This window comes from Streptomyces flavalbus (assembly GCF_042674625.1).
In the GTDB taxonomy this organism is placed as follows: Bacteria; Actinomycetota; Actinomycetes; order Streptomycetales; family Streptomycetaceae; genus Streptomyces; species Streptomyces flavalbus.
In genome coordinates this window covers 6637132-6694802 of the sequence record NZ_JBHTEB010000001.1, presented here as the reverse complement: position 1 = coordinate 6694802, position 57671 = coordinate 6637132, and the positions used below count along the sequence as shown (strand labels likewise).

Sequence of the window (57671 nt, the reverse complement as noted above, 5' to 3'; positions counted from 1 at the left end):
TCCCCCCGGACGCCGCGATCTGCGACGCGTGCCTCGCCGAGCTGTTCGACCCGGGCGACCGGCGGTACCGCTACCCGTTCGTCAACTGCACCGACTGCGGCCCGCGCGCCACCGTCATCGAGGACCTGCCGTACGACCGCGAGCGCACCACGATGCGTCGCTTCCCGCTCTGCCCCGACTGCGCGGCCGAGTACGCCGACCCGGCCGACCGGCGCTTCCACGCCGAGCCCCTCGCCTGCCCGGTCTGCGGCCCCCGGCTCGCCTGGGACGAACTGACCGGCGAGGACGCCCTCCGGGCGGCGGTGCGGGTCGTCGACGGCGGTGGCATCGTCGCCGTCAAGGGGCTCGGCGGTTACCAGCTCGTCTGCGACGCCACCGACGCCGAGGCGGTCGCGCGGCTCAGGCGGCGCAAGCGCAGGCCCGCGAAGCCGTTCGCCGTGATGGTGGGTGACCTGGTGGCGGTGCGTCGACTGGCGCGCACGGGCCGTACCGAGGAGGCCGTGCTCGGCTCGCCGCAGCGGCCGGTGGTCCTGCTCCCCGCCCGGCGCCGGGGCGAGCGGCTCGCGCCCGCGGTGCACCCCGGCACCGGGCGGCTGGGCCTCTTCCTGCCCACGACCGGGCTGCACCACCTGCTCCTGCGCGAACTGGCCCGGCCGCTCGTCGTCACCAGCGGCAACCTCGCCGACGAACCCCTCGCCACCGACGACGCCGCCGCCCGCCGGTCGCTGGGCGCGGTCGCGGACGGGTTCCTCACCCATGACCGGCCCATCCGGGCCCGCTACGACGACTCGGTCGTCCAGGTCGCCTGCGGCACCGTGCGCGTACTGCGCCGGGCGCGCGGGTACGCCCCGGCGCCGCTGGCGCTGCCGGTCGCCGCGCCCGTGCCGCTGGTGGGCGCGGGTGCCCAGCTCAAGCACACGTTCACGCTGGCCGAGGCGGGCCGGGCGCACCTGGGCCCGCACACCGGGGACCTCGCGGACGCGGCGACGTACGACGCCTTCGCGGCCTCCTACGCCGAGCTGACCCGGCTGACCGGCGTCGCTCCGCGCGTCGTCGCGCACGATCGGCACCCCGGCTACCTGTCCACCCAGTGGGCGCGCGGGGAGCGGCGGTTCGAGCGGTGCATCGCCGTCCAGCACCACCACGCGCACGTGGCCGCGGTCGCCGCCGAGCACGCGGTGACCGTGCCGTTCACCGGCGTCGCCTGCGACGGGCTCGGCCTCGGGGACGACGGCACGCTGTGGGGCGGCGAGGTACTGGTCGCGGATCTCGCGGGGTACCGCAGGGTGGGCCGCTTCGCGCGGGCGCCGCTGCCCGGCGGGGAGGCCGCGGTGCGGCACCCGTGGCGGATGGCGCTCGGCTATCTGCACGGCCTCGAACCACTGGGCGGACCCCGGCCGGGCCCCGCCCTCGTGCGGCTGTTCACGGACCGGCTCGACGCCCGGGAGGCGCGTTTCGTGCGGGCCATGGTGGAGCGCGGCGTCAACTGCCCGCCCGCGTCCAGCGCGGGACGGCTGTTCGACGCGGCGGCGAGCCTGCTCGGCCTCGGTGACACGGTGTCGTACGAGGGTCAGGCGGCCGTCGCCCTGGAGGGCGCGGCGGGCCCGCTGCGGCCGGGCGCGCTGCCGTGGCGGCTGGCGCGGGCGGCGGACGGGCTGTGGGTGTACGACCCGGCGCCGACGCTCACCGCGCTCCTCGAAGGGGTCGCCGCCGGGGTGCCGGTGCCCCGGCTGGCCGCCGCCTTCCACACCGCCGTCGCGGAGGCCACCGCGGCGCTCGTCGCCCGCGCCGTGGCGGACGGCGCCCCGACCACGGTGTGCCTGGGCGGTGGCTGCTTCCAGAACCTCCGTCTGCTCGGTGAGCTGACCGGGCTGCTGCGGGCGCGCGGGATGCGGGTGCTCACCGGCCGGGCGGTGCCGGTCAACGACGGCGGGATCAGCTACGGGCAGACGGCGGTCGCCGCCGCCGTACTGGAAGGAGAGGGGTGAGGGCGATGTGCCTGGGCATCCCCGGCCGGATCGTCGACGTCCGCGAGGAGGCGGGCCTGCGCACCGGCACGGTCGACTTCGGCGGGGTGCGCCGCGAGGTGTGTCTCGCCTACACCCCGGAGGCGGGGGTGGGCGCGTACGTCGTCGTCCACGTCGGGTTCGCCATCGCGCGGGTCGACGAGGCCGAGGCGGAGCGGACTCTTGAGGTGCTGCGGGCCATGGCGGACGCGGTGACCGGTGAGCTGGGCGAGCCGCTGCCGCGCCCGGGCGGGGCCGCGGGCTGACCGGGCCGCCGACGGGGCCGGTGGCGCGGATGGGGCCGATCGGCCCTGGTGGCGCGGGGGCGCGCGCGATGTACTTGAGGTGACGGGAAGGACCCGGCACAGACGCGGAGGAGCGGTCTTCCCCCGGCCGCGCACCGCGCAATTCGGATCCGCGAGAAGCGGGTGAGTCCTTCCCGTCGCCCATGCCCCCGTCCCCCTCCACCCGCGAGCCCCCGGCAGGGCCGAACGACCCGGGTTTCGGGCCGGGCGGCCCGTGGTGGGCGGCCGGTGCCCGGTCCGACGCTGGTACCAGCGGTCCCATGGCAGCCGCACGGTACGCGCACCCAGGGGAGGTCCGATGTCAGACCGTCGCACCGCCGCCGTACTGGACCGGGCCGGACTCGACGCCCTGGTCCGGGTGCTGCGCGCGCGGGGACACACGGTCGTCGGACCGACCGTGCGGGACGCCGCCGTCGTCCTCGCGGAGATCACCTCGGCGGACGAGCTGCCGTTCGGCTGGGGCACGGAGGTCGAGGCGGGCCGCTACCGGCTGGTGCCGCGGGCGGACGGCGCGGTCTTCGCGCACACGACGGGCCCGCAGTCGTGGAAGGCGTTCCTGCACCCCGAGCGGGAGAAGCTGTGGAGCGCCGACCGCACGGCGGCCGGGGAGCTGACGATCACCGAGGAGCGCCCGGCGCGGACGTCGTACGCCTTCCTCGGCGTGCGCCCCTGCGACCTGCGGGCGATCGCGGTCCAGGACCGGGTGCTGGCCGGGGGCCGCTACCCGGACCGCGGCTACGCGGCCCGGCGCGCCGGCGCGTTCCTGGTGGCCGCCGAGTGCACGGAGCCCGGCGCGACCTGCTTCTGCGTCTCCATGGGCACGGGCCCCGGCGCCGACGCGGGCTTCGACCTCGCGCTGACCGAACTGCTCGACGCGGCCGGTCACCGCTTCCTCGTCCGCGCCGGGAGCGACGCCGGGGAGGCGGTCCTCGCCGACGTCCCGCACCGCCCGGCCGACGAGGACACCCGCGCCGCCGCCCGGGACGCCGTGGCCGCGGCGCGGGAGCGGATGGGCCGGGCCATGCCGCCGGTCGACCTGCGCGCGCTGCTCGGCGACAGCCTGACCGCCGACCGCTGGGACGACCTCGCCGCCCGCTGTCTGACCTGCGGCAACTGCACCATGGTCTGCCCGACCTGCTTCTGCGTCACCACTGAGGAGGTCACCGACCTCAGCGGGACGCACGCCGAGCGGTGGCAGCGCTGGGACTCCTGCTTCGACCTCGACTTCAGCCGACTGCACGACGGTCCCGTGCGGTCCTCGGGCCGCAGCCGCTACCGGCAGTGGCTCACCCACAAGCTCGCCACCTGGTACGAGCAGTTCGGCAGCTCCGGCTGTGTGGGCTGCGGGCGCTGCGTCGCCTGGTGCCCGGTCGGCATCGACCTCACCGAGGAGGCCGCGGCGCTGTGCGAGGAGCGCACCGCCCGGTCCCGGACCGAGACCCTTGAGGAGTCGCCACGATGACCGCCACCACCCTCGCCGCCGCCCTCCAGGCCGAGCATCGCGCCCGGCTGACGGAGACCGCGCGCGAGGTCTCCTTCGAGTCGGGCGCCCGGCTGTTCGAGGAGGGGCAGCGCGCCGACCGGTTCTGGATCGTCCGCACCGGCACCGTCGACCTGGACCTGTCCGTGCCGGGTCGCCGCCCCGTCGTCATCGAGTCGCTGGGCCACGGTGAACTCGTCGGCTGGTCCTGGCACTTCCCGCCGTACTGGTGGCAGCTCGGCGCGGAGGCGCAGAGCCCGGTGCGGGCCTGGGAGTTCGACGCGGAGACGGTACGGGGGATGTGCGCGCGAGACGCCGAGTTCGGCCGCGCGGTCGCGACCTGGGTCGGCCGGGTGGTCACCGACCGGCTGCACGCCTCCCGGCTCCGGCTGCTCGACCTGTACGCCCCGCACGCGAGCCGGAGCCGGTCATGACCGGCGCCCCGCTGCCCTACCGGGTGACCGCGGTACGACGGGAGACGCCCGACACGGTCAGCGTCACGCTGGTCCCGGCGGGCGCGGCGGTGCTGGCGCCGTTCGCGCCGGGCCAGTTCGCGATGGTGTACGCCTTCGGGGTGGGCGAGATCCCGGTGTCGGTGTCCCGCGTCGACCGCAACGAGCTGACGTACACCGTCCGCCTGGTCGGCGCGGTGTCGGCGGCGCTGTGCGGGGTGCGGACCGGTGACCTGATCGGACTGCGCGGCCCCTTCGGCACCGGCTGGGACCTGCGCCGGGCCCGCGGCCGGGACGTCCTGGTCGTCGCGGGCGGCATCGGCCTCGCCCCGCTGCGGCCCCTGCTGACCGCCGCGCTCGCCACCCCGCGCGACTTCGGGCGGCTGAACCTGCTGGTCGGCGCCCGCACCGCCCACGACCTGCCGTACGCCCGCCAGTTGCGGGCCTGGACCGCCGCGCGCAGCCCGCTGCGGTGCGCGGTCACCGTGGACCGCCCCGCCCCCGGCTGGCCCGGCCGGACCGGGTTCGTCACCGAGCTGGTCGGCGAGGCGCAGTTCACACCAGCGAACACCACGGCGTACGTGTGCGGCCCCGAGGCGATGATCCGGGCGACCGCGCGGGCGCTGGACGGTCTCGGGGTGCCCGCCGACCAGATCCGGGTCTCGCTGGAACGGAACATGCGCTGTGCCACGGGGCACTGCGGCCACTGCCAGCTCGGCGGTGCGCTGCTCTGCCAGGACGGCCCGGTGATCGGCTGGGACCGGGCCGCCGACCTGCTGTCCGTGCGGGAGTTGTGACCCCGCGCCGCTGAGGGAGGTGCGCGACCGTGACCGTCCCCACACTCGCCGTGTTCAAGCTGGCGTCCTGCGACGGCTGCCAGCTCACCCTCCTGGACTGCGAGGACGAGCTGCTCGCCCTCGCGGGCCGGGTACGGATCGCGCACTTCCTGGAGGCGTCCAGCGCGGTGGCGGAGGGCCCTTACGACCTCGGGCTCGTGGAGGGCTCCGTCACCACCGCGGCGGACGCCGAGCGGGTGCGGGAGATCCGCGCCCAGTGCCGGGTGCTGGTGACGATCGGCGCCTGCGCGACCGCGGGCGGCATCCAGGCGCTGCGCAACTTCGCCGACGTCGCGGAGTTCGCGCGCGCCGTGTACGCGCGGCCCGACTACCTCGACACCCTCGCCGACTCCACCCCCGTCTCCGCCCACGTCGACGTGGACTTCGAACTGCGCGGCTGCCCCATCGACCGCGGCCAGTTGCTGGAGGTCGTCACCGCGTTCCTCGCCGGACGCAAGCCCGACGTGCCGAACCACAGCGTGTGCTTCGCCTGCAAGCGACGCGGGGTCGTCTGCGTCACCGTCGCCCGGGGCGTCCCCTGCCTGGGCCCGGTCACGCACGCCGGGTGCGGGGCGATCTGCCCGGCGTACGGCCGCGGCTGCTACGGCTGCTTCGGCCCGTCCGGGTCCGCGAACCTGCGCGCCCTGCTGCCGCTGCTGCGCCGCGACGGCCTCGGTGACCGCGATGTCGAACGGCTGCTGCGCACCTTCAACACCGCCGCGTTCGACCGGCTCCGCGAGGAAGGGGAGGACAACGGACGCGAGGAGGCACGGACATGACCCACCGAGGCTCCCGGGTGCTGCGCGTCGGCTCGCTGGCCCGCGTGGAGGGCGAGGGCACCCTCGTGCTGCGGGTGGCGGACGGCCGCGTCGAGGAGGCGTCGCTGAGCATCTACGAACCGCCCCGGTTCTTCGAGGCGTTCCTGCGCGGCCGGGCGCACACCGAGCCGCCCGACATCACCGCCCGGGTGTGCGGGATCTGCCCGGTGGCGTACCAGATGAGCGCCTGTCAGGCGATCGAGGACGCCTGCGGGGTCACCGTGGAGCGGCCGGTGCGGGAGCTGCGGCGGCTGCTGTACTGCGGTGAGTGGATCGAGAGCCACGCCCTGCACATCCATCTGCTGCACGCCCCGGACTTCCTCGGCTGTGCCAGCGCGATCGAGCTGGCACGCGCCGAGCGGGCCGCCGTGGAGCGGGGGCTGCGGCTGAAGCAGGCGGGCAACGCGCTCATGGAGCTGCTCGGCGGCCGGGCCGTGCACCCGGTCAACGTGCGCCTCGGCGGCTTCCACCGGGTGCCGACCCGGGCCGAACTGCGTCCACTGGCGGAGCGGTTGCGGCGGGCCGCCGACGACGCCTGGGACACCGTGCGCTGGGTGGCGGGCTTCGACTTCCCCGACGCGGCCACCGACGCCGACTTCCTGGCGCTGGCGGCGCCGGACTCGTACGCCGTCGAGCGGGGCACGCCGACGGTGCTGCGCGCGGACGGGGTACGGGGCGGCTTCCCGCTCTCCGCGTTCCTGGACCACGTCCGTGAGGAGCAGGTGCCGCGCTCCACCGCGCTGCACTCGCGGCTCGACGGGCGCCGCCACCTCACCGGGCCGCTCGCCCGGTACGCGGTCAGCGGTCCCGCGCTGTCGGCCACCGCCCTGGAGGCGGCCCGGGCGGCGGGGCTGGGCGATCCGCGGGAGGGCGCGGTGTGCCGCAACCCGTACCGGTCGGTCCTGGTGCGGGCCGTGGAGGTGGTGTACGCGGTGGACGAGGCGCTGCGCCTGATCGCCGGGTACGAGCCCCCGGCCCGGCCCTGGGTCGAGGTGCCGCCGGTCGCCGGGACCGGGCACGGCGCGACCGAGGCGCCGCGTGGTGTCCTGTACCACCGCTACCGGCTGGACGGCGACGGCACCGTCACGGACGCCCGGATCGTGCCGCCGACGGCGCAGAACCAGGGCGCCATCGAGGCCGACCTGGTGCGGGTGGCGCGGGCGGCGGTGGCGCGGGGCGGCGTGAGCGACGCGGAGCTGGCGCGGCTGTGTGAGCGGGCGGTGCGCAACCACGATCCGTGCATCTCCTGCGCCACCCACTTCCTGGACCTGACCGTCGTCGACGGGGAGACGGGGAGATGACGTGGGGTGAAGTACCTCGACGAGTACCGTGACCCGGCCGTCGCCCGGCGGCTGCTGGCGGAGCTGCGCGCCACCGCGACCCGGCCGTGGCGGATCATGGAGGTGTGCGGCGGGCAGACCCACACCCTGGTCCGGCAGGGCATCGACGAGCTGCTGCCCGCCGGGATGCGGATGATCCACGGCCCCGGCTGCCCGGTGTGCGTGACCCCGCTGGAGACCCTGGACCGGGCGATGGCCATCGCGGCGCGGCCCGAGGTGGTCCTGACCAGCTTCGGGGACATGCTGCGGGTGCCGGGCACCGGGACCGACCTGCTGTCGCTGCGGGCGCGCGGCGCCGACGTGCGGGTGGTGTACACGCCGATGGACGCGGTCCGCCTCGCCGCCGCCCGGCCGGACCGCGAGGTGGTGTTCCTGGCGGTCGGCTTCGAGACGACCGCGCCCGCCAACGCGATGGCGGTCCTGCACGCCGCCCGCCTCGGCCTCACCAACTTCTCCCTGCTGGTCAGCCACGTGCTGGTGCCGCCCGCGATGACGGCGCTGCTCGACGACCCCGACTGCGAGGTGCGGGCGTTCCTCGCGGCGGGGCACGTGTGCGCGGTGATGGGCTGGCGGGAGTACGAGCCGATCGCCGCCCGGTACCGGGTGCCGATCGTGGTCACCGGGTTCGAGCCGCTGGACCTGCTGGAGGGCATCCTGATGGCCGTCCGGCAACTGGAGTCGGGCCGCCACGAGGTGGAGAACCAGTACGTGCGGGCCGTGCGCCGGTCCGGCAACACCGCGGCGCGGGACGCCGTCTCCACCGTCTTCCAGGTCACCGACCGGGCCTGGCGCGGGCTGGGCGAGCTGCCCGGCAGCGGGCTCGCGCTGCGCCCGGCCTACGCCCGCTTCGACGCCGCCCGCCGCTTCGCCGTGGACGGGCTGCGCCCGGCGGAGGACCCGCAGTGCATCGCCGGTGCGGTGCTCACCGGGGCCCGGCTGCCGACCGACTGCCCGGCGTACGGCACCCGGTGCACGCCCCGTCATCCCCTCGGCGCGCCGATGGTGTCGGCCGAGGGCACCTGTGCCGCCTTCCACGCGGCCGGACGTCTGAGGGAGGTGCCGTCGCCATGACCGCCGTATGCCCGACCCCGCACCACGAGGACGACGTCGTGCTGCTCGGCCACGGCGCCGGGGGGCGACTGACCGCGGAGCTGCTGGAGAGCCTGGTCCTGCCCGCGCTGGACGGGCAGGGCGGGCCGCTGGAGGACGCGGCGCTGCTGCCCGGCCATCCCGACCTGGTGGTCAGCACGGACAGCTTCGTGGTCAGCCCCCTGTTCTTCCCCGGCGGCGACATCGGCGGCCTCGCGGTGCACGGCACGGTGAACGACGTCGCCATGCGCGGGGCCCGGCCGCTCGCGCTGACGGTGGCGCTGATCGTGGAGGAGGGGCTGCCGCTGCCCGAACTGCGCCGGGTGGTGCGGTCGCTGGGCGCGGCGGCACGGGCGGCGGAGGTGCCGGTGATCACCGGGGACACCAAGGTGGTGGGGCGCGGCGCGGTGGACCGGGTCTTCGTCAACACCACCGGCGTCGGCCAGCGGCACCCGGGTCTGCGGCCGTCGGCGGCGCTGGCCCGGCCGGGGGACGCGGTGCTGCTGTCCGGCCCGATCGGGCTGCACGGCACCACGGTGCTGTCGACGCGCGAGGGCCTCGGCTTCGAGAGCGACATCGCCTCGGACAGCCGCCCCCTGCACCGCCTGGTGGCCGCCCTCGCCCCCCTCGGGGAACAGGTGCACACCCTGCGCGACCCCACCCGGGGCGGCCTGGCCGCCGCGCTCAACGAGATCGCCCGGGACTCCCGCGTCGCGATCGACCTCGACGAGGACGCCATCCCGGTCCCGGACGCGGTCCGCTCGGCCTGCGACCTGCTCGGCCTCGACCCGCTCGTCGTCGCCAACGAGGGCTGCATGGTGGCGTTCGTGGCCCCCGCCGCGGCGGACACCGCCCTGACCGCACTGCGCGCACGGCCCGAGGGCCGCGACGCGGTCCGCATCGGCGAGGTGGTGCCGGGCGGCCCGGAGGGCCGGGTCACCCTGCGCACCCTGGTGGGCGCGCGGCGCGTGGTGGACATGCCGCTCGGGGAACTGCTGCCACGGATCTGCTGAAGGGCGGTTGACGGGACGTCACCCGGGTCGCCCGCTCGATCGACGGCTGTCCGAAGCCTTGCTGCGGCTACTTCCATACTGTAGACAATATTTCGTCGACATCACTCTTCCGGTCTCGGCCACGACCACCTCCGCGGTATCCCTCAAACCGAACGGAGCGTTTCCGTGAAAGTCGCAGTCCTCGGCGCCGGTGCGATCGGCGCCTACGTCGGTGCCGCGCTGGAACGCGCCGGTGCCGATGTGCACCTCATCGCCCGTGGACCGCATCTGGCGGCCATGAGGCGGCACGGAGTCCGGGTGCTCAGCCCCCGCGGAGACTTCACCGCGCACCCCAGCGCCACCGACGACCCGGCCGAGGTCGGCCCGGTCGACTACGTCCTGCTCGGCCTGAAGGCCCACTCGTACGCGGCGTGCGGGCCGCTGATCGAGCCCCTGCTGCATGACTCCACCGCGGTGATCGCCGCGCAGAACGGCATCCCCTGGTGGTACTTCCACCGGCACGGCGGCCCCCACGACGGCCACCGCGTCGAGAGCGTGGACCCCGGCGGCGCGGTGAGCGCCGTCCTCGCGCCCGAACGCGCCATCGGCTGCGTCGTCTACGCCGCCACCGAACTCCAGGCGCCCGGTGTCGTACGGCACCTGGAAGGCACCCGGTTCTCGCTCGGTGAGCCCGACCGCAGCGTCTCCCCGCGCTGTCTGGCGTTCAGCGAGGCGATGCGGGCGGGCGGGCTGAAGTGCCCGGTGGAGCCGGACCTGCGCAACGACATCTGGGTCAAGCTGCTCGGCAACATCTCCTTCAACCCGATCAGCGCGCTGGCCCGCGCCACCATGCGGCAGATGTGCCTGCACGGCGGCACCCGCAAGGTCATCGAGACCATGATGGCCGAGACCCTCGCCGTCGCCGAGGCGCTCGGCTGCGAGGTCGGCGTCTCCATCGAACGCCGTCTCGCGGGCGCCGAACGGGTCGGGGACCACCGCACCTCCACGCTCCAGGACCTGGAGCGCGGCAAGCCGCTCGAACTCGACGTGCTGCTCGCCGCGGTCGTCGAGCTGGCGGAGATCACCGGCGTGGAGGTGCCCACCCTGCGCACCGTGCACGCCCTCTCGGACCTGCTCGCCCTGAGGAGCGCCGCATGAGGAAGCGTCGACCGACGAACTACACCCGGCTCACCCACCCCCTCGTCCGGGACTCCCGCGAGGAGCCCTTCCGGCGGGCGAGCTGGGACGAGGCCCTCGACCGCGCGGCCCGCGGGCTCGCACGCAACCGCGGCGCCTTCGGGATGTTCTCCTGCGCCCGCGCCACCAACGAGACGAACTACGTCGCCCAGAAGTTCGCCCGCGTCGTGATGGGCACCCACAACGTCGACTCCTGCAACCGCACCTGCCACGCCCCGAGCGTCGCCGGTCTCAGCGCCGCCTTCGGATCGGGCGGCGGGACGTCGTCGTACGAGGAGATCGAGCACACCGACGTCATCGTGATGTGGGGCTCCAACGCCCGCTTCGCGCACCCGATCTTCTTCCAGCACGTGCTGAAGGGCATCCGGGGCGGCGCCCGGATGTACGCCGTCGACCCGCGGCGGACGTCCACCGCCGAGTGGGCGGAGAGCTGGCTCGGGCTGAACGTCGGCACCGACATCCCGATGGCGCACGCGATCGGGCGGGAGATCATCCACGCGGCCTGGCCAACGAGGCGTTCGTCAAGCGGGCGACCAGCGGCTTCGAGGAGTACCGGGAACTGGTCGAACCGTGGACGCCGTCCCTCGCCGAGAAGGTGACCGGCGTGCCCGCCGCCGCCATCCGCGAGCTGGCGCACGCCTACGCCCGCGCGGAACGCGCCCAGTTGTGCTGGACCCTCGGCATCACCGAACACCACAACGGCACCGACAACGTCCGCGCGCTGATCAACCTCTCCCTGCTCACCGGCCACGTCGGCCGCTACGGCAGCGGGCTCCAGCCGCTGCGCGGCCAGAACAACGTGCAGGGCGGCGGCGACATGGGCGCCATCCCCAACCGGCTGCCCGGCTTCCAGGACATCCTGGACGCGGACGTCCGGCGGAAGTTCGAGTCCGCCTGGGACACCGTCATCCAGCCGCACTACGGGCTGAACCTGACGGACATGTTCGAGGCGATGGAGGACGGCTCGCTGCGGGCGGTGTACTGCATCGGTGAGAACCCGGCGCAGTCCGAGGCCGACAGCGAGCAGGCGGTACGGCGGCTCGGCGCCCTGGACTTCCTCGTCGTCCAGGACATCTTCCTCACGAGGACCGCACAGCTCGCCGACGTGGTGCTGCCCGCCACCGCGGGCTGGGCGGAGACCGACGGTACGACCACCAACAGCGAGCGGCGCGTGCAGCGGGTGCGGCGCGCGGTGACCCCGCCCGGCGAGGCGCGGGAGGACATCGACATCCTCTGCGACCTCGCCGCCCGCCTGGGCCACGACTGGAAGTACGCCGACGCCGAGACGGTCTGGAACGAGCTGCGCTCGGTGTCCCCGGACCACTACGGGATGACGTACGAGCGGCTGGCGGAGCACCAGGGCATCCAGTGGCCGTGCCCGAGCACCGAACGGCTCGAACCGCCCTACCTGCACGGCCGGTTGTGGGAGGCGGAGCCGGAGCGGCGGGGCAGGCCCGCGCCGTTCGGACTGGTCCGGCACGACCCGCCGGTGGACCTCACCGACGAGGAGTACCCGATCCGGCTGACCACGGGGCGCCGTCTCGACTCGTACAACACCGGTGTGCAGAGCGGCAGTTACGCCTCGCCGCTGCGGCGCGGGGAGTACGTCGAGCTGTGCCCGGAGGACGCCGAGCGGTACGGCGTCGCGTCGGGGAGGAGGTGCGGGTGGCCTCGCGGCGCGGGGCGGTGGTGGCGCCGGTGTGGGTCGACACCGCGCTGCGGCCCGGGCTCGCCTTCATGACCATGCACTTCCCGGACGAGGTGGACACCAACGCGCTGACGATCGAGGCGAACTGCCCGATCGCGGGCACGGCGGAGTTCAAGGCGTCCGCGATCCGGATCGAGAAGCTGCCCTTCGCGACCATCATGAGGTGACGTCAAGTGGACCTGCACTTCGGTGACAGCGAGCCGACCGACGAGGAGCGGGCGGCCGTCGACGCCCTGCTCGGCCCGCCCGGCTCCTCCTGGGAGGGCGCCGCCCGCGACGCCATGCGGACGGACGACCTGAGGTGGGCACGCGGCGGGCGGGCCGCCCGGGACCGCCGCGACCTGCTGTTGCCGGGGCTGCACGCGATCAACGACCGGATCGGCTGGATCAGCGAGGGCGCCCTGGACTACCTGTGCCGGAGGCTGACCGTGCCCCCGGCGGAGGCGTACGGCGTCGCCACCTTCTACGCCATGTTCTCCGTCCGGCCCCGGCCCGCGACCGTCCTCCAGGTCTGCACCGACCTGGCGTGCGCGGCGGCGGGCGCCGAGGAGCTGTGCGCCGGGGTCACCTCCCGCCTCGGCCCCGGCAGCGGGGTGCACGTCGAGCGCGCCCCCTGCCTGGGCCTGTGCGAACGCGCCCCGGCCACCCTCGCGGTCCGCGCGGGCGACCCGGTGCGTACGGCGGTGACGGCACCGGCGACGGTGGAGGGCGCCGAACTCGCCGCGACCGCCCCGGACTCAGCGCCCCCGGAACCGGCGGCGGCGCTGGCCGTACCGCAGGCCGGGGACCCGGCGCTGACGCTCCTGGCCCGCGTCGGCGCGGTCGACCCGGCGTCGCTGGACGACTACCGCGCCCACGGCGGGTACGCCGCGCTGCGCCGGGCGTTCGAGCTGGGCCCGGCCGGGGTGATCCGGGAGGTCTCCGACGCCGGGCTGGTCGGCCGGGGCGGCGCCGCCTTCCCCACCGGCCGCAAGTGGCAGGCCACCGCGTCCCAGCCGGACCACCCGCACTACCTGGTCTGCAACGCCGACGAGTCGGAGCCCGGCACCTTCAAGGACCGCGTGCTCATGGAGGGCGACCCGTACGCGCTGGTGGAGGCGATGACGATCGCCGGGTACGCGGTCGGCGCGCACCAGGGCTACCTGTACCTGCGCGGCGAGTACCCGCGAGCGGTCCACCGGATGCGGCACGCCGTCGACCAGGCACGCGCGCGGGGGCTGCTCGGTGCCGACGTCCTCGGCCAGGGCTACGCCTTCGACATCGAGATCCGGCGCGGCGCGGGCGCCTACGTCTGCGGCGAGGAGACCGCGCTGTTCAACTCCATCGAGGGCTACCGCGGCGAGCCGCGCTCCAAGCCGCCGTTCCCGGTGGAGAAGGGCCTGTTCGGCAAGCCGACGGCGGCGAACAACGTCGAGACCCTCGTCAACGTGCTGCCGGTCCTGACCCGGGGCGCCGCGGCGTACGCGGCGGTCGGCACCTCCCTGTCCACCGGGCCCAAGCTGTTCTGCGTCTCCGGCAGCGTGGCCAGGCCCGGCGTCTACGAGCTGCCGTTCGGCGCCACGCTGGGCGAGCTGCTGACGCTGGCCGGGGTGCGCGACGGGCTGCGCGCGGTGCTGCTCGGCGGCGCGGCGGGCGGCTTCGTCCGCGCCGACGAACTGGACATCCCGCTCACCTTCGAAGGCACCCGGGACGCGGGCACCACCCTCGGCTCCGGTGTCGTCATGGCGTTCGACGACACCGTGCCGCTGCCCCGGCTGCTGCTGCGCGTCGCGGAGTTCTTCCGCGACGAGTCGTGCGGCCAGTGCGTGCCCTGCCGGGTGGGCACCGTCCGCCAGGAGGAGGCGCTGCGCCGGATCGCCGACCGTACGGGAGCGGCGGCCTCCGATGACATCGCGCTGCTCAGGGAGGTCGGCCGCGCCCTGCGGGACGCCTCGATCTGCGGTCTGGGGCAGACCGCGTGGAACGCCGTGGAATCCGCCATCGACCGTCTGGGGGCGTACGAATGACCGTGACACCGCTGGGGATTCCCCGCCGTCTGCTGGAGTTCACGATCGACGGCGAGGAGGTCAGGGCGCCGGAGGGCGCGACGGTCCTCGACGCCTGCCGGGCGGCGGGCAAGGAGGTGCCGACGCTCTGCCAGGGCGACACGCTCACCCCGAAGAACGCCTGCCGGGTCTGCGTCGTCGGGGTCGAGGGCGCCCGCACCCTGGTCCCGGCCTGTTCCCGGAGGGCGGAGCCGGGCATGGTGGTGCGCACGGACACCGAGCGCGCCCGGCACAGCCGCAAGATCGTCCTGGAGCTGCTCGCGTCCTCGGTGGACCTGTCGACGACGCCGGAGGTCGCCGGATGGCTCAAGGAGTACGAGGCGAAGCCGGACCGGTTCGGCCCGGACGCGGCCCGCCTCAACGACGGCCCGCAGATCGACAACGACCTGTACGTGCGGGACTACGACAAGTGCGTCCTCTGCTACAAGTGCGTGGACGCCTGCGGCGACCAGTGGCAGAACACCTTCGCCATCTCGGTCGCGGGCCGCGGCTTCGACGCCCGGATCGCGGTGGAGCACGACGCCCCGCTGACCGACTCGGCGTGCGTGTACTGCGGCAACTGCATCGAGGTGTGCCCGACGGGCGCGCTGTCGTTCAGGTCGGAGTTCGACATGCGGGCGGCGGGTACGTGGGACGAGTCGAAGCAGACGGAGACGACGACGGTGTGCGCGTACTGCGGCGTGGGCTGCAACCTCACGCTGCACGTGCAGGACAACGAGATCGTCAAGGTCACCTCGCCGCACGACAACCCCGTGACCCATGGCAATCTCTGCATCAAGGGCCGCTTCGGCTACCAGCACGTGCAGAACCGGGACCGATAACGCCGATGACACCGATGGGGCTGATGGGGACATGGGACGAGTCACGGAACGACGCAAGGTGATCCGGATCCGGGACGGCGCGGTCTCCGCCCGCCCGGACACCCTCGTCGCCGAGGAGCCCCTGGAGATCCGGCTGAACGGCAGGCCCCTCGCCATCACCATGCGCACCCCGGGCGACGACTTCGCGCTCGCGGCCGGGTTCCTGGTGAGCGAGGGCGTGCTGGCGTACGCGTCCGACCTGCGGAACATCGTGTACTGCGCGGGGGCGACGGCCGACGGTGCGAACACGTACAACGTGGTGGACGTGACGACCGCGCCCGGCGTCGAGATCCCCGACCTGACCCTGGAGCGGAACGTCTACACGACGTCGTCGTGCGGGCTGTGCGGCAAGGCCAGTCTGGACGCGGTGCGGACCACCGCGCGCTGGCCCATCGCCGACACTCCCCCGGTGCGGCTGGAGCCCGAGCTGCTCGCCAGCCTCCCCGACCGGCTGCGCGCCGCCCAGCGGGTCTTCGACCGCACCGGGGGCCTGCACGCGGCGGCGCTGTTCACCGAGGACGGCGAGCTGGTCGACGTACGCGAGGACGTGGGGCGGCACAACGCGGTGGACAAGCTGGTCGGGCGGGCCCTGAAGGACGGCGGGCTGCCGCTGTCGCGGACGGTGCTGCTGGTCTCGGGGCGGGCCTCGTTCGAGCTGGCGCAGAAGGCGGTGATGGCCGGTATCCCGATGCTGGCGGCGGTGTCGGCGCCGTCGTCGCTGGCGGTGGACCTGGCGGCGGAGACCGGGCTGACCCTGGTGGGGTTCCTGCGGGGCAGCTCCATGAACGTGTACGCGGGTGCGGACCGGCTCGCCCTGCGGGCCGCGGCCACCCAGGGCTGACGGCTGCCCGCGGCACGGCGGCGGGGCCCCGACCGGCGGGGAGCGCCCCCTGCGCCGCAGGGGTCCCGCCTCAGCCCGCGCTCAGGAGGCGTCCGCGATCCGGGCCAGCATCCCGGTGAACCGTTCCCGCTCGGCCGGGGTCAGGGGGCCGAGCAGCGCGTCGTTCGCCGCCCCGGCGGCGCGTTCGCAGCGCACCAGGAGACGGGCGCCCTCCGCGGTGAGGGAGACGGCGTTCTTGCGCCGGTCGCGGGGGTCGGGGGCGCGGACGGCGAGGCCCGCGGACTGCAGGTCGTCCAGGACGCCGACGAGGTCCTTGGCGTCGAGGCGGACCCGGCGGCCGAGGTCCGCCTGCGCGACGGGGGCGAGATCGCGCACGGCGAGCAGCACCACGTGGTGCCAGACCTTCAGCCCCTCGGCGGCCAGCGCGTCGGCCATCAGGGTGCGGCCCCGGGCGGCGGCCCGGGAGAGCAGCCAGCTCGGCAGCGCCCGTATCGCGGGCGGCGGGCCGTCGGACAGAGCTTCTGACATGGCAACACTCTAGGCCGAGATTCGTTGGACTTCCCTACGATTACCTGCTAATCGTTGGGACTCCCAACGAACCCCTGGAGGTGCGGTCGATGCGTCGCCCAGCCCTGAAGGGCAGGTCACACCGGCCGTCAAGCCGTCACGTCCGTCTCCGAGCCACTCTCACCGCGGCCGTCGTCACCGCCGCCGCGGGTCTCCTGCCGACCGCCGCCGAGGCCCGGCCGACCGCCGCCGAGGCGGCGCCCTTCGCCCATCAGGTCCTCTTCCGCGCCGACCGGGACCCCGGCGGCTACGCCTGCTTCCGCATCCCCGCGATCGTCCGCACCAACGACGGCACCCTGCTGGCCTTCGCCGAGGGACGGGTCCTCAACTGCGGTGACGCCACCGACATCGACATCGTCCTGAAGCGCTCCACCGACGGTGGGCGCACCTGGGGCCCCCTCCAGGTGATCAACGACGGCGGCGGCGACACCCACGGCAACCCGGCGCCGGTCGTGGACCGGAAGACCGGCCGCGTCCTGCTCGCCCAGACCTACAACACCGGCCGCCCGGACAGCGCGCACTGCGCCATCCCCTGTGACCGGGCGCCCTGGCTCCAGTACAGCGACGACGACGGCCGCACCTGGTCCAGGCCGCGCGACCTGAGCGCCGAGCTGCTGCCCGCGCACTGGAACTCCTGGTTCGCCACCGGCCCCGTGCACGGCGTCCAGCTCACCCGGGGCGCGCACGCGGGCCGACTGGTGCTCGGCGTCAACGCGGAGACGTACAGCGGCGGCCGGGTCACCGCCAACCACGCGGCGCTGGTGATCAGCGACGACGGCGGGGAGCACTGGCGGATCGGCGCCACCGACACCCACCCGGTCGCCGCCGACGGCACCTTCCGGCAGAAGCCCTCCGAGGTCACCCCGGCCGAGCTGCCCGACGGCACGCTGCTGGTCAGCAGCCGCGACGAGGAGGGCACCGACCTCGGCCACCGCTCCCAGACCCTCAGCCGGGACGGCGGCGAGAGCTTCAGCACCCCGTTCACCGGCCTGCCCGACCTCTACACCCCGGAGGTGCAGGGCGCCCTGCTCAGCCTCGACGACCGCGTCCTGCTGTCGGCCCCCGGCGACCCCGACCGGCGCCGGACGATGATGCTGCGCTCCTCCCACGACGGCGGGCGCACCTGGGACAGCACGGACCGGGGCACGGTCATCGCCGGGGACTGGGCGGGCTACTCCGACCTGGTGGACGTCGACGCCGACACGGTGGGCCTGATGTACGAGGGCGGCGCGGTCGACGCCCGTGACGAGATCCGCTTCGTCCGGGTCCCCGAGGACCAGCTCACACCGCCGGGCGGCCCGCGGGCCACCACCGCCGACCACGGTCTGCTCGCCCCCCGGGCCACGGTGCTCGGCGACCCCGCGACGACCGACGGCGTGGTGGGCGACGCGCTCGCCTTCGACGGCGTCGACGACGCCGTACGCCTCCCCTACCGCCCCGAACTCGCTCTCGGCACGCGCGACTTCACGGCCTCCCTGTGGTTCCGCTACACCGCGGAGAGCGGGGAGCAGCCGATGCTGTGGATGGGCGGCATCGGCCTCACCCAGCCGCAGGTGTGGCTGCGCGGCGAGCCCGCGAACGGTGTCGTGCGCGGGCTGATCACCACCCGGGAGGGCGCGACGACGGTGCGGACGGCGCACGTCAGCGGCGCCGCGCACAACGACGGCGCGTGGCACCACGTGGCGCTGCGCCGCGGCGGCGGGCGCCTCACGCTGTTCCTGGACGGCAAGGCGGTCAGCACCGAGGACGTGTCCGGGTCGGTCAGCCGGAACTCGCCGTTCGGGGTGCACATCGGCCAGCGGATGGACGGCCGGGCCTTCTTCACCGGCGCGATCGACGAGGTGCAGGTGTGGAACCGGGCGCTGAGCGACGGTGAGATCGGCACCCTGCGCGGCACGAGCGGCTTCCCGGTGTTCGGCTCGCTGGCGTGGCTGCCCATGGACCAGGTGGCCAGCGGCGGCTAACGTCCGGGGGCGTGCCCGAAGGCGCGGGAGCACGCCAGCGGACGGGCGCCGGGGTCGCCCCGCTGCTGACCCCGGCGCTCGGGGCCGTCCTGCTCACGGCCTTCCCGGAGGACGGCGGCCGTCAGCGGGACGGCGGCGGCTGCGGACCGCGGACGGTCGCCTCCTGGTCGGCCGCCGCCCGCGTCACCGCCGAGTTCGCCCGCTACGGGGACGACGCCGCCCGCGCCGACGACTGGACCGGCGGCGACGACGGCAAGGCGGCCTCGCGGGCGACGTCGTCGGCGTACGTCGCGCGGGTGCCGCGGGGGCGGCTGGCGGACCCGGGCGCCTGGCGGTACTGGGACGGGACCGCCTGGGGCCGCGGCGCCGGGCGGGCGGCCCCGGTCCTCGGCGACGAGCGGCGCACGGGGGTGGGCAGCGCCTTCTCCGTGGTCCGCGCGGACGGCACGTACGTGCTGTGCACGATGGCGGCGGGCGGCGCGGGGCTGACCACGGTGACGTCGTACGCAGCGTGCTCCCCGACCGCGCCCTGGCACGGCCCGGCACGGGACTTCCGGCCGCCGCTGCCGGGCGGCGAGGTCGCCGCGTACCTGAGCGCGGGGTGCGCCCGCGGGTGCGCGCTGCCCACCGTCGGCGCCGCGGCGCACGTCAACGCGGACGTGTCCCGGTACCGACCGCGGTTCGTGACGCTGCGGCTGTCCCCGGCGCGCTGACGCCGTCCTCGACCGGGTCGCGGGAGCGGCGCTTGGCGATCACCGCGCAGACCATGAGCTGCATCTGGTGGAACAGCATCAGCGGCAGCACGGCGAGCGACGCCTGCGCCCCGAACAGGACGGTCGCCATGGGCAGCCCGGCGGCCAGGGACTTCTTCGACCCGGCGAACTGGATGGCGATCCGGTCCTCCCGGTCGAACCGCAGCGCCTTGGCGCCGTACCAGGTCAGGGCGAGCATCACGGCCAGCAGCACGGCCTCCACCACCAGCAGTCCGGCGAGCCGGGCGGGGCTCACCTGGTGCCAGACGCCCGCCACCACGCCCTCGCTGAACGCGGTGTAGACGACCAGCAGGATGGAGCCGCGGTCGACGAGCCCGAGGACCTTCCTGTGCCGGGCGACGAAGGCGCCGAGCCAGCGGCGGGAGAGCTGTCCGGCGACGAACGGCACCAGCAGTTGCAGCACGATCTGGAGCACCGAGTCGGCGGCGAACCCGCCCGCCGCGCCGCCCAGCAGGGAGGCCGCGAGCAGCGGGGTGAGGACGATCCCGGCCAGCGAGGAGAAGGAGCCCGCGCAGATCGCGGCGGGCACGTTCCCGCGCGCGATGGAGGTGAACGCGATCGACGACTGGATGGTCGACGGGACCAGGGTGAGGAAGAGCAGCCCCTTGTAGAGCGGGTCGGTCAGCAGCACCGGCACCAGCCCGCGGGCGGCCAGCCCCAGCACCGGGAAGACGACGAAGGTGCAGGCCAGGACGGTGACGTGGAGCCGCCAGTGCTTCAGCCCGTCCAGCGCCTCCCGGGTGGACAGCCGGACGCCGTACAGGAAGAACAGCACGGCGATCGCGGCCGTCGACGCCCCGGACGCCACCTCGGCGCCCGTGCCGCGGGCGGGGAGCAGCGCCGCGAGGCCCACCGTCCCGAGCAGCAGCAGGATGTACGGGTCGACCGGCATCCAGGTTGGCCAGCGCAGGCGTTTCACGGTGCTCCACGGGACTCGAACGTACGGACAAAGGCGTCCCCGCTCCATCTTGCTCCTCCCCCGCCCGATCGGGAATCCGGCATACCACTCTGACTGTCATCACGTTCCGCGATAACGTGGCGGGGTGTACGACCCCTCCCAACTGCGCACCTTCCTCGCGGTGGCGCAGACGCTGAGCTTCACCCGGGCCGCCCGGCGCCTCGGCCTGCGCCAGTCGACGGTCAGCCAGCACGTGCGCCGCCTGGAGGACGCCACCGGACGGCAGTTGTTCAGCCGGGACACCCACTCGGTGGAGCTGACCGAGGACGGCGAGGCGATGCTGGGCTTCGCGCGCCGGATCCTCGCGGTGCACGAGCAGGCGGCGGCGTTCTTCACCGGCACCCGGCTACGCGGCAGGCTGCGCTTCGGCGCCTCGGAGGACTTCGTGCTCACCCGGCTGCCGGAGATCCTGGAGGGCTTCCGGCACGCCCACCCCGAGGTGGACCTGGAGCTGACGGTCGAGCTGTCCGGCACCCTGCACGAGCTGCTCGCGGCCGGGAAGCTGGACCTGGTGCTGGCCAAGCGGCGGCCCCAGGACCCGCGCGGCGAGCTGGTCTGGCACGACCGGCTGGTGTGGATCGGCGCGGAACGCCTGCGCCTGGACCCCGACCGCCCGGTGCCGCTGATCGTCTACCCACCGCCCGGCATCACCCGGGCGCTGGCCCTGGACGCCCTCCAGCGGCAGGGCCGCCCCTGGCGGATCGCCTGCACCAGCGGCAGCCTCAACGGCCTGGTCGCCGCCGCCCGCGCGGGCCTCGGCGTGATGGCGCACTCGCGCGGGTTCGTCCCACCAGGGCTGGTCCGCGTCCCGGACCGCTTCGGACTGCCCGAGCTGGGCCAGGTCGACTTCGTCCTGGTGCCCGGCCAGCGCCGCCCCACCGACCCCGGCACCGCGGGCGCCGCCGACGCCCTGTCCACGGCGATCCTGGCGGCGGGCGACCGGCTGCACCGGCCCTGACCACGTCGTACGCGGCGTGGTCATGGTCGTACAGATTCCGTGCAGATTACGCGGCGGGAACTTACTCCACAGTCACTACTGGGGTAACTTGCAGCGCACTGTGCACGGCGTCGCAAGGGGCGGTACGGGTTTGCGCGAGTTTACCAATCCTCCGGTGGAGCTGCCGCCACCGGTGGGCGGTCTGGCCGATGTCGTCTTCGAACACGCCCACACCGACCCGCACGCCGTCGCCCTCGGCCGCAAGGACGAGGCCGGGCGCTGGCGGGACGTCACCTCCGCCGAGTTCCGCGACGAGGTGCTCGCGCTGGCCAAGGGGCTGCTCGCGCGGGGCGTACGGTTCGGCGACCGGGTCGCGATCATGTCCCGCACCCGTTACGAGTGGACGCTGTTCGACTTCGCGCTGTGGGCGATCGGCGCGCAGGTGGTGCCGGTGTACCCGACGTCGTCGGCGGAGCAGTGCTTCTGGATGCTGTACGACGCCGAGGTCACGGCGGCCGTGGTGGAGCACGAGGACCACGCGATGACCATCGCCACCGTCATCGACCGGCTCCCCGCGCTGCGCGAGCTGTGGCAGCTCGACTCGAACGCGGTGCGTGAGCTGTACGACGCGGGCGCCCACCTGGACGACGAGGTGGTGCACCGGCACCGCAGGGCGGTCACCCCCGACTCCGTCGCCACCGTCATCTACACCTCCGGCACCACCGGCCGCCCCAAGGGCTGTGTCATCTCGCACGGCAACTTCATGTGGGAGGCGGACACCGTCATCGAGCGCTGGGAGCCGGTGTTCCACTCCCGCAAGGGCGACGAGGCGGCCACCCTGCTCTTCCTGCCGCTCGCCCACGTCTTCGGCCGGATGGTGGAGGTCGCGGCGATCCGCGGCCGGGTCCGCTTCGGCCACCAGCCGCAGCTCAACGCCGCCGCGCTGCTGCCCGACCTGGCCGCCTTCCGGCCGACGTTCATCCTCGCGGTGCCGTACATCTTCGAGAAGGTGTTCGCCGCGGCCCGCCGCAGGGCGGAGAAGGAGGGCCGCTCGGGGCCGTTCGAGAAGGCCGTCGACGTGGCCGTGAAGTACGCGGAGGCGGTAGAGGCGCGGGCCTGGGGCACCGGTCCCGGGCCGTCGGCGGCGCTGCGGCTCCAGCACCAGTTCTTCGACAAGGTCGTCTACTCCAAGGTGCGCGCCGCGATGGGCGGCCGGATCCGCAACGCCATGTCGGGCGGCTCCGCCATGGACCGGCGGCTCGGCCTGTTCTTCGCGGGCGCGGGCGTGCAGGTCTACGAGGGCTACGGCCTGACCGAGTCCACCGCCGCCGCCACCGCCAACCCGCCCGACCGCACCCGCTACGGCACCGTCGGGCAGCCGATCCCGGGCGTGAGCGTGCACATCGCCGACGACAACGAGATCTGGCTGCGTGGCGCGAACGTCTTCCAGGGCTACCTCAACAACCCCAAGGCCACCGACGAGTCCCTGCACGACGGCTGGCTGGCAACCGGCGACCTGGGCTTCCTCGACGACGACGGCTACCTCACCATCACCGGCCGCAAGAAGGAGATCCTGGTGACCTCCGGCGGCAAGAGCGTCTCCCCCGGCCCGCTGGAGGAGCGGGTGCGGGACCATCCGCTGGTCCACCAGTGCGTGCTGGTCGGCAACGACCGGCCGTACGTCGCCGCCCTGGTCACCCTCGACTACGAGGCCGTGGAGCACTGGCTCCAGATGCGCGCCAAGCCCCGGCTGCCCGACCTCGAACTGGTGCGCGACGCCGATCTGGAGACGGAGGTGCGGCGCGCGGTGGTCGCCGCCAACACCCTGGTCTCCCAGGCCGAGCAGATCCGCACCTTCCGCATCATCGCCCAGCCCTTCACCGAGGAGCACGGCCTGCTCACCCCGTCGCTGAAGCTGAAGCGCAAGGCCATCGAGAAGGCGTACGCGGAGGTGGTGGAGGCGCTCTACCGGGGCTGAATTCCGCCGTCAGGAATGCATTCGCGTCCGTGATCGTTGACGATATGAGTACCACCTGACGACAACCGTAAGGATCACGAGCTCGTGAGCAGCAAGGTCCCCCCGATCATCCTCAACAACGGCGTCGAGATGCCCCAGCTCGGCTACGGCGTCTGGCAGGTGCCGGACACCGACGCGGAGCAGGCGGTGGGTACGGCGCTGGAGGCCGGGTACCGCAGCATCGACACGGCGGCGGCCTACGGCAACGAGGAGGGCACCGGCAAGGCCATCGCCGCCTCCGGCATCCCGCGCGAGGAACTCTTCGTCACCACCAAGCTCTGGAACACCGACCACGGGTACGACGCGACGCTGCGCGCCTTCGACACCTCGCTCGGCAAGCTGGGCCTGGAGTACCTGGACCTGTACCTGATCCACTGGCCCACCCCGTCGCGGGACACCTACGTCGACACCTACAAGGCGTTCGAGAAGCTGCACGCCGACGGCCGGATCCGCGCCATCGGCGTCTCCAACTTCCTCCCCGAGCACCTGGAGCGGCTGATCGAGGAGACCTCGGTCATCCCCGCGGTCAACCAGATCGAGCTGCACCCGCACCTCCAGCAGCACGCCTCCCGGGAGTACCACGCGGAGCAGGGCATCGCCACGGAGGCGTGGTCGCCGCTCGGCCAGGGCAAGGGCATCCTGGAGGTCCCGGCGATCGTCGCCATCGCCCGCAAGCACGGCCGCACCCCGGCCCAGATCGTGCTGCGCTGGCACATCCAGCTCGGCAACGTGGTCATCCCGAAGTCCGTGACGCCGTCGCGGATCAAGGAGAACATCGACGTCTTCGACTTCAGCCTGGACGACGAGGACCTGGCCGCGATCAGCGCCCTCAACGAGGACCGCCGCATCGGCCCGGACCCGGCCACCTTCGGCTGACCTCGCAACACCCCGCGCGCCCCGGGACCACCGCGGTCCCGGGGCGCGCGCGTGTCAGTTGGGCTGCCCGACCGGCCGTACGACGACGGTGTTGACGTCGACGCCCGCGGGCTGCCGGATCGCCCAGACGACCGAGTCGGCGATCTGGTCGGCGGTCAGCAGGTGCCCCGGCGGCAGGCTGCCGAGCCCGTCCCAGAACGGGGTCTCCACCCGCCCCGGCGCGATCAGCGTCACCCCGACGCCCCACTCGGTGACCTGGCGCCGGGTGTTCTCGGCCAGCCCGGTCACCGCCCACTTGGTCGCCCCGTAGATGTTCCCGGGCGTGTGCACGAACCCGGCGACGCTGCCGACCAGCACGATCCGGCCCCGGGTCTCCTTCAGCGCGTCGACCGACGCCCTGATGAGCAGGGCGGGGCCGAGCACGTTGGTCAGCACCATCTCCGTCCACCCGGCCGGGTCGCCGTCCGCGACCGCGTCATGGGTGGCGAAACCGGCGTTGGCGACCACCGTGTCCAGTCGGCCGAACGCCGTGAGGGTCCGGTCGACCGCCGACGTGACGTCGTCGTACTCGGCCGCGTTGCCGACGACCGTCAGCAGCCCCTCCGGCTCGCCCAGTTCCTTCGCGAAGGCGGCCAGCCGTTCCGCGCCGCGCCCGGTGACGGTGACCCGGTACCCGGCCTCCAGCAGCCGCCGCGCCACCGCCGCCCCGATGCCGCTGCCACCGCCGGTGATGAGTGCCACCGGAGAGTCGGTCATGTTGCCCCCTTGGTTGTGGTGAACGACCGGAGTCCACCACTTGGAGCGCTCTTGAAGTCAAGGGCCTACCGTGGGGCGTCGATCCGGGCGGCGGTGTGGACCGTCCGGGCGGTCAGGTAGAACACGTCCCGGCGGTGGTGCAGGCTCGCCTTGTCCTCGGGGTCGAGGAGGCGGTCGAGGGTGGCGGCGTCGGTGGCGTCGAGGCGGTCGGCGCACGCCTCGCGAATCCGGGTGAGGGTGCTGACCAGGCAGGCGCGGGCCCGGTCGGTCGCCGGGGGCGGCACGTCGAGCAGGAAGCTGCGGGTGCCGGTGGGCCGCAGTCCGGCCCCGGCCAGCAGCTCCGGCCAGTCCTCGGGGACGTCGACGGCGCCGGGCAGGTCGGCGCGCATCCGCGCGAACCAGTCCGCCCGCGCCACGTCCAGCCGGTCCTGGAAGCCGGGCCGCCCGATGCCGATGTCCCGGGGCAGGAACCGTACCGGCAGCCCGCCCTCCAGCAGCGCGAGCGTGCCGCCCGGCGCGAGGCGTTCGGCGAAGGCGGCGAGCGCGGCGCGCTGGTCCCCGAGGTGGTGCAGGCTGTTGCTGGCCCAGATCAGGTCGGCCGGGTAGTCCAGGTCGTCCAGGACCCCGGGCAGTTCACCGGCGAGGACGCCGAAGCGGTCGGCCACCCCGCGCCGCTCCGCCCGGGCGCGGGCGCGCTCCAGCAGCGGCTCGGCGGCGTCGACCGCGACGACCCGGGCGCCGGGGAACGCCTCGGCGAGCAGCGCCGAGACCACGCCGGGTCCGCTGCCCGCGTCGACGATCAGCCCGGGCTCGGTCTGCTTCTTGCCGAGCCAGGCCATCGCCCGCTCGTACAGCGGGGTGTACAGCTCGGCCTCGGCCTCCAGGTGCGGGGCCATCTCGGCCCAGTCCAGGTCGCCGTGGTCGTGGTGGTGGGTGTGCTGGTGCTCGTGGTCGGGTGCGTGGTCGTGGTCGTGGTCGTGCGCCATGGGGGCCAGCCTCTCCTGCGGATGCCGTCAGCGTGCTCCGACGCACCGCGGGAGGCAAGTCGTGTTGCCGAGTCGGCAAACGGCGGGGTGGTCCGCCGGTCCGGGCACGAGGGGACCCGGACCGGCGGACCGGCACCGTCACCGTCACCGTGTTACGGCAGCGGCGGGTACGCGTTCTGCATCAACTGCTGGAACTGGGCGGAGAACCACTTCCCGGAGATCGGCGCGTCCGCCAGGGCGCCGGTCTTGTTGTAGCCGTTGCGCGGGGTGCCGCCGAACGCCGGGTCGCACATCTGGTCGAAGCCCTTGCCCTCGTCGTTCGGGATGGCCTTGCTGGAACCGTCGGACTCACCCGGCGGCTTCATCCAGACGTAGGCGTCGATCCCGGCCGCGGGGCTGGCCTGCGGGCGCTCACCGAGTCCGGCTCCGGCCTGGTTGCACCAGTTGCCGATGTGGATGCGGCGGTCGTAGCGGCCACCGTCGACGTAGGTGTCCACGCTGGTCGTGGCCCCCGGGCCGGTGGGCCGGGCGCTGCCGCCCCAGCCGTTGCGGGAGGTGTCGATCAGCATCCCTATGTTGCTGTTGAAGCCGACCGAGACCAACTGGTTGCGGAACGCCTGGGCGAAGGACAGCTCGTCCACGTAGCGGTTCCAGTCCACCCACTTGGACTGGCGGACGGAGGTGCCGTTCACCGTGGAGTTGATGGTGAAGTTCTCCTCCTTCAGGGCGCTGTAGTTGGCCGTGTTGGTGATGAAGCCGTGCACGTCGTCGACGGTCGCGCCCTCCGCGGTCGCGGCCTCCTTGAACAGCTGCGCGGACGGGGCGAAGTTGTCGTCCCAGCCGATCCAGCCGTGGTGCCCGGCGTCGACGTAGTTGTAGACGTTGCCCGCGTCGGCGAGCTTGTTCAGGGCGTAGCCGACGCCCTTGACGTAGTTGCCGTTGGCCTTCATCACGTCGCACTCGGGGGTGGCCGTCGGGCGGCTGCCGGTGTTGGTGACGAGGTTGGGCAGGGAGTCGATCTCGACCGTGGTGACGATCCTGAGGTCCGCGTACTTCGGGTCGGCGAGGATCGCGGCGATCGGGTCGATGTACTCGGTCTTGTACCGGTCTATCTCCGTCGGGCCGAGTTCGCCGTTGGAGGCGAGCGCGGAGCAGTCCCGGCCGGGGAGGTTGTAGATGACGAGCTGGATGACGAGTTCGCCGGAGCCCTTCTGCACCAGTGCCTCGTCGAGGTGGTCGCGCAGGCCCATGCCGCCGTTGACGCCGTTGATGGCGGCGATCCGGTCCAGCCACACGCCGGTCGGCTGGTTGGCGACCCGGCTGCCGCCCGGCTCGGCGGCGGCGTTCGCCGACCACTCCGGGTTCACGTACACCTTGGCCCCGGCGTACGGGTTGTCGACCCGGTCACCGGTGCCGCCGCCCGGGTCCGGGTCCGGGTCGCCGCCACCACCGTCGTCGACGTTGCAGGTCACGCCGTCCAGCGTGAACGTGGCCGGGACCGCGTTGCTGCCGCTGTAGGTGCCCTGGAAGCCGAAGGTGGCCGAACCGCCCGTGGACAGGGTGCCGTTGTAGGACTCGTTGGCGGCGGTGACGTCGGCGCCGCTCTGGGTGACGCGGGCGTTCCAGGCGTTGGTGACCCGCTGGTTGCCCGCGTACGACCACTTCACGGACCAGTTGTTCTTGGCGGCGCCGTTGTTGGTGACGGTGACGGAGGCGGTGAAGCCGCTGCCCCAGTCGTTCTGCACCTGGTAGGCCACGGTGCACGGGACTGCGGTGGCGCCGAGGTCGCCGGGGACGGCCGCGAGGGCGGTCCCCGTGCCCCCGGCGACCAGGGCCAGCGCGGCGAGCAGCGCTGTTCTGGTGCTGGTGGTACGGCTCATCAGTGCGGGTTTCCTCTCGTGGGGGGATAGTCCGTCGAGGGCGCGCCGCAGCGCGCGGCCCGGTGCCGCTGCGCGAGTAAAAGACCTGAACGCGGGGGGTGTCGCATGGAACGACTCCAGGCGGTACGGGCACGGCCTGACGGACGTGTCGACTCGTGGAAGCGCTCCCACTGGTGACGGCGAAGGTAGCGCCAAGTCACGGTAAAGAACAGGGGGGTTGCTTGACTTTTTGGAGTCACCCCTCGTCGAAGTTTTTCGACTCTTCACACATCTTGACCCGTCAGGCACCCATCTCCACTATGGGAGCGCTCCCACTGGTTCAAGCCTTGACTTCGTCGAGCCGCAAGGAGGAACCAGCACCATGCTCCCCAGAACCAGACGCCGCGCCACACGGCGGTTATGGACGGCCTTCATAGCCGCCTTCGCGGTGCCCTTGTCGATGCTGGCCGCCAACCCGACGCCCGCTCAGGCGGCGGCGGTCCAGTGCAACGTCGACTACAAGACCAATGACTGGGGTTCCGGTTTCACCGCGGACCTGACGATCACCAACCGGGGCACCGACGTCATCGACGGCTGGACCCTGACCTACGCCTACTCCGGCAACCAGCGGCTGACCAACGGCTGGAACGGGACCTGGTCCCAGTCCGGCCAGTCGATCACCGTGCGCAACGCCTCCTGGAACGGCCGGATCGCGGCCGGGGCCGCGGTGACCACCGGCGGCCAGTTCACCTACAGCGGCAGCAACGCCGCGCCGACCTCGTTCGCGGTCAACGGTGTGAACTGCGTCGGCGCGCACCAGCCGCCGATCACGGTGCTGACCAGCCCGGCGCCGGGCTCGGTCTACACGCAGGGCGCCGCGGTCCCGCTGGCGGCCACGGCCGCGGCGGCCGACGGCGCGACCATCACCAAGGTCGAGTTCTACGACGACACCACGCTGCTCGGCACCGACACCAGCGCGCCGTACTCGCTCTCGGCCTCGAACCTGGCCGTGGGCAGTCACTCGCTCCTGGCGAAGGCGTACGACAGCCTGGGCGCGTCCGGTGAGTCGACCCCGGTCGGCGTCACGGTCGCCTCCGGCCCCGCCGTGGTGGCGAGCCCGTCCCAACTGCCTGTGCGGCAGGGCGAGTCGGGCACGTACGAGGTGAAGCTGTCGACGCAGCCGTCCGCCAACGTCACGGTGACGACGGCGCGCACCGGCGGCAACACCGGTCTGTCCGTGACCGGCGGCGCCACGCTCACCTTCACGCCGTCCAACTGGAGCACCGCGCAGAAGGTGACCATCACCGCGGCCTCCTCCGGTACCGGCGCGGCCACCTTCGAGTCGACCGCGACCGGCCACGCCAAGGCGACGGTCACCGTCACCCAGATCGCCGGGGCGAAGGAGTACGACGCCCGGTTCCTGGAGCTGTACGGGAAGATCACCGACCCGGCGAACGGCTACTTCTCCCCCGAGGGCATCCCGTACCACTCGGTGGAGACGCTGATCGTCGAGGCGCCGGACCACGGCCACGAGACCACGTCGGAGGCGTACAGCTATCTGATCTGGCTCCAGGCCATGTACGGCAAGGTGACCGGCGACTGGACCAAGTTCAACGGCGCCTGGGAGACCATGGAGAAGTTCATGATCCCGACGCACGCGGACCAGCCGACGAACTCCTTCTACAACGCGTCCAAGCCCGCGACCTACGCGCCGGAGCACGACCTGCCGAGCCAGTACCCGTCGCAGCTCGACACCGGTGTCTCGGTGGGCCCGGACCCGATCGCCAGTGAGCTGAAGTCGGCGTACGGCACGGACGACGTCTACGGGATGCACTGGCTCCAGGACGTCGACAACGTCTACGGCTACGGCAACGAGCCCGGCAAGTGCGAGGCGGGCCCGACGGCCACCGGACCGTCGTACATCAACACCTTCCAGCGGGGTCCGCAGGAGTCGGTCTGGGAGACGATCCCGCAGCCGACCTGTGACGCCTTCAAGTACGGCGGCACCAACGGCTACCTGGACCTGTTCACCAAGGACGCGTCCTACGCCAAGCAGTGGAAGTTCACCAACGCCCCGGACGCCGACGCGCGTGCCGTGCAGGCCGCGTACTGGGCGGACCTGTGGGCCAAGGAGCAGGGCAACGGCAGCGCGGTGGCCGGTACGGTCACCAAGGCCGCCAAGATGGGTGACTACCTGCGCTACGCCATGTACGACAAGTACTTCAAGAAGATCGGCAACTGCACGAGTCCGAGCTGCCCGGCGGGCACCGGCAAGGACTCCTCGCACTACCTGCTGTCCTGGTACTACGCCTGGGGCGGCGCGACCGACACCTCGGCGGGCTGGGCCTGGCGGATCGGCTCCAGCCACGCGCACGGCGGCTACCAGAACCCCATGGCCGCCTACGCGCTCGCCAACTACGCCAGCCTGAAGCCGAAGTCGGCGACGGGTCAGGCGGACTGGGCCAAGTCGCTCACCCGCCAGGTGGAGTTCTACCGCTGGCTGCAGTCGGCGGAGGGCGCCATCGCGGGCGGCGCAACCAACAGTTGGGCGGGCCGGTACGCCACTCCCCCGTCCGGGACGCCGACCTTCTACGGCATGTACTACGACGAGAAGCCGGTGTACCACGACCCGCCGTCCAACCAGTGGTTCGGCTTCCAGGCGTGGTCCATGCAGCGGGTCGCGGAGCTGTACCAGCAGACCGGCAACGCCATGGCCAAGTCGGTCCTGGACAAGTGGGTCGACTGGGCGCTGTCCGAGACCACGATCAACCCGGACGGCACCTTCCGTATCCCCTCCACGCTCCGGTGGTCGGGTGCGCCCGACACCTGGAACGCCGCGAACCCGGGTGCCAACAACAGCCTGCACGTCTCCGTCACCGACTACAGCAGCGACGTCGGTGTGGCGGGCAGCTACGCCAACACCCTGATCCACTACGCGGACCGCTCCGGTGACACCGAGGCGGCCCGGGTGGCGAAGGCGCTGCTGGACGGCATGTGGGAGCACAACCAGGACGCGCTCGGCATCGCCGTCCCGGAGACCCGCACCGACTACAGCCGCTTCAACGACACGCTGTACGTGCCGAGCGGCTGGAGCGGCACCATGCCGAACGGCGACAAGATCAACTCCTCGTCGACGTTCGCTTCCATCCGCACCTTCTACAAGAACGACCCGTCCTGGTCGAAGATCGAGAACTACCTGGCGGGCGGTGCCGCGCCCACCTTCACGTACCACCGGTTCTGGGCCCAGGCGGACATCGCCCTGGCCATGGGCTCGTACGCGGAACTGCTCGAATAGTCCCCGCTGAAGGTTCCGCGTACACGGGTCCCGCCACCTGACGGCGGGGCCCCTCCAAAGGCCGGGCGGTCCCTTCCCGCACTGGGGACCGTCCGGCCCTCGCGCGCTCCCTGACGGAACGACCGAACGGAACGACCGGACAGGAAGGAATCTCCCCACCGTGCGAAGAACCCGCATCCTCACGGCCGTGCTGGCGCTCGCGGCCGGTCTGCTCGCGGGCGCCCCGCCCGCGCTGGCGGCCGAGGCGCCACCACAGCCGACGGCGAAGCTCGCCGCCGACACCTACACCTGGCGCAACGCCCGCGTCGACGGGGGCGGTTTCGTCCCCGGCATCGTCTTCAACCGCAAGGAACGGAACCTCGCCTACGCCCGTACCGACATCGGCGGCGCCTACCGCTGGCAGCAGTCGACGAAGACCTGGACGCCGCTGCTGGACTCGGTCGGCTGGGACGACTGGGGTCACACCGGCGTGGTCAGCCTCGCCACCGACTCCGTCAACCCCGACCGGGTGTACGCGGCGGTCGGCACGTACACCAACGACTGGGACCCGGGGAACGGCGCGGTGCTGCGCTCCGCGGACCGGGGCGCGAGTTGGCAGAAGGCCGCGCTGCCGTTCAAGCTGGGCGGCAACATGCCCGGCCGCGGCATGGGCGAGCGGCTCGCGATCGACCCGAACCGAAACAGCGTGCTGTACCTGGGCGCGCCCAGCGGCAAGGGCCTGTGGCGGTCGACCGACTCGGGCGCGACCTGGTCGCAGGTCACCAGCTTCCCCAACCCCGGCACCTACGTACAGGACCCCGGCGACACCAGCGGCTACGCCTCCGACAACCAGGGCGTGGTGTGGGTGACCTTCGACGAGTCGACGGGCACCGCCGGGAACGCCACCCGGACGATCTACGTCGGCGTGGCGGACAAGGACAACGCGGTGTACCGCTCGACGGACGCGGGCGCCACCTGGTCGCGGGTCGCGGGCCAGCCCACCGGCTACCTCCCGCACAAGGGCGTCCTGGACACGGCCAACGGGCACCTGTACGTGGCGTACAGCGACAAGGGCGGCCCCTACGACGGCGGCAAGGGCCAGTTGTGGCGGTACACCACCGCCACCGGCACCTGGACCGACATCAGCCCGGTCGCGGAGGCCGACACCTACTACGGCTTCAGCGGGCTGACCGTCGACCGGCAGCGTCCCGGCACCCTGATGGCGACGGCCTACAGCTCCTGGTGGCCGGACACCCAGATCTTCCGCTCCACCGACAGCGGCGCGACGTGGTCCAAGGCGTGGGACTACACGTCGTACCCCAGCCGCTCCAACCGCTACACCATGGACGTCTCCTCCTCCCCCTGGCTGACCTGGGGCGCGAACCCGTCCCCGCCGGAGCAGACGCCCAAGCTGGGCTGGATGACCGAGGCGATGGAGATCGACCCGTTCGACTCCAACCGGATGATGTACGGCACGGGCGCCACGATCTACGGCACCGAGAACCTCACCAACTGGGACAGCGGCGGCCAGTTCGCCATCAAGCCGATGGTGCAGGGCCTGGAGGAGACGGCGGTGCTCGACCTGGCCTCGCCCCCGTCCGGCGCCCCGCTGCTCAGCGCGCTCGGTGACGTCGGCGGCTTCCGGCACACGGACCTCACCAAGGTCCCGCCGATGATGTACACCCAGCCCAACTTCACCTCCACCACCAGCCTGGACTTCGCGGAGTCCAACCCGAACACGGTGGTCCGCGTCGGCCACCTGGACTCCGGCCCGCACGTCGCCTTCTCTACGGACAACGGTGTCAACTGGTTCGCGGGCACCGACCCCTCCGGCGTCAGCGGCGGCGGCACGGTCGCGGCGGCGGCCGACGGCGGCCGGTTCGTGTGGAGCCCGGAGGGCGCGGGCGTCCACCACACCACCGGCTTCGGCACCTCGTGGTCGGCGTCCACCGGCATCCCGGCGGGCGCGATCGTCGAGTCCGACCGGGTCGACCCGCGGACCTTCTACGGCTTCAAGTCGGGGAAGTTCTACGTCTCCACGGACGGCGGCGCGACCTTCACGGCCTCCGCCGCGACCGGCCTGCCCAGCGGGGACAGCGTCCGCTTCAAGGCGCTGCCCGGCACCAAGGGCGACATCTGGCTGGCGGGCGGCGCGGAGGGCGGCACCTACGGGCTGTGGCACTCCACCAACGGCGGCGCCAGCTTCACCAAGCTGGCGAACGTCGCGGAGGCCGACACCATCGGCTTCGGCAAGGCGGCGCCCGGCGCCTCGTACCAGACGCTGTACACCAGCGCCGAGATCGGCGGCGTCCGCGGCATCTTCCGCTCCACCGACCAGGGGGCGAGCTGGACGCGCATCAACGACGACGCCCACCAGTGGGGCTGGACCGGCGCGGCCATCACCGGCGACCCACGCGTCTACGGGCGGGTGTACGTGTCGACGAACGGGCGCGGCATCATCTACGGCGACAGCTCCGACACCGGCACGGACCCCGGTCCCGACCCGGACCCGGAACCCACCGGCGCCTGCGCGGTGACGTACCAGATCACCAACCAGTGGTCGGGCGGCTTCCAGGCGGACGTCCGGCTGGCCAACACCGGTACGGCACCCTGGTCGGGGTGGTCCCTGAGCTGGACGTTCGGGCAGGGGCAGACGGTGACGCAGATGTGGAACGCCGAGCACACCCAGTCGGGCGCGACGGTCACGGCGAAGAACGTCGGCTGGAACGCCAACGTGGCGGCGGGCTCCTCGGTGAGCTTCGGCTTCACGGGCAACTGGAACCAGTCCAACGCGAAACCGACCGCGTTCAAGCTGGGTGACCGGACCTGCACGGTGACCTGACCGCCCGGCGGCAGGGAAGAACAGGGGGCGCGTGCCCAGAGCACGCGCCCCCTGTGCCGCGTACGGACTACGGCGTGTAGACCGTGGGCCGCGGCGCCGTCGGCATCTTGTCGCCGATGAAGAAGCTGGGGTGCGGGGGCTGGTTGTAGGCGGTGTTCTGCCAGGCCAGCCCCGTGCGGTACATGGTGTCGTGGAGCAGGGTGGTGATCCGCGTGCTCGTCTCGTACGGCGTGGAGTAGATCCGCAGGTTGCGGTTGTCGCTGGTGCGCCAGACGACCTCCTCGCGCCAGTCGCCGATGATGTCACCGGAGAGCGCGGGGGTGGACTTGGTGCCGTTGTTGGAGGAGACGCCGGAGCCGGTCAGCAGCCGGGTCTCGCCGGAGGTGCCGTACTTGTCGACCTTCGTGCCGTCGAGGAGTTCCCGGGTGGTGTCGCCGTCCCACCAGGCCAGGAAGTTCACCGAGGACGGCTCGCGGCCCTTGGTGGCACCGGACTCGTCGCGGATGTAGCTGTCGGAGGCCGACCACACCTCGGCGCCGTCGTTGCCCGCGTAGACGTCCCCGGCGACGCCGCGGCCGTTGTCGCAGCAGGCGTCGAGCTTCCAGCGGACGGCGCCGTTGGCGGGGTTGAGGTACAGCTCGGCGGGCTGGGAGCTGGACTCGGAGACCTTGAAGTACTCCAGGCCCGACGTCGACGGGTCGAGGTCGCCGAGGTGCTGGGCGTCGCCGTGCCCGGTCCGCGCGGTCCACAGGCCGTTGCCGTTGTCGTCCACGGCCATCGCGCCGTAGACGATCTCGTCCCGGCCGTCGTTGTCGACGTCGCCCACGGACAGGCTGTGCGAGCCCTGGCCGTCGTAGCCCCTGCCGCTGTTGGTGGAGGAGTTGGTGTCGAAGGTCCAGCGGCGGGTGAAGCTCCCGTTCCGCCAGTCCCAGGCGGCGATGACGGTCCGGGTGTAGTAGCCGCGCGCCATGATCAGGGAGGGCCGGGCGCCGTCCAGGTACGCCGTCCCGGCGAGGAAGCGGTCCACGCGGTTGCCGTAGGAGTCGCCCCAGGAGGAGACGGTGCCGCGGGCCGGGACGTAGTCGACGGTGCCCATCGCCCTGCCGGTCTGGCCGTTGAACATGGTCAGGTACTCGGGCCCGGACAGGACGTAGCCGCTGGAGTTGCGGTGGTCGGCGGAGGAGCTGCCGATCACCGCGCCGGTGCCGTCGACCGTGCCGTCCGCGGTCTTCATGGCGACCTCGGCCTTGCCGTCGCCGTCGTAGTCGTACGCCTGGAACTGCGTGTAGTGGGCGCCGGAACGGATGTTGCGGCCCAGGTCGATCCGCCACAGCCGGGTGCCGTCGAGCTTGATCCCGTCGACGACGGTGTTGCCGGTGTAGCCGGACTGGGAGTTGTCCTTGGCGTTGGTGGGCTGCCACTTCAGTACGAAGTCCAGGGCGCCGTCGCCGTCCAGGTCGGCCACGGAGGCGTCGTTGGCCTCGTAGGTGTAGGCCACGCCGTCGGGGGTGGTGCCCCCGGCCGGTGGGGTGATCGGGACGTCCTTGTACCCGGCGCGGAACTGCACCGCGTGCACGGAGTCGCCCTGCTCGACGCCGCCCACGACGGCGCGGACGGTGTAGTCGGCGTGCGACGGGGCGCCGGAGTGGAAGAAGTTGGTGGAGCCGGTGATCGGCGCGGAGTTGACCTTCGTACCGGCGCGGTAGACGTTGAAGGACACGTCGTTCGGGTCGGTGGCCAGCCAGCGCCAGCTCACCAGGTTGCCGGTGCCGGTGTAGACGCTGACCACGCCCCGGTCGAGCCTCTCCACCTGCCGGGCGGTGGCCGCCTCGGCGGTGTCGGTGGTGAGCGCGGTCAGCCCGGCGCCGGTCAGGACGGTGGCGGCGACGGCCGCAGCGAGGACGGGGGACCTGCGGCGTCTGCGGTGCGGGTGCGGGTGCTGCACGGGGACGTACCTCCCGGGAGGACGGATGGGTTCCGCCTACCGGTCGCCGCCGCTCCCGGATCGGTTGCCGGGCGGCGTGAGGTCATTCCTTGCGGAAGGCGCGCAGCGTGAACACCGGGTCCGGCCGGTCGCGGTCCTGGTCGGGCAGGGCGGCCAGCCGGGCGATGAACTCCTCCGCCAGCTCCGAGCCGGGCGGCACCGTGAGGAACCAGCCCCGCCGCAGGTCGGCGATGGTACGGCGGGGGCTGCGGCCCTGCCCGCGCCCCTGGAAACGGGCCCGCCCGGCGTCCCGCAGCCCGCAGGCGGCGGCGTACGACTCCACCAGGCGCGCGGCGTCCGTGGCGGGGCGGCGGGGCCGGGCGGCCATCACGGCGTCGATGTCGCTGCCCACGTTGTGGGAGAGGGCCTTGTCGACGGTGGTCACGTACACCCCGCCGGGCCGCAGCACCCGCGCGCACTCCGCGACGATGGCCCGCGCGTCGTCGTCGGACGGCGCGAGGTGCAGCAGCCACACGCTGCTGACGGCGTCGAACTCGCCGTCCCGGAACGGCAGTCGGCGGGCGTCCGCGAGGACGACGGTGCCCGGCAGCCGGGCCTGCGCCTGCCGGGCCATCGGCACCGACCGGTCCACGCCGGTCACCCGGGTGCCCGGGCGGGCGGCGGCCAGCCGCCGGGTGACGATGCCGGTGCCGCAGGCCAGGTCGAGCAGGGCGCCCATGTCCCGCGGCAGCAGGCTCAGTACGGCGTCGGCGGCTGCCGCCGCCCTCGGCTCGCCGCCGCGCCAGGCGTCGTAGCCCTCGGCTTCCTTGTCGTAGTCGATCAACGCTGCCCCCCTTCGGCGCCTCTTCTTCCGTGTTCTACGTGCCGCTCGCGCCGCCCGCTCAACTCGCCCCGTGCGCGGGCGCCAGCGCGGTCACCCGGCGGGCGAGTTCGACGTCCAGGGCGGTGACGGCGCCGCCGACGCTGTGGGTGTTCACCGACAGGGAGACGGTGTGGTAGCCGAGGGTGAGGTCGGAGTGGTGGTCCAGCTCGTCCTGGACCTGGGCGACGTGCACGGCCATGGCCGCCGCCGCCATGTGCGAGCCGAGCCGGTAGACGCGGGTGAGCCGGTCCCCTTCGAGGGACCAGCCGGGCAGCTCCGCGAGACGGGCGTCGATCTCCTCGGGCGACAGCGGTTCGACGGGCATGGGGCGCTCCCTCGGCGGTACGGGCACGGGTACCTGTTCAGCGTGCCACAGCGGGGACGAGGTGAACCGGGCCGTCCGGGTGGCTCGTTCCGGGGTGCCGGATACGGCTACCGTCGACGGTATGACCACTGCGACACCCGCGCGCACCGCCCCCGCCGCCGCGCCCGCCGACCAGGGCGTCGGCACGCTGCTGCGGGCCTGGCGGGAGCAGCGGCGGATCAGCCAGCTTGAGCTGGCGCTGCGCGCCGACTCCTCCGCCCGGCACATCAGCTTCATCGAGACGGGCCGCTCCCGGCCGAGCGAGGAGATGGTGCTGAAGCTCGCCGAGCACCTCGACGTACCGGTCCGCGAGCGCAACGCCCTGCTCCTCGCCGCCGGTTACGCCCCCCGCTTCCCGGAGACCCCGTTGGACGACCCGGCGCTGGCCGCGGTGCGGGCCGGGGTGGAGCGGCTGATACAGGGCTACGAGCCGTATCCGGCGCTGGTGGTCGACGCGACGTACAACGTGCTGGCCGCCAACCGGGGCATCACCGCGCTGCTGGGCGAGGTGCCCCCGGCGCTGCTCGGGCCGCCGCTGAACGCGATGCGGCTCACCCTGCACCCGGAGGGCCTCGCGCCGCGCATCCGCAACCTGCGCCAGTGGCGCGGGCACCTGCTGGCGCAGATGGAGCGGCAGATAGCGCTGCACCGGTCGGCGGCGCTGCGGGCGCTGTACGAGGAGGTGGCCGCCTACCCGGTGCCCGAGGAGGCGGTGCCCGAGGGGGCGGCGGACGAGGCGGTGCCGTACGTCGCGCTGCCGCTGCTGATCGAGCACGGCGGCCGGACGCTGTCGTTCATCTCGTCGATCTCCACGTTCAACACGCCGATGGACGTGACCGTCGCCGAGCTGGCCATCGAGACGCTGCTCCCGGCCGACCCGGCGACGGTGCGGCACCTTCAGGAGCTGCTGCCCTGACGCGCCCTGAGGGCGCCCCACTGGAGGGCGGCGAACCCGGCCACGGTGAGCGCCTGGAGGACCACCCACACGGCGCCCGTCGTGCTCGGCGACAGCCACAGTCCGAGGGCGAGGAAGCTGACCGCCGCCCAGGCCAGGTTGGCCTCGACGACCGCCCGCACGCCGAGCGCGGCCGGGCTGGGGCGCCCGGCGAGCAGGCCGACCGCGGCGGCGTACAGCACGAGGAAGACACCGAGGACGAGCAGCAGCTTGGAGCTGACGTCGAACAGGCGGCCGAGGGGGCCGGAGGCGACGAGGTAGGCGACGCCGTTCGTCCCGGTCACCACTGCGTCCAGAGTGAGGAAGCGGCGCAGCATGAGCTGCGGCTCGGTGGTGCGGGCGAGAGCGGCGAGGTGGGTTGCGGACATGGCGGATCACCCTCCGTCGGGGTCGTAGTGGTGCGGGGGGACCGGCTCCCGGGCTGGAGTGCGCCAGCCCGGAACCCGGTGATCTCACGATCCCGCGGGCCGCGGGCGGGGTCCATTACCTGCGAGGTAATGGGTGACGCGCGGTCAGCGACTCCTGGATTGCGCGGTTTTGCTCACCGGCCGTGGTGATTGCCTCACCTCCCGCCACGTGAGACTGCCGCGGGAACATGACACACTGCCCCCATGCTTTCGGCGCGTAGGGGAGGCGTGGCGTGAGTGAACGACGACCCGCGCCCACGGTCGGTCAGGTGGTGCTCGGCAAGCGGCTCCAGGAGCTGCGGGAGGCGGCCCGGCTGAGCCGTGAGGAGGCCGCGAAGGTGCTCCGGGTGGCCCCGGCGACCGTGCGGCGCATGGAGACGGCCGAGGTCGCGCTGAAGATCCCGTACGTGCAGGTGCTGCTGACGACGTACGGGGTGCCCGCGGAGGAGGTGGCCACGTTCGTCGCGCTGGCGGAGGAGGCGAACCAGCCGGGCTGGTGGCAGCGGTTCCACGACGTGCTGCCGGAGTGGTTCAGCGTGTTCGTGTCCCTGGAGGGCGCGGCGCGGATGATCCGCAGCTACGAGCCGCACTTCGTGCCGGGGCTGCTCCAGACCGAGGGGTACGCGCGGGCCGTGCTGGAGGCGGGGACGGTCGGGCAGTCGGGACCGGAGACCATCGAGCGCCACGTGCGGCTGCGGCTGACCCGGCAGGAGCTGTGGAAGCGGCCGGACCCGCCCCACCTGTGGGTGGTGATGGACGAGACGGTGCTGCGCAGGCCGGTGAGCACCAAGCCCGAGGTGATGCGCGACCAGCTCGACCGGCTGCTTGAGGCCACCGAGAGCGATCTGGTGACCCTCCAGGTCGCCGAGTTCGACCACGGGCCGCACCCGGGCACGTACGCGCCCTTCTCCCTGTTCCGGTTCGCCCAGCCGGAGCTGCCCGACATGGTCTTCACCGAGTACCTGACCGGCGCGCTCTACCTGGACTCGCGCGCCGAGGTCTCCGGGCACCTGGAGGTCCTGGACCACATGTCGGCGCACGCGGCGTCGGTGGCCCGCACCAAGGAGATCCTCCGGAAGTACCGGGCGGCCTGCTAGGCCGGGTCCAGGCGGCTGGCTGACCCGTACGGGTGCGGTCGGCGGGTGGCCCCGCGGGGCGGCGCCTAGGTTCTTGAGGGACGGGGCGGCCGAGCGTGCGGGAGGCGAGCCTGATGCCGGGATTCGAGGTGCTGTACCAGGCGGCGGCGCTCTGTCTGACCTATCCGGACGACGACGTGCTGACCCGGCTGCCGCTGCTGCGGGAGGCCGCGCCGCAACTGCGGGAGTTCGCCGACCACGCCGCGGTCACCCCGCCGGGTGAGCTGGCGGAGGACTACGCGCGCGTGTTCGGCGCCGAAGGGCTGTACCTGGGGCGCGGACGGGGCGGGGCCGCCCCGGCGCGGCTGGGCGACCTGTACCGGGCGCACGGCCTGGAGTTCACCGGCGAGGAGCGGCCGGACTTCCTGCCCGCGGTGCTGGAGTTCGCGGCGCGCACGGGCAACACGGAGCCGCTGACCGGGCACCGGGACGCGCTGGAGGAACTCCGGGCGCGGCTCACCGGGCTGGGGACGCCGTACGCGTGTGTGCTGGAGGCGGTGTGCGCGACGTTGCCTCCGGCGCATCCTGGGGATCTGACGGATCCGGTGCCGCAGCCTCGGTGAGTATGTCGTGTGCGGGTGCGTCGTGGCTGGTCGCGCAGTTCCCCGCGCCCCTAGGTAGGCTGCCTCAGCCGTGCCTTCAAGCGGCGCCGCCCCTTTGGTCCCTCTCCTCATCGACGATCTCGGCGTCCACCACGCCCTCCTCCTCCTGCGGGGCCTGCTCCTGGGCGGAGCCCGGCGTCGGCTGTTCCGCCTGGGCGTACATCGCCTGGCCCATCTTCTGGCTGACGGTGGCGAGTTTCTCGACGGCCGTGCGGAGGGCGGCGGTGTCGCTCTCGGCGGCGGGGCGTTCCAGCAGGCCCTTGAGTTCGCTGACGGCGGACTCGACCTCGGTGCGGGTGTCGGCGGGGACGCGGTCGCCGTTCTCGGTGACGAACCGCTCGGTCTGGTAGACGAGTTGCTCGGCCTGGTTGCGGGTCTCGGCGGCCTCCCTGCGCTTGCGGTCCTCCTCGGCGTACTGCTCGGCCTCCCGCATCATGCGGTCGATGTCGTCCTTGGGCAGGGCGGAGCCGCCGGTGACGGTCATCTTCTGCTCGCGGCCGGTGGCGAGGTCCTTCGCGGAGACGTGCATGATCCCGTTGGCGTCGATGTCGAAGGCGACCTCGATCTGCGGGATGCCGCGCGGCGCGGGCGGCAGCCCGGTGAGGTCGAAGGTGCCGAGCTTCTTGTTGTACGCGGCGATCTCGCGTTCGCCCTGGTAGACCTGGATGCCGACGGAGGGCTGGTTGTCGGCGGCGGTGGTGAAGATCTCCGAACGCCGGGTCGGGATCGTGGTGTTGCGCTCGATCAGCTTGGTCATGATGCCGCCCTTGGTCTCGATGCCGAGGGACAGCGGGGTGACGTCGAGGAGGAGGACGTCCTTCACGTCGCCGCGGAGGACACCGGCCTGGAGCGCGGCGCCGACCGCCACGACCTCGTCGGGGTTGACGCCCTTGTGCGGGTCCTTGCCGGTCAGCTCGCGGACGAGTTCGGTGACCGCGGGCATCCGGGTGGAGCCGCCGACGAGGATGACGTGGTCGATCGCGGCGAGCTTGATCCCGGCGTCCTTGACGGCCTGGTGGAAGGGGGTCTTGCAGCGGTCGAGCAGATCGGCGGTGAGTTCCTGGAACTGGGCGCGGGTGAGCTTCTCCTCCAGGTGCAGCGGGCCCTCGGCGGAGGCGGTGATGTAGGGCAGGTTGATCGACGTCTCCGAGGACGAGGACAGCTCGATCTTGGCCTTCTCGGCGCCCTCCCGCAGCCGCTGCACGGCCATCTTGTCGCCCGCGAGGTCGATGCCGTACTGCCCCTTGAACTTCTTCACCAGGTGATCGACGATCCGCTGGTCCCAGTCGTCGCCGCCGAGGTGGGTGTCGCCGTTGGTGGCCTTGACCTCGATGACGCCGTCGCCGATCTCCAGCAGGGAGACGTCGAAGGTGCCGCCGCCGAGGTCGAAGACGAGGACGGTCTGCTCCTCGCCGCGGTCCAGGCCGTAGGCGAGGGCGGCGGCGGTCGGCTCGTTGATGATCCGCAGCACCTTCAGGCCCGCGATCTCCCCGGCCTCCTTGGTGGCCTGCCGCTGGGCGTCGTCGAAGTAGGCGGGGACGGTGATCACCGCGTCGGTGACGTCCTCACCGAGGTAGGACTCGGCGTCCCGCTTGAGCTTCTGCAGAACGCGCGCCGACAGCTCCTGCGCCCGGAAGCGGGTGCCGTCCACGGAGCCCTGGTCCGGGAAGCGCCAGTCGGCGTCGCCCATGTGCCGTTTCACGGAGCGGGCGGTGCGCTCGACGTTGGTCACCGCCTGCCGCTTGGCGACCTCGCCGACCAGCACCTCGCCGTTCTTGGCGAAGGCCACGACCGAGGGTGTGGTCCTCGCGCCCTCCGCGTTGGCGACGACCGTGGGCTCGCCGCCCTCCAGGACGGCGACCACCGAGTTGGTGGTCCCCAGATCGATACCGACCGCGCGTCCCATCGCAGTCCCCTTCCGCGTCACGGAGTGTCCGGAGTGTCCGCCACTCCCTCCAGCACAAAACTTGAGTGGCCTCTTGTCAATGGCGCATACGGGCCACCCGCGCGCCCCCGCCCTACAGCGGAGTACCCCGTCGGGGGCGTGCGCCCCGCAGCGCGACGGCGTGCCGGGGGCGGTCGGTGACCAGGACGTCCACGCGCGGGTCGGCGAGGAAGGCGCGCAGGGCGGTGTCGTCGTTGACGGTCCACACCAGGGTGAACAGCCGGTGCCGGGCGGCCTCGCGCAGCACGTTGGCGCGGGCCAGGCGCTGGTGCACGGCGACCCCGTGGGCACCGCAGGCGCGCACCCGGCGCAGCGGGAACAGCTCGCTCAGCCGGGTCGCGGTCAGCCGGGAGGCGGCGATCTCCGCGCGGTCCCGGCCCAGCGACAGGGCGGTGCGCACCCCGGGGAAGGCCCGGGTGATCGCGGCGACGGAACGGTCCTCCAGGGAGGTGGCCACGAAGCCGTCGACGCCGAGCAGCGCCACCGCCCGGTCGATCACCGTGCGCTCGTAGCCGGGCTCCTTCAGGTCCAGGTGGCCGACCAGCCTCCCCGCGATCAGGGACATCACGTCGTCGACGACCGGGACGGGGTACCCGGCACGGGCGTTCAGCTCGGCGTGGCTGAGCTGGGACAGCGGCGGGCCGGTGTGCCGTACCCGGGGGTCGTGGTGGACGACGAGGACGCCGTCGGCGGTGCGCCGGACGTCGAACTCGACGTACTCGGCGCCGGAGGTGACCGCGTCCTCGTACGCCTGCCAGGTGGCGGCGGCGTACCGTTCACCGCCGCCGCGGTGCGCGGAGACGGCGGGGCGGAGCGGGGTCACGGGTCACCTCCCGGGGGTCGCGGGCGGTCCGGGTGCGGCCGGACCCCGCCCGGCACGGGTCCGGGCGGGGCGGCGCGGACCTCAGACCAGCTTCGCGGAGAGCGTGATCGGTACGGCCTTCAGGGCCTGGCTGACCGGGCAGTTGACCTTGGCGTCCTCGGCGGCGGCGAGGAACGCCTCGCTCTCCATCCCGGGCACCGTGCCCTCGACGGTGAGGTGGATGCCGGTGATGCCCTCGCCCGGCTGGAAGGTGACGTCGGCGGAGGTGACCAGCTTGGTGGGCGGGTTGCCGCCCTTGGTGAGGATGTTGGAGAACGCCATGGAGAAGCAGCTCGCGTGGGCGGCGGCGATCAGCTCCTCGGGGCTGGTCTTGCCGTTGGCGTCCTGGGCGCGCGACGCCCAGGTGACGGGCTGCGCGTCGATGGCGCCGGAGGAGTCGAAGGTGACGACTCCGTTGCCCTCAAGGAGGTTGCCTTCCCAGACGGTGTGTGCGGAGCGCGTGGTGGCCACGGTTGGTCCTTTCGCGTGTGTCGGTGAGGCGACGTGAGGCGGCCCCGGTGCCGGGGCTCGGGGACCATCCGATCACATTCCCGCGCATCCCACGCACAACAACGGTGGAGCGGGGCCGGGTTCCGGCAGGTCCGGGGTCACGGCTCAGGCGGCGCGGCGGTCCGGCTCGGGCTCGTCAAGGGGCACCTCGGGGCCGCACGCCTCCGCCAGCCAGCGGCGCAGCACGTGGTGGACCCGCTCGGCGCCGGTCAGTTCGGCGCCGTCCTCGACGGGCGGGGAGAGGGTCAGCGGGGAGAGCAGGAACGGGGCGCCCTGGGCGCCGCCGAGGCCGCCGTGCGAGCCGATCTGCTCTTCGAAGGCGAGGACTTCGCCGTCGGCGGGGTCGAGGGAGGAGTTCACCATGATGTCGGCGGTGTGCGGGAAGGTGTGGGTGCGCCGCACGGCGTCGGCGGCGCCGGGCCCGAACGGCGCGAGCGGCCCCGGGTCGCGGTCGAGGTCCGCGACCGGGATCTCGGCGCCGTACGCGCCGAGGACGACCCCGCCGTGGGCCTCGCTGCGCACCAGCAGGAAGCCGATGCCGGGGTGGTTGGCGAGGGTGGTCAGCAGCGCGGGGTGGCGGGCGTCGATCTCCTCCTTGGTCATCCGGTGCGGCACGTCGGGGAAGGAGACCAGGCCGAGGTTGCCGGAGGCGAGCACGATCGGCTCGGAGCGGCGGTCGGGGCGGTAGCGCTCCTCGCCCTCCGCCACGGGGATGCGCAGCGCGGCCCGGACGGCGGCGCGGGCCTCGGCGCCGCTGTGGGTGCGCCGGGCCCGGCGCGGCACGGGCAGCCCGCACCCGGCGCGCACCAGGTCGTTGAGGGTGAGGCCGTAGCGGGCGCGGAAGGTCTCGCCGGGGCTCTGGCCGTGGTCGGACAGGACGACGATCCGGTACGGGCGGGGGGCGTGCTCGGCGACCTTCTCGATCAGCGCGAGCGCCCGGTCCAGGCGCTGGAGGACCTTCTCGGCGTCGCGGCTCATCGGCCCGGAGTGGTGCGCGACCTCGTCGTAGGCGACCAGGTCGGCGTAGACGGAGGTGCGTCCGGCGAGCATGTCGCCCATCACCGCGGCGACGACGACGTCCCGTTCGACGACGGTGGCGAAGGCGCGGACGAACGGGTAGAGGCCGCCGCGTGAGACCCGGGGGCGCTGGCCGCGCAGCCGGGCCCGGGTGGACTGACCGATCTCCCGGCCGACCTCGGCGGTGAAGGACAGGGCGGTGCGGACGGCGTTGGCGGGGTCGGAGAAGTAGGCGAAGTAGCCCGCGCGGGAGCGGTTGGCGCGGGAGCGGCGGCGGGTGGCGATGGACAGCACGAGGGCCTGTTCGTCGGCGCCGCCGCTGAAGAGGTTGCCGCGGGAGGCGCCGTCGGCGCTGAGCAGTCCGCCGTCGCCGGTGCGGCGGACGGCGCGGCGCTGGAGTTCGGCGGCGCTGGTGGGGCGGTTGCAGACCATGACCTCGCGGGTCTCCTTCTCGTACCAGCGGAACGCGGGCACGTCGAAGGTGCTGCCGTGCAGGATGCCGAGCTGGCTGGCGCCGGTCTGGCTGGACCAGTCGGTGCGCCAGCGGGTGAGCCGGTGGGAGGCCCGCTCGCCGGGGCGGCCGAGCCAGCGGGCGGTGGTCGGCATCAGGCCCTTGCGGACCGCGTCAAGGAGGACGTCGTGGCCGACGCCGTCGAACTGGAGGAAGACGGTGCCGGGGGTCGCCGGTCCGGGTGGCAGGGCGCGGCGGCGGCGGTCGGCGAGGCGGTACAGGCGGCGCCGGTAGGCGTCGTCGTCGCGGACGGCGAGGGCGGCGCCGGTGGCGGAGGCGACGGCGGACATCACCGCGGCGACGACCACGGCGGTCTCGGGGGCGGCGGCGCCGCGCTCGCCGGGGTTGGGGTTGAGGCGCAGGGCGAGCAGGAGCAGCGCCCCGTTGAGGAAGAAGACCAGCAGTCCGAGGACGAAGGCGGGGACGAGGAGCAGCAGCCGGACCAGCAGCGGCCACACCAGCGCCGACAGCAGACCGAACGCACCGGCGCCGAACGCGGCGGTGACGGCGATGTCGGTGGCGCTGTCGCCGTCGGCGGAGCGCAGCCGGAAGTCGGGCAGGATTCCGGCGAGGACGAGCATGGTGACCGTGGAGACGGCCCACACCGTGACGCTCCGCCCGACCTGACTGGCCACCCGCCGCCAACGCCCGCCCAGCACGCCCCGCACACCTCACGTCCCGGCCCGACCTGAACGCGGGCCCGCCCCCAGCCTGTCACACACCTGGCCGGAACCGGCCGGACGGCGAGTGGGGATGGGGGAAGGAGTAGGGGCAGGTCCGGGGGTTGTCAGGGGCAACTGTCCCCTCCGGCCCGTCACACCGGGCGTCCGCCCCAGCCCCCGGCCAGGGCTCAGCGGCCGTCGTACCCAGCCGTCGGCATCGACAGCCGCCGGTGGACGCACGCCTTCATCTGGGCGTCGTACGACGGTTCCGCGGAGCCGACGGTCTCCACGCGGACGCCGCGTCTGGCGCACTCCGCGGTGAACGCCGCCACGTCCGCGAGGGCGCTCTCCAGGACCCGGTGGCTGGGGGCCACGAAGACGTCGGTGCCGGGGCGGACCCCGTCCCACAGGACGCCGTGGTCGGGGCGCAGGCCGCGCACCAGCAGCTCACGGACGACGGTGTAGCCGTGCTCGGCGGCCCAGCGGGCGCACATCGCGTGCTGGCTGCGGGAGTCCACCAGGAAGGGATCGGCGTCCAGTTCCTGGAGCGGGGTCAGACTGGCGATGGCCGTGACCCGGACCCGACCGGCAGCATGTCCCATGGCGTCCCCCTCACCTCCGGGTTTCGCCGCCGACCCTACTCCTGCCCGTAGGCTTCGGGGAGTCGCGCGAAGGAGGCAAAGAGGTGCCGGTGGAGATCACCTGGTGGGGACACGCCACCTGCGCGCTGCGGGATTCGGACGTGCGCCTGCTGACCGACCCCTTGTTCGCCCGGCGGCTGGCCCATCTGCGCCGCCGCCGCGGGGCCCTGCCGCCGCCCACCGCCCGGCACGCGGACGTCGCGCTCGTCTCCCACCTGCACGCCGACCACCTGCACGTGCCGTCCCTGGCCCGCCTCGCGCCGGGCACCCGGCTGCTCGTGCCCCGGGGCGCGCCCCGCGCGGTGCCCGGACTGCGCCGTCTGGCCCATCTGCGCCTGACCGAGATGGCGCCGGGCGACGAGACCGAGGTCGGGGCGCTCACGATACGGGCGGTGCCCGCGCTGCACGACGGGCGGCGGCTGCCGCTCGGACGGCACCGGGCCCCCGCGCTCGGCTTCGTCGTGCAGGGCGAGGCGCGCACCTACTTCGCCGGGGACACCGGGCTGTTCGACTCGATGGCCGAGGAGGTCGGCCGGGTCGACGTGGCGCTGCTGCCGGTGGGCGGCTGGGGACCGTACCTCGGTGACGGCCACCTGGACCCCGGGCGGGCGGCCGAGGCGCTGGCCCGGCTGGCGCCGAGGGCGGCGGTGCCGGTGCACTACGGCACGTACTGGCCGATCGGGATGGACGCGATACGCCCGCACGAGTTCCACGCGCCGGGCGACGAGTTCGTACGGCTGGCGGCCGAGCGCGCGCCGGGCGTGACCGTGCACCGGCTCGGGCACGGCGAGAAGCTCCGGCTGGAGGTCGCCCGGTGAGCTGGCTCGCCTCGGCCCCGGCGACGACACCGCCGGACTCCGCGCAGGTGATCGGGTACCCGTCGCTGTTCCTGCTGGTACTGATCGGCGCGCTGGTGCCGGTGGTGCCGACGGGCGCGCTGGTCAGTTCGGCGGCGGTGGTCGCCTTCCACCGGGCGGCGCCCGTCTCGCTGGCGCTGGTGTTCGCGACGGCGTCGCTGGCCGCGTTCCTCGGGGACGCCACGCTGTACTGGCTGGGGCGGCGCGGCATGGGGTCGAAGAACGGGTCGCGGTGGCTGGAGGCGATCCGCTCGCGGGCGCCGGAGGACCGGCTGGCGCAGGCGCAGGGCAAGCTCGCGGAGCACGGGGTGGCGGTGCTGGTGCTGTCGCGGCTGGTCCCGGCCGGGCGCATCCCGGTGATGCTGGCCTGTCTGATGGCCCGCTGGCCGCTGCGGCGGTTCGTGCGGGGGAACCTCCCGGCCTGTCTGGCGTGGGCCGTGACGTACCAGCTCATCGGCATCCTGGGCGGGTCGCTGTTCCCGGAGCCGTGGGAGGGCGTCGTGGCGGCGGTCGTCCTGACCGTGCTGATCAGCGTGGCGCCGGGGGCGTGGCGGCGGCTGCGGGGCGTCGGCACCGGCTGAACCGCCGGAACCCCGCCGCTACCCGCCGTCGCGCGGCAGGACGCGGGAGCCGCCCACCGGGAGGTCCCAGAGGGCGGAACGGTCCAGGCCGCCTCGGCCCACGCCCCGCGGACCCGGGTCAGGGGCTCCAGGACCGGTTCCGCGGACAGGATGAACGTGGCCCAGTGCATGGGGGCCATCCGGCGGGCGCCCAGGTCGAGGGCGGCCCGCACGGCCTCCTCGGGGGCGCAGTGCACGTCGCTGAGCCACCAGCGGGGGTCGTAGGCGCCGATGGGGAGCAGGGCGAGGTCGATGCCGGGGTAGCGCTGGCCGATGCGGGTGAACCAGTGGCCGTAGCCGGTGTCGCCCGCGAAGTACACGCGCTGGCCGTCGGGGTCCGTGAGGACCCAGCCGCCCCACAGGCTGCGGCAGGTGTCGGTGAGGGTGCGCTTGGACCAGTGGTGGGCGGGCACGAAGTCGAAGCGGACGCCGCGCAGCACCGCCCCCTCCCACCAGTCGAGTTCGGTGATCCGGCTGAAGCGGCGGCGCCGGAACCAGGCGCCGAGCCCGGCCGGGACGAAGACGGGGGTGTCGCGCGGGAGGCGGCGCAGGGTGGGGGCGTCGAGGTGGTCGTAGTGGTTGTGGCTGATGACGACCGCGTCGACGCGCGGCAGCCGCTCCCAGGGCACGCCGACGGGGGTGATCCGCGCCGGGGTGCCGAGGATGCGCCGGGACCAGACGGGGTCGGTGAGGACGGTGAGCCCGCCGACGCTCAGCACCCAACTGGCGTGTCCCGCCCAGGTGACGGCGACGGTGCGGGCGTCCACGCGGGGCAGCGGGGCGGGCGCGAAGGGCAGCCGGGGGATGTCCGCGAGGCCCTCCCGGCCGGGGCGTACGGCGCCCTCGCGGGCGAACCGGGCGAACGCCTTCAGGCCGGGCAGCGGGGCGGTCAGCCGGTCGTGGAAGGTGCGCGGCCAGACCCGGTGCTCGCCCAGCGGGCGGGGTTCCGCGAGCGGCGGGGCGGGGGCCGCGGCGGGCGCCGGGAGGATCGGCCCCGGATCGTCGGCTTCCTGGGTGCTGGTGGTGCTGGCCGACTCGGACTGCTGCGTCATCGAGGAGACTCCCGTCGCTGAGCGTCGTCGCTGAGGTCGTCGAAGACCGCCTTCACATGGGTCAACGCGCGTTGCACCTGGGGCATTTCCAGCGGCTCGGGCGAGCCGAGGGCCGCGGCGCGCTCGGTGTCGGTGCCGCCCAGCAGCCGTGCGGTGGACAGCCGTACGCGCAGGGCGGCGAGGTCGTCGCCGAAGCGGTGGCCGCCGGGGGCGGGCATGGCGAGCCGGGCGGTGAGGAAGTCCTCCAGCTCCTGGGCGTCACCGACGCCGTGCGCGGCGAGCGCGGGGCGCAGCGGGGCGAGGTCGACGTACAGGTGGCGGCCCGCCTGCGGGGGCAGGGCGAGGGCCCCCGCGCCGACGACGGTGCGGTGCGCGGCGGCGGCCACGCGCGCGTGCAGCGCCGCCGCGGCGGCGACCCGGCCGGTGACCTGCGGCGGTTCGGACAGCGCGAGGACGGCGGCGGCGGCGACCGGCGCGGCCACGCGGGCGTCCAGCGCGGTCAGGACGTCCAGCACGCGCGCGTGGAGGCCGTCCCCGGTGTCCCCGGCGGGGAAGCGGGCGACGGCGGCGGGCCAGCCGGGCGGCAGCAGCGCCCCGGCGAGGTCGGTGACGACGGTGACCCGGTCGGGCCGCATCTCGGCGGGGCTGAGGAGGACCGTGCCGTGCGGGTCGTGCGGGGTGTCCCGCCAGGTCTCGTCGCTGACGAGGTGCAGTCCCGCGCCGGTGGCGGCCTCGACGGTCTCGTGCAGCAGCTCCGGCGGGGCGACGGTGCCGGTGGGGTCGTCCGCGACGGACAGCACCAGCAGCCGGGGGTCGCCGCCCTCGGCGCGCACCCGGCGCACGGTCTCCAGCAGGGCGTACGGGTCGGGGACGCCGCCGCAGTCGGCGGGCGTCGGCACGTGGAAGACGGGCCTGCCGAGCAGTCTCGCGTACGGCGCCCACCAGGCGGCGCAGGGGCGGGGCACCAGGACGTCGCCGCCGAGCGCGGCGGTCAGCGCCAGCAGCAGCGACGGGGCGCCGGGTCCGGCGACCGCGGCGGCGGGGGCGGTGGGCAGTCCACGGCGTTCCCAGTAGCCGCAGGCCGCCTCCAGCAGGGCGGGTCCGCCGCCGGTCGGCTCGCCGTCGGAGCGGTGGGCGGCGCCCGCGACGGCGGCGGCGAGGTCGGGCAGCACGGGCAGTCCGTCGCCGGGCGGCGGGGGGCCGTAGCGGACGGGGCCGTGGCCTTCCGGTTCCGTCCGCATGGGCACCTCCGCGCTCACCGTGGTCGTGTCACCCGCGCGCCACCGGCCTCCGTGGGGCCCGTGGGCCGCGGGAGGCGGAACGTGCGCTCGCGCTGTGAGTACCCACGACAGCCCTCCGTCAGGCTTCCGTCAGGCGCCCGCGGTCGGCTCCTTGCGCCGTACCCGGTAGACCGCGGCGCCGAGCGCGCCCGCGACCAGCAGACCGCCGGTGACCAGCGCGGTCGCCGAGTCCGTGAACGTGCCGCCCTCTCCGGCGTGCACACCGTGCTGGACGCCAGCCCCGGCGCAGGAGTCGTGGTGCGGCGAGGGGCACGGCCGCGGCTTGTGCGTCGGCTGGTGCGTGGGGTGGTGCGTGGGGTGGTGGGTGGCGCCGCCGCCCACGGTCACCGTGAAGGTCGCGCTCCACTGCTTGCCCTGTCCGCCGGGCGGCGCCGGGCAGGTCCCGTCGACGGACCAGGCGTCCTCCTCCTCGAAGTTCCCGGCGGGGGCGATCTTCGCGGTGCCCTCGTAGGCGGGCCCGGTGCCGGTGTCGAGGGTGGTGGGGATCTGCTCCAGCTCCACGGTGCCCGCCTCGAACGCCTGCGAGGTGGCCTCGATGGTCGCGGGCGCCGGACCGCCGAGCGGATCGCAGGACACCGACACGGTGACGGTCCCGCCCGGCCGCACCGCCGCGGGACTCACCTCGGCGGTCGGCTCCGCGGCCACGACGGGTATGGCACAGGTCAACGCCGTACCGGCGAGCACGACGACGGACAGCACACGAGCGGTAGGGCGCATGGGTGGGGCTCCTTCGAGCGGTGCGCGATGACAGAGCCATCACAACCCGCACCAGCCGGGTCGGCAGTCACTACGCACCCAACGGAGTGACAGCCCACCTAAAGGGGCGCGGGGAACTGCGCGAGCAACCCACCACGACCCGCACCCGGCGACGAAAAAGCAACCACCCCCTACGCGACCCCCCGCAGCACTTCCTCCCGCACCCGGTCGCAGCACCGGCTGATCAGCCGCGACACGTGCATCTGCGAGATCCCCAACCGCTCCGCGATCCGGCTCTGCGTCATGTCCCCGAAGAACCGCATGTACAGGATCGCCCGCTCCCGCTCCGGCAACGCCGCCAGCCGCCCCCGGACCGACTCACGGTCGACGACCGTGTCCAGCGCGGGATCGGTCGACCCGAGCGCGTCGCTCAGCGAGAACCCGCCGTCGCTGCCGGGCAGTTCCGCGTCCAGCGACAACGCGCTGAAGCTCTCCAGCGCCTCCAGGCCGACCCGCGTGTCGTCCTCGCTGAGGTCGGCGTGCGCGGCGAGGGCGGCGACGCTGGGCCGCTGCCCGGAGGCGGTCTGGGCGAGTTCGTGGGAGGCGGCCCGCACCTGGTTGCGCAGTTCCTGGACCCGGCGTGGCACGTGCAGGGTCCACATGTGGTCGCGGAAGTGCCGCTTGATCTCACCGGTGACGGTGGGCACGGCGTAGCTCTCGAAGGCGTTGCCGCGGTCGGGGTCGTAGCGGTCGACGGCCTTGACCAGGCCGAGGGCGGCGACCTGGCGGAGGTCCTCGTAGGACTCGCCGCGGCTGCGGAAGCGTCCGGCGATGCGTTCGGCCATCGGCAGCCACGCCTCGACGATCCGCTCGCGCAGGGCGTCGCGTTCGGGGCCGGGGGGCAGGGTGGCGAGGCGGCGGAAGGATGCGGTGGTGTCGGGGGCGTCGTCGTGGGGGTGGTTCCGGTTCCGCGTGTTCGCTGGGCTTCGCATGGGACGTGCAACTCCCTTGGACCGTGCTCGGGAAGGGGACGACGGTCACCGCGGAAGTCTGCGCACGGTCCGGACCGGGCGCACGTGGGGCCGCGGCGGGCCGCTCCCACGGACGTGCCTGCTGTCCGAAGCACTGGGGGGCACCTGCCCTGACCCGTGCCGGGCAAACACCGCGAGGTTTCCGTCCGTGTCCGCGGGGTGACTCGTGACGGGTGCTTCCCCGCCCTTCCCCGGCCCTTCCCCTGGAGGTTCCTCCATGAGCACCAAGGTCTCCGACCACGTTCTGCGACGGCTGCGCGAGTGGGGTGTGGAGCAGGTCTTCGGCTATCCGGGCGACGGCATCAACGGCCTGCTCGCGGCCTGGGGCCGCGCCGACGACCAGCCGCGCTTCATCCAGTCCCGGCACGAGGAGATGTCCGCGTTCCAGGCGGTCGGGTACGCCAAGTTCAGCGGCCGGGTCGGGGTGTGCGCGGCGACGTCGGGGCCGGGCGCGATCCATCTCCTCAACGGCCTGTACGACGCCAAGCTGGACCACGTGCCGGTGGTGGCGATCGTCGGCCAGACGCACCGCACCGCGATGGGCGGCTCGTACCAGCAGGAGGTGGACCTGCACACGCTGTTCAAGGACGTCGCCTCGGAGTTCGTGGAGACGGTGACGGTGCCCGAGCAGCTCCCGAACGTCCTGGACCGGGCGATCCGCACCGCGTACGGGCGGCGCTGCCCCACCGCGGTGATCATCCCCGGTGACGTGCAGGAGCTGGACTACTCACCGCCGACCCACGCGTTCAAGATGGTGCCCTCCAGCCTGGACACCAGCTCCTACACGACGGTCCCCTCCGACGACGCCCTGCGGCGCGCGGCGGACGTCCTGAACGCCGGGGACAAGGTGGCCATCCTCGTCGGCCAGGGCGCGGCGGGCGCGCGGCCGGAGGTGGAGCGGCTGGCGGAGCTGCTGGGCGCCGGGGTGGCGAAGGCGCTGCTCGGCAAGGACGCCCTCAGCGACGAACTGCCGTACGTCACCGGCGCGATCGGGCTGCTCGGCACCCGTCCGTCGTACGAGCTGATGCGGGACTGCGACACGCTGCTGACCATCGGTTCGTCGTTCCCGTACTCCCAGTTCATGCCGGAGTTCGGCAAGGCGCGCGGGGTGCAGATCGACATCGACCCGCACATGATCGGGATGCGGTACCCCTACGAGGTGAACCTGGTCGGGGACGCCAAGGAGACGTTGCAGCGGCTGCTGCCGCTCCTGGACACCGACCGCGGGCGCGAGTGGTACGACACGATCTGCGCGAACGTGGCGCGCTGGCGGGACGTGATGCGGCGGCGGGCGGAGCTGTCGGCCGACCCGATCAACCCGGAGTGGGTGGCGCGGGCCCTTGACCCGCTGCTGCCGGACGACGCGATCGTCACCTCCGACTCCGGCTCCACGGCGAACTGGTTCGCCCGGCACCTGACGATGCGGCCGGGGATGCGCGCCTCGCTCTCCGGGACGCTGGCGACGATGGGCTGCGGGGTGCCGTACGCGATCGGGGCGAAGTTCGCCCATCCGGACCGGCCGGTGTTCGCGCTGGTCGGCGATGGGGCGATGCAGATGAACGGGCTGGCGGAGCTGATCACGGCGGCGAAGTACCAGGACCGCTGGACGGACCGGCGACTGGTGATCGGGGTGTGGAACAACCACGACCTGAACCAGGTGACGTGGGAGCTGCGGGCCATGGGCGGCGCGCCGTCGTTCCTGCCCTCGCAGGAACTCCCGGACGTGCGGTACGCGGCGTTCGCCCGGTCGCTGGGGCTGACCGGCATCCGGGTGGAGAAGCCGGAGGACGTCGAGGCGGGCTGGCGCGCCGGTCTGGAGGCGGACGGGCCCGCGGTGGTCGAGTTCCTCACCGACCCCGCCGTGCCGCCGGTGCCGCCGCACGCGACCTGGGACCAGATGGAGGCCACGGCCGCGTCGATCCTGAAGGGCGACGCCGACCGCGGCTCCGTGATCAGGCAGGGTCTCAAGGCGAAGGTGCAGGAGTTCCTGCCGGGCCGGGAGAAGAGGCGGGAGGAGCGATAGGCGCCCTGGGGGCGCCCCGTTCCTCCGGCGTCGTCTGCTGGCCCGGCAGCAACAGCTCCTCGTAGCGGCCCAGCGCCAGCATGACGCCGAGCAGCAGGAGCGGGATGAGCACGGCGAGTACCGCCATGGTGTCCGTCCTCCCCGGATGGCCGTGTGGGGGGCGGCGAGGGGTGCGGTCCGGGTCTCCTGGCCGCGTCCGGAGAAACCCCTCCGGAGGCCGAAAACCCGTGTCGGCCTCCCGTCGACGGGTACGCGGTGCGCACTCCCGAAGGTCTGGAGGAGACATGCAGCGAGGCAGTGACCGGCTGAGCGTCCACCGGGACGACGAGATGAAGCACGAGCTCCAGGGTCTGCTCAGGTCGGGGCACCCCACCCGCACGGAGGAGTGGCACGACCCCGAGCCCGGCGCCGACGACGACCCGCGCCTCGCGGGCGGACCGGCGATGGGCTCGATGGAGGAGACCCGGCTGGAGCTGGCCCGGGTCCTGGGCCGCACCTCGTTCCCGGCGGGCCCGGTCGAGCTGATGGGCGTCCTGCGCCGCAGCCACGCCCCGGACGCCCTGGTCGAGCCGCTGGAGCGGCTGCCGCGCAAGGCCCGCTACGGCAACGTGCAGGAGCTGGCCGAGGCCCTGATGGGCCCGGAACGGTCGGCGCACAACCCACGGGAGGAGCCGCGGTGACGGCGGACTACGTGCGCGAGGTGATGACGCCGGGCGTGGTCGCCGTACGCCCGGACGCCTCGGTGGTGGAGGCGGCGCAGTTGATGCGCGCGCAGGACATCGGGGACGTGGTGGTCGCGGACGGCCAGCACGTCGTCGGGATGCTCACCGACCGTGACATCACCGTGCGGGCGGTGGCCGAGGGCGCCGACCCGCTGACGGTGAGCGTGCGCTCGGTGTGCACGCCGGACCCCTACCAGGTCGGCCCCGAGGACCCGGTGTCCACGGCGGTGGCGCTGATGCGCGAGAAGGCCGTACGGCGGCTGCCGGTCGTGGAGGACGGCCTGCCGGTGGGCATGGTGAGCCTCGGCGACCTGGCGGAGGCGCAGGACCCGGAGAGCGTGCTGGCCGACATTAGCCGGGCCGCCCCGGACGAGACCGGGCCGCTGGGGCCGGGCGCCCGGGGCGGCGCATGAGGTGTGCGTGGCCACGCAGGAAGCAGTACAGGAAAGGACGGTGAACCACCGTGCGTATCGCGTTTCTCGCCGCGCCCGAGGGCGTGGAACAGGTCGAACTGACCGAGCCCTGGAAGGCGGCCTCCGACGCGGGCCACGAACCGGTGCTGGTGTCGACGAAGCCCGGGGAGATCCAGGCGTTCGACCACCTCGACAAGGCGGACACGTTCCCCGTCGACGAGGTGGTCGGTGACGCCTCCGCCGACTCCTTCGGCGCCCTGGTGCTGCCGGGCGGCGTGGCCAACCCGGACTTCCTGCGGCTGGACGACAAGGCCGTCTCCTTCGTCCGGGACTTCTTCACCCAGGGCCGCCCGGTGGCGGCGATCTGCCACGCCCCGTGGACGCTGATCGAGGCGGACGTCGTCCGCGACCGCACGCTGACCTCCTGGCCGAGCCTCCAAACGGACCTGCGCAACGCGGGCGCCACCTGGGTCGACGAGCAGGTGAAGGTGTGCGGCAACGGGCCCAACCAGTTGGTCAGCAGCCGTAAGCCGGACGATCTGGCGGCGTTCTGCGAGACGTTCCTCGACGTGTTCGCGAAGGAGGCCGCCTGATGGGTGCCACGGGTGACCGCAAGCAGGACCAGCGGGAGACCTTCCGCGCGGACGACCCCTGCGAGGGTCCGCTCACCACCGACCAGGGCGTCGAGGTCGACCACACCGACGACTCGCTCGCCGCGGGCGAGCGCGGTCCGACGCTGATGGAGGACTTCCACTTCCGGGAGAAGCTCACCCACTTCGACCACGAGCGGATACCGGAGCGGGTGGTGCACGCGCGCGGGGCGGGCGCCTACGGCTACTTCGAACCGTACGAGTCGCTCGCGGAGTACACCCGCGCGGCCTTCCTCCAGGACCCGTCGGTGCGGACACCGGTGTTCGTGCGGTTCTCCACGGTGCAGGGGCCGAAGGGCTCCGCGGACACCGTGCGGGACGTGCGCGGCTTCGCCACCAAGTTCTACACCTCGGAGGGGAACTACGACCTGGTCGGCAACAACATGCCGGTCTTCTTCATCCAGGACGGCATCAAGTTCCCCGACTTCGTGCACGCGGTGAAGCCCGAGCCGCACAACGACATCCCCACCGGCGCCTCCGCGCACGACACCCTGTGGGACTTCGTCTCCCTCCAGCCGGAGACGACGCACATGATGATGTGGCTGATGTCGGACCGCGCGATCCCGCGCAGCTACCGCATGATGCAGGGCTTCGGCGTGCACACCTTCCGGTTCGTCAACGCCGAGGGGCGCGGCACGTTCGTGAAGTTCCACTGGAAGCCGAAGCTGGGCGCGCACTCCCTGGTGTGGGACGAGGCGCAGGAGTGCCAGGGCCGCGACCCGGACTTCAACCGGCGTGACCTGTGGGACGCGATCGAGCGGGGCGACTACCCGGAGTGGGAGCTGGGCGTCCAGCTCGTCCCCGAGGACGACGAGTTCGCCTTCGACTTCGACCTCCTCGACGCCACGAAGATCATCCCCGAGGAGCAGGTGCCGGTACGGCCGGTCGGCCGGATGGTGCTCGACCGCAACCCGGAGAACTTCTTCGCCGAGACCGAGCAGGTCGCCTTCCACACCGCCAACGTGGTGCCCGGCATCGACTTCACCAACGACCCGCTGCTCCAGGCCCGCAACTTCTCCTACCTGGACACCCAGCTCATCCGGCTGGGCGGCCCCAACTTCGCCCAGCTCCCGGTGAACCGGCCGGTGACCCCGGTGCGCACCAACCAGCGCGACGGGTACGGCCAGAGCCGGATCCACCGGGGCACGAACTACTTCCCGAACTCCCTCGGCGGCGGCTGCCCCGCCCACGCGGGCGTCGACGGGAAGGCGTTCACGCACTACGCCGAACGCGTCGACGGGGCGAAGATCCGCAGGCGCAGCCCGAGCTTCCAGGACCACTACAGTCAGGCCGCGCTGTTCTGGAACAGCATGGCCGACTGGGAGAAGCGGCACATCGTGGCGGCGTTCCGGTTCGAGCTGGGCAAGGTCGGCACGGTGGAGGTGCGGGAGCGCATGGTCGAGAACCTCGGCAAGGTCGACCCGGAGCTGGCGTCGGCGGTGGCGGAGGGCATCGGCGTGGCGGCACCGTCCGGTGACGGGCAGAGCGCGTCCAAGCTGTCCTCCCCCGCGCTCAGCCTTGAGTCGCTGCGCGGTGACGGCTCCATCCGCACCCGGCAGATCGCGGTCCTCGCCGCGGACGGCGTGGACACCGCGCAGGTGTCGTCGCTGCGGGACGCGCTGACCGCCGAGGGCGCGGTCGTGGAGGTGCTCGCCGCGGTGGACGGCAGTGTCGCGGGCGCGGACGGCGAGGACCGGTGCCCGGTGGACCGGGCGCTGCCGACGGTGGCGTCCGTGCTGTACGACGCGGTGCTGCTGCCCGGCGGGCCGACGGGGACGCCGCCCGCGGTGTCCGACCCGGACGTGATGCGGTTCGTGCGGGACGCGTACCGGCACGGTAAGCCGATCGGGGCGCTGGGGTCCGGGGTCGGGGTGCTGTCGGCGTTGGAGCCGGAGGGGCTCGGGGTGTCCACCGAGTTCCAGCGGGTGGTCGCGGACCAGGGGGTGGTGACGGACACGTCGCCGGGGGCGGCCAGTGGGGAGTTCCTGCGGGCGTTCGTGGGGGCGGTGGCGGCGCACCGGCACTGGGGGCGGCCAGCGGTACGGGGGTGAACCCGGTACTCGATACGGCCCCGCGCCCCTGAGGGCGTGGGGCTTGCCGTTGGTCGGC

General features: G+C 73.4%; 48 protein-coding genes and 2 pseudogenes (2 of these 50 only partly in view). 31 read left to right on the top strand and 19 right to left on the bottom strand.

The features are described 5' to 3' along the window. The 14 genes and pseudogenes from hypF to fdhD form a co-directional block, all read left to right on the top strand. A protein-coding gene (hypF, locus tag ACFQZ6_RS29910; RefSeq protein WP_381615200.1) for a carbamoyltransferase HypF crosses the window boundary here: on the top strand, positions 1-1988 show its 3' portion. 340 nt of this gene lie to the left of the window's left edge; 1988 of the gene's 2328 nt are visible here — the last part of the coding sequence; the start codon falls outside the window, past its left edge; its stop codon occupies positions 1986-1988. Between the two features lie 5 nt (positions 1989-1993). Further along, positions 1994-2272 (top strand): HypC/HybG/HupF family hydrogenase formation chaperone, encoded by a 279-nt coding sequence (locus ACFQZ6_RS29905; protein ID WP_381618748.1) that lies wholly within the window; start codon positions 1994-1996, stop codon positions 2270-2272. A gap of 337 nt (positions 2273-2609) precedes the next feature. Then, the gene (locus ACFQZ6_RS29900) at positions 2610-3773 is read left to right on the top strand and encodes a 4Fe-4S dicluster domain-containing protein (protein WP_381615198.1); all 1164 of its coding nucleotides are present in this window, start codon (positions 2610-2612) and stop codon (positions 3771-3773) included. After that, positions 3770-4225, top strand: a complete 456-nt coding sequence (locus ACFQZ6_RS29895) for a cyclic nucleotide-binding domain-containing protein (RefSeq protein ID WP_381615195.1) — start codon at positions 3770-3772, stop codon at positions 4223-4225. The genes ACFQZ6_RS29900 and ACFQZ6_RS29895 overlap by 4 nt, the downstream gene beginning before the upstream one ends. Then, complete coding sequence (locus ACFQZ6_RS29890; protein WP_381615192.1) at positions 4222-5040, top strand: FAD/NAD(P)-binding protein; 819 nt, start codon at positions 4222-4224, stop codon at positions 5038-5040. Before ACFQZ6_RS29895 ends, ACFQZ6_RS29890 begins: the two co-directional genes overlap by 4 nt. A 29-nt stretch (positions 5041-5069) precedes the next feature. Beyond that, positions 5070-5858 carry an NADH-quinone oxidoreductase subunit B family protein gene (locus tag ACFQZ6_RS29885; RefSeq protein WP_381615191.1) on the top strand — a complete coding sequence of 263 codons (789 nt, stop codon included), beginning with the start codon at positions 5070-5072 and terminating at the stop codon, positions 5856-5858. Then, positions 5855-7198, top strand: coding sequence for a Ni/Fe hydrogenase subunit alpha (locus tag ACFQZ6_RS29880; RefSeq protein WP_381615189.1), 1344 nt, complete (start codon positions 5855-5857; stop codon positions 7196-7198). The genes ACFQZ6_RS29885 and ACFQZ6_RS29880 overlap by 4 nt, the downstream gene beginning before the upstream one ends. 6 nt (positions 7199-7204) lie before the next feature. After that, positions 7205-8308, top strand: coding sequence for a hydrogenase formation protein HypD (hypD, locus tag ACFQZ6_RS29875; protein WP_381615187.1), 1104 nt, complete (start codon positions 7205-7207; stop codon positions 8306-8308). Continuing rightward, positions 8305-9339, top strand: coding sequence for a hydrogenase expression/formation protein HypE (hypE, locus tag ACFQZ6_RS29870; RefSeq protein WP_381615184.1), 1035 nt, complete (start codon positions 8305-8307; stop codon positions 9337-9339). Before hypD ends, hypE begins: the two co-directional genes overlap by 4 nt. Positions 9340-9504: 165 nt before the next feature. After that, the gene (locus ACFQZ6_RS29865) at positions 9505-10476 is read left to right on the top strand and encodes a 2-dehydropantoate 2-reductase (protein ID WP_381615181.1); all 972 of its coding nucleotides are present in this window, start codon (positions 9505-9507) and stop codon (positions 10474-10476) included. Continuing rightward, positions 10473-12390 (top strand): annotated as a pseudogene (locus ACFQZ6_RS29860) (molybdopterin oxidoreductase family protein). The gene ACFQZ6_RS29865 and the pseudogene ACFQZ6_RS29860 overlap by 4 nt, the downstream one beginning before the upstream one ends. Positions 12391-12396: 6 nt before the next feature. After that, positions 12397-14229, top strand: coding sequence for an NAD(P)H-dependent oxidoreductase subunit E (locus ACFQZ6_RS29855; RefSeq protein ID WP_381615178.1), 1833 nt, complete (start codon positions 12397-12399; stop codon positions 14227-14229). Beyond that, a complete protein-coding gene (locus tag ACFQZ6_RS29850) occupies positions 14226-15089 on the top strand; it encodes a 2Fe-2S iron-sulfur cluster-binding protein (RefSeq protein WP_381615175.1) in 864 nt (287 codons plus the stop codon). The genes ACFQZ6_RS29855 and ACFQZ6_RS29850 overlap by 4 nt, the downstream gene beginning before the upstream one ends. Before the next feature lie 31 nt (positions 15090-15120). Then, positions 15121-15969, top strand: a complete 849-nt coding sequence (gene fdhD, locus ACFQZ6_RS29845; protein ID WP_381615172.1) for a formate dehydrogenase accessory sulfurtransferase FdhD — start codon at positions 15121-15123, stop codon at positions 15967-15969. An 81-nt stretch (positions 15970-16050) separates the two neighbouring features. On the opposite strand, the gene ACFQZ6_RS29840 is transcribed toward fdhD, so the two are convergent. Then, a complete protein-coding gene (locus ACFQZ6_RS29840) occupies positions 16051-16497 on the bottom strand; it encodes a MarR family winged helix-turn-helix transcriptional regulator (protein WP_381615169.1) in 447 nt (148 codons plus the stop codon). An 89-nt stretch (positions 16498-16586) separates the two neighbouring features. Here ACFQZ6_RS29840 and ACFQZ6_RS29835 point away from each other — a divergent pair, with 89 nt between their 5' ends. Both ACFQZ6_RS29835 and ACFQZ6_RS29830 read left to right on the top strand, forming a co-directional pair. Further along, positions 16587-18500 (top strand): exo-alpha-sialidase, encoded by a 1914-nt coding sequence (locus tag ACFQZ6_RS29835; protein ID WP_381615167.1) that lies wholly within the window; start codon positions 16587-16589, stop codon positions 18498-18500. 11 nt (positions 18501-18511) lie between these two features. Continuing rightward, positions 18512-19213 (top strand): hypothetical protein, encoded by a 702-nt coding sequence (locus ACFQZ6_RS29830; protein ID WP_381615164.1) that lies wholly within the window; start codon positions 18512-18514, stop codon positions 19211-19213. On the opposite strand, the gene ACFQZ6_RS29825 is transcribed toward ACFQZ6_RS29830, so the two are convergent. Then, positions 19149-20165: a bile acid:sodium symporter family protein gene (locus tag ACFQZ6_RS29825; protein WP_381618745.1), complete on the bottom strand. Its 1017-nt coding sequence runs from the start codon at positions 20163-20165 to the stop codon at positions 19149-19151. The two genes, ACFQZ6_RS29830 and ACFQZ6_RS29825, sit on opposite strands and share 65 nt — an antisense overlap. A 151-nt stretch (positions 20166-20316) precedes the next feature. Between ACFQZ6_RS29825 and ACFQZ6_RS29820 the strand changes: the two genes are divergently transcribed. The 3 genes from ACFQZ6_RS29820 (at position 20317) to ACFQZ6_RS29810 (ending at position 24061) form a co-directional block, all read left to right on the top strand. Then, a complete protein-coding gene (locus ACFQZ6_RS29820) occupies positions 20317-21189 on the top strand; it encodes a LysR substrate-binding domain-containing protein (RefSeq protein ID WP_381615162.1) in 873 nt (290 codons plus the stop codon). A gap of 130 nt (positions 21190-21319) precedes the next feature. Then, positions 21320-23146, top strand: coding sequence for an AMP-dependent synthetase/ligase (locus tag ACFQZ6_RS29815; protein WP_381615159.1), 1827 nt, complete (start codon positions 21320-21322; stop codon positions 23144-23146). 84 nt (positions 23147-23230) lie between these two features. After that, positions 23231-24061 (top strand): aldo/keto reductase, encoded by an 831-nt coding sequence (locus tag ACFQZ6_RS29810; RefSeq protein WP_381615157.1) that lies wholly within the window; start codon positions 23231-23233, stop codon positions 24059-24061. 54 nt (positions 24062-24115) lie between these two features. Here the strand turns inward: ACFQZ6_RS29810 and ACFQZ6_RS29805 are convergent, their stop codons facing one another. From ACFQZ6_RS29805 to ACFQZ6_RS29795, 3 genes are all read right to left on the bottom strand, one after another. Then, positions 24116-24817 carry an SDR family oxidoreductase gene (locus ACFQZ6_RS29805; protein ID WP_381615154.1) on the bottom strand — a complete coding sequence of 234 codons (702 nt, stop codon included), beginning with the start codon at positions 24815-24817 and terminating at the stop codon, positions 24116-24118. 65 nt (positions 24818-24882) lie between these two features. Beyond that, positions 24883-25803, bottom strand: a complete 921-nt coding sequence (locus tag ACFQZ6_RS29800) for a class I SAM-dependent methyltransferase (RefSeq protein WP_381615151.1) — start codon at positions 25801-25803, stop codon at positions 24883-24885. 152 nt (positions 25804-25955) lie between these two features. Further along, positions 25956-27683, bottom strand: a complete 1728-nt coding sequence (locus tag ACFQZ6_RS29795) for a glycoside hydrolase family 6 protein (RefSeq protein WP_381615149.1) — start codon at positions 27681-27683, stop codon at positions 25956-25958. A gap of 361 nt (positions 27684-28044) precedes the next feature. Between ACFQZ6_RS29795 and ACFQZ6_RS29790 the strand changes: the two genes are divergently transcribed. Further along, the gene (locus tag ACFQZ6_RS29790) at positions 28045-30957 is read left to right on the top strand and encodes a glycoside hydrolase family 48 protein (protein ID WP_381615146.1); all 2913 of its coding nucleotides are present in this window, start codon (positions 28045-28047) and stop codon (positions 30955-30957) included. Between the two features lie 160 nt (positions 30958-31117). Next, complete coding sequence (locus tag ACFQZ6_RS29785) at positions 31118-33778, top strand: cellulose binding domain-containing protein (protein WP_381615143.1); 2661 nt, start codon at positions 31118-31120, stop codon at positions 33776-33778. 67 nt (positions 33779-33845) lie between these two features. Here ACFQZ6_RS29785 and ACFQZ6_RS29780 read toward each other — a convergent pair whose 3' ends face one another. From ACFQZ6_RS29780 to ACFQZ6_RS29770, 3 genes are all read right to left on the bottom strand, one after another. After that, entirely contained in the window at positions 33846-35723 is a 1878-nt protein-coding gene (locus tag ACFQZ6_RS29780) for a rhamnogalacturonan lyase (RefSeq protein ID WP_381615140.1), read from the bottom strand. An 82-nt stretch (positions 35724-35805) separates the two neighbouring features. Next, the gene (locus ACFQZ6_RS29775; RefSeq protein ID WP_381615137.1) at positions 35806-36546 is read right to left on the bottom strand and encodes a class I SAM-dependent methyltransferase; all 741 of its coding nucleotides are present in this window, start codon (positions 36544-36546) and stop codon (positions 35806-35808) included. Positions 36547-36604: 58 nt separating this feature from the next. After that, entirely contained in the window at positions 36605-36910 is a 306-nt protein-coding gene (locus tag ACFQZ6_RS29770) for a 4a-hydroxytetrahydrobiopterin dehydratase (RefSeq protein ID WP_381615134.1), read from the bottom strand. A gap of 121 nt (positions 36911-37031) precedes the next feature. Here ACFQZ6_RS29770 and ACFQZ6_RS29765 point away from each other — a divergent pair, with 121 nt between their 5' ends. Then, positions 37032-37865 carry a helix-turn-helix domain-containing protein gene (locus ACFQZ6_RS29765; protein ID WP_381615131.1) on the top strand — a complete coding sequence of 278 codons (834 nt, stop codon included), beginning with the start codon at positions 37032-37034 and terminating at the stop codon, positions 37863-37865. On the opposite strand, the gene ACFQZ6_RS29760 is transcribed toward ACFQZ6_RS29765, so the two are convergent. Next, positions 37847-38272, bottom strand: coding sequence for a hypothetical protein (locus ACFQZ6_RS29760; protein ID WP_381615128.1), 426 nt, complete (start codon positions 38270-38272; stop codon positions 37847-37849). The two genes, ACFQZ6_RS29765 and ACFQZ6_RS29760, sit on opposite strands and share 19 nt — an antisense overlap. A gap of 272 nt (positions 38273-38544) precedes the next feature. Here ACFQZ6_RS29760 and ACFQZ6_RS29755 point away from each other — a divergent pair, with 272 nt between their 5' ends. After that, positions 38545-39408, top strand: coding sequence for a helix-turn-helix domain-containing protein (locus tag ACFQZ6_RS29755; protein ID WP_381615125.1), 864 nt, complete (start codon positions 38545-38547; stop codon positions 39406-39408). 113 nt (positions 39409-39521) lie between these two features. Further along, complete coding sequence (locus ACFQZ6_RS29750) at positions 39522-40010, top strand: nitrate reductase molybdenum cofactor assembly chaperone (protein ID WP_381615122.1); 489 nt, start codon at positions 39522-39524, stop codon at positions 40008-40010. A 76-nt stretch (positions 40011-40086) separates the two neighbouring features. On the opposite strand, the gene dnaK is transcribed toward ACFQZ6_RS29750, so the two are convergent. The 5 genes from dnaK to ACFQZ6_RS29725 form a co-directional block, all read right to left on the bottom strand. After that, a complete protein-coding gene (gene dnaK, locus ACFQZ6_RS29745; RefSeq protein WP_381615119.1) occupies positions 40087-41955 on the bottom strand; it encodes a molecular chaperone DnaK in 1869 nt (622 codons plus the stop codon). A gap of 112 nt (positions 41956-42067) precedes the next feature. After that, a complete protein-coding gene (locus ACFQZ6_RS29740; protein ID WP_381615116.1) occupies positions 42068-42817 on the bottom strand; it encodes a glycerophosphodiester phosphodiesterase family protein in 750 nt (249 codons plus the stop codon). A gap of 81 nt (positions 42818-42898) precedes the next feature. Further along, positions 42899-43327: an OsmC family protein gene (locus tag ACFQZ6_RS29735; protein WP_381615113.1), complete on the bottom strand. Its 429-nt coding sequence runs from the start codon at positions 43325-43327 to the stop codon at positions 42899-42901. Positions 43328-43471: 144 nt separating this feature from the next. Then, positions 43472-45562, bottom strand: a complete 2091-nt coding sequence (locus tag ACFQZ6_RS29730; RefSeq protein WP_381615111.1) for a phage holin family protein — start codon at positions 45560-45562, stop codon at positions 43472-43474. Between the two features lie 182 nt (positions 45563-45744). Further along, positions 45745-46158 carry a hypothetical protein gene (locus ACFQZ6_RS29725; RefSeq protein WP_381615108.1) on the bottom strand — a complete coding sequence of 138 codons (414 nt, stop codon included), beginning with the start codon at positions 46156-46158 and terminating at the stop codon, positions 45745-45747. Positions 46159-46241: 83 nt separating this feature from the next. On the opposite strand from ACFQZ6_RS29725, the gene ACFQZ6_RS29720 reads away from it, so the two are divergent. Continuing rightward, the gene (locus ACFQZ6_RS29720; protein WP_381615105.1) at positions 46242-47015 is read left to right on the top strand and encodes an MBL fold metallo-hydrolase; all 774 of its coding nucleotides are present in this window, start codon (positions 46242-46244) and stop codon (positions 47013-47015) included. After that, positions 47012-47635, top strand: coding sequence for a DedA family protein (locus tag ACFQZ6_RS29715; protein WP_381615102.1), 624 nt, complete (start codon positions 47012-47014; stop codon positions 47633-47635). The genes ACFQZ6_RS29720 and ACFQZ6_RS29715 overlap by 4 nt, the downstream gene beginning before the upstream one ends. Before the next feature lie 18 nt (positions 47636-47653). Here ACFQZ6_RS29715 and ACFQZ6_RS29710 read toward each other — a convergent pair. The 4 genes and pseudogenes from ACFQZ6_RS29710 to ACFQZ6_RS29695 form a co-directional block, all read right to left on the bottom strand. Further along, positions 47654-48726 (bottom strand): annotated as a pseudogene (locus tag ACFQZ6_RS29710) (MBL fold metallo-hydrolase). After that, positions 48723-49967: an aminotransferase class I/II-fold pyridoxal phosphate-dependent enzyme gene (locus ACFQZ6_RS29705; RefSeq protein WP_381615099.1), complete on the bottom strand. Its 1245-nt coding sequence runs from the start codon at positions 49965-49967 to the stop codon at positions 48723-48725. The pseudogene ACFQZ6_RS29710 and the gene ACFQZ6_RS29705 overlap by 4 nt, the downstream one beginning before the upstream one ends. 129 nt (positions 49968-50096) lie before the next feature. After that, on the bottom strand, positions 50097-50744 hold the full coding sequence (locus tag ACFQZ6_RS29700; protein WP_381615096.1) for a hypothetical protein: 648 nt from the start codon (positions 50742-50744) through the stop codon (positions 50097-50099). A 170-nt stretch (positions 50745-50914) separates the two neighbouring features. Continuing rightward, positions 50915-51715 carry an RNA polymerase sigma factor SigF gene (locus ACFQZ6_RS29695; RefSeq protein ID WP_381615093.1) on the bottom strand — a complete coding sequence of 267 codons (801 nt, stop codon included), beginning with the start codon at positions 51713-51715 and terminating at the stop codon, positions 50915-50917. Positions 51716-51971: 256 nt separating this feature from the next. Here ACFQZ6_RS29695 and ACFQZ6_RS29690 point away from each other — a divergent pair, with 256 nt between their 5' ends. The 5 genes from ACFQZ6_RS29690 (at position 51972) to ACFQZ6_RS29670 (ending at position 57613) form a co-directional block, all read left to right on the top strand. After that, on the top strand, positions 51972-53777 hold the full coding sequence (locus ACFQZ6_RS29690; RefSeq protein WP_381615090.1) for a thiamine pyrophosphate-requiring protein: 1806 nt from the start codon (positions 51972-51974) through the stop codon (positions 53775-53777). A gap of 284 nt (positions 53778-54061) precedes the next feature. Then, a complete protein-coding gene (locus ACFQZ6_RS29685; RefSeq protein ID WP_381615087.1) occupies positions 54062-54457 on the top strand; it encodes a DUF2795 domain-containing protein in 396 nt (131 codons plus the stop codon). Next, complete coding sequence (locus ACFQZ6_RS29680) at positions 54454-54912, top strand: CBS domain-containing protein (RefSeq protein WP_381615084.1); 459 nt, start codon at positions 54454-54456, stop codon at positions 54910-54912. Before ACFQZ6_RS29685 ends, ACFQZ6_RS29680 begins: the two co-directional genes overlap by 4 nt. Before the next feature lie 50 nt (positions 54913-54962). After that, positions 54963-55505, top strand: coding sequence for a type 1 glutamine amidotransferase domain-containing protein (locus ACFQZ6_RS29675; protein ID WP_381615081.1), 543 nt, complete (start codon positions 54963-54965; stop codon positions 55503-55505). Then, positions 55505-57613: a catalase gene (locus ACFQZ6_RS29670; protein ID WP_381615078.1), complete on the top strand. Its 2109-nt coding sequence runs from the start codon at positions 55505-55507 to the stop codon at positions 57611-57613. Before ACFQZ6_RS29675 ends, ACFQZ6_RS29670 begins: the two co-directional genes overlap by 1 nt. A 57-nt stretch (positions 57614-57670) precedes the next feature. Here ACFQZ6_RS29670 and ACFQZ6_RS29665 read toward each other — a convergent pair whose 3' ends face one another. After that, position 57671, bottom strand: partial view of a DUF6158 family protein gene (locus ACFQZ6_RS29665; RefSeq protein WP_381615075.1) — a 1-nt sliver only. The gene runs 251 nt beyond the window's last position; only 1 of the gene's 252 nt is visible here; the start codon falls outside the window, past its right edge; its stop codon straddles the right edge of the window (only 1 of its three bases is visible, at position 57671).

Coding starts and splice junctions, on each gene's coding strand:
- ACFQZ6_RS29905 (WP_381618748.1), top strand. CDS start 1,994: ATGTGCCTGGGCATCCCCGGCCGGATCGTCGACGTCCGCGAGGAGGCG.
- ACFQZ6_RS29900 (WP_381615198.1), top strand. CDS start 2,610: ATGTCAGACCGTCGCACCGCCGCCGTACTGGACCGGGCCGGACTCGAC.
- ACFQZ6_RS29895 (WP_381615195.1), top strand. CDS start 3,770: ATGACCGCCACCACCCTCGCCGCCGCCCTCCAGGCCGAGCATCGCGCC.
- ACFQZ6_RS29890 (WP_381615192.1), top strand. CDS start 4,222: ATGACCGGCGCCCCGCTGCCCTACCGGGTGACCGCGGTACGACGGGAG.
- ACFQZ6_RS29880 (WP_381615189.1), top strand. CDS start 5,855: ATGACCCACCGAGGCTCCCGGGTGCTGCGCGTCGGCTCGCTGGCCCGC.
- hypE (WP_381615184.1), top strand. CDS start 8,305: ATGACCGCCGTATGCCCGACCCCGCACCACGAGGACGACGTCGTGCTG.
- ACFQZ6_RS29850 (WP_381615175.1), top strand. CDS start 14,226: ATGACCGTGACACCGCTGGGGATTCCCCGCCGTCTGCTGGAGTTCACG.
- fdhD (WP_381615172.1), top strand. CDS start 15,121: ATGGGACGAGTCACGGAACGACGCAAGGTGATCCGGATCCGGGACGGC.
- ACFQZ6_RS29840 (WP_381615169.1), bottom strand. CDS start 16,497: ATGTCAGAAGCTCTGTCCGACGGCCCGCCGCCCGCGATACGGGCGCTG.
- ACFQZ6_RS29835 (WP_381615167.1), top strand. CDS start 16,587: ATGCGTCGCCCAGCCCTGAAGGGCAGGTCACACCGGCCGTCAAGCCGT.
- ACFQZ6_RS29825 (WP_381618745.1), bottom strand. CDS start 20,165: ATGCCGGTCGACCCGTACATCCTGCTGCTGCTCGGGACGGTGGGCCTC.
- ACFQZ6_RS29805 (WP_381615154.1), bottom strand. CDS start 24,817: ATGACCGACTCTCCGGTGGCACTCATCACCGGCGGTGGCAGCGGCATC.
- ACFQZ6_RS29800 (WP_381615151.1), bottom strand. CDS start 25,803: ATGGCGCACGACCACGACCACGACCACGCACCCGACCACGAGCACCAG.
- ACFQZ6_RS29795 (WP_381615149.1), bottom strand. CDS start 27,683: ATGAGCCGTACCACCAGCACCAGAACAGCGCTGCTCGCCGCGCTGGCC.
- ACFQZ6_RS29790 (WP_381615146.1), top strand. CDS start 28,045: ATGCTCCCCAGAACCAGACGCCGCGCCACACGGCGGTTATGGACGGCC.
- ACFQZ6_RS29770 (WP_381615134.1), bottom strand. CDS start 36,910: ATGCCCGTCGAACCGCTGTCGCCCGAGGAGATCGACGCCCGTCTCGCG.
- ACFQZ6_RS29765 (WP_381615131.1), top strand. CDS start 37,032: ATGACCACTGCGACACCCGCGCGCACCGCCCCCGCCGCCGCGCCCGCC.
- ACFQZ6_RS29760 (WP_381615128.1), bottom strand. CDS start 38,272: ATGTCCGCAACCCACCTCGCCGCTCTCGCCCGCACCACCGAGCCGCAG.
- ACFQZ6_RS29750 (WP_381615122.1), top strand. CDS start 39,522: ATGCCGGGATTCGAGGTGCTGTACCAGGCGGCGGCGCTCTGTCTGACC.
- dnaK (WP_381615119.1), bottom strand. CDS start 41,955: ATGGGACGCGCGGTCGGTATCGATCTGGGGACCACCAACTCGGTGGTC.
- ACFQZ6_RS29725 (WP_381615108.1), bottom strand. CDS start 46,158: ATGGGACATGCTGCCGGTCGGGTCCGGGTCACGGCCATCGCCAGTCTG.
- ACFQZ6_RS29705 (WP_381615099.1), bottom strand. CDS start 49,967: ATGCGGACGGAACCGGAAGGCCACGGCCCCGTCCGCTACGGCCCCCCG.
- ACFQZ6_RS29700 (WP_381615096.1), bottom strand. CDS start 50,744: ATGCGCCCTACCGCTCGTGTGCTGTCCGTCGTCGTGCTCGCCGGTACG.
- ACFQZ6_RS29695 (WP_381615093.1), bottom strand. CDS start 51,715: ATGCGAAGCCCAGCGAACACGCGGAACCGGAACCACCCCCACGACGAC.
- ACFQZ6_RS29690 (WP_381615090.1), top strand. CDS start 51,972: ATGAGCACCAAGGTCTCCGACCACGTTCTGCGACGGCTGCGCGAGTGG.
- ACFQZ6_RS29685 (WP_381615087.1), top strand. CDS start 54,062: ATGCAGCGAGGCAGTGACCGGCTGAGCGTCCACCGGGACGACGAGATG.
- ACFQZ6_RS29670 (WP_381615078.1), top strand. CDS start 55,505: ATGGGTGCCACGGGTGACCGCAAGCAGGACCAGCGGGAGACCTTCCGC.